This is a genomic window from Pontibacter rufus (genome assembly GCF_015694705.1).
In the GTDB taxonomy this organism is placed as follows: domain Bacteria; phylum Bacteroidota; class Bacteroidia; order Cytophagales; family Hymenobacteraceae; genus Pontibacter; species Pontibacter rufus.
The window spans coordinates 230,687-288,357 of record NZ_JADQDR010000006.1; the positions used below are offsets into that span (position 1 = coordinate 230,687).

Annotated in this window: 44 protein-coding genes and 1 pseudogene (2 of these 45 running past the window's edge); 5 read left to right on the plus strand and 40 right to left on the minus strand. The window is 48.9% G+C overall.

What is annotated here, in order from left to right:
* A protein-coding gene (locus I2I11_RS12065) for a chemotaxis protein CheB (RefSeq protein WP_196267954.1) crosses the window boundary here: on the minus strand, positions 1–808 show its 5' portion. It extends 182 nt beyond the left edge of the window; 808 of the gene's 990 nt are visible here — the first part of the coding sequence; its start codon is at positions 806–808; the stop codon falls past the left edge of the window.
* Positions 809–1,096: 288 nt separating this feature from the next.
* On the opposite strand from I2I11_RS12065, the gene I2I11_RS12070 reads away from it, so the two are divergent.
* Both I2I11_RS12070 and I2I11_RS12075 read left to right on the plus strand, forming a co-directional pair.
* A complete protein-coding gene (locus I2I11_RS12070; RefSeq protein WP_196267955.1) occupies positions 1,097–1,243 on the plus strand; it encodes a hypothetical protein in 147 nt (48 codons plus the stop codon).
* A 53-nt stretch (positions 1,244–1,296) separates the two neighbouring features.
* Complete coding sequence (locus tag I2I11_RS12075) at positions 1,297–2,907, plus strand: PAS domain S-box protein (protein WP_425474769.1); 1,611 nt, start codon at positions 1,297–1,299, stop codon at positions 2,905–2,907.
* A gap of 87 nt (positions 2,908–2,994) precedes the next feature.
* Here I2I11_RS12075 and I2I11_RS12080 read toward each other — a convergent pair whose 3' ends face one another.
* The 14 genes from I2I11_RS12080 to coxB all read right to left on the minus strand — a co-directional run bounded on the left by I2I11_RS12080 (position 2,995) and on the right by coxB (position 19,592).
* Positions 2,995–3,657 (minus strand): response regulator transcription factor, encoded by a 663-nt coding sequence (locus I2I11_RS12080; RefSeq protein ID WP_196267957.1) that lies wholly within the window; start codon positions 3,655–3,657, stop codon positions 2,995–2,997.
* Between the two features lie 535 nt (positions 3,658–4,192).
* Positions 4,193–4,621 (minus strand): nuclease A inhibitor family protein, encoded by a 429-nt coding sequence (locus I2I11_RS12085; protein ID WP_196267958.1) that lies wholly within the window; start codon positions 4,619–4,621, stop codon positions 4,193–4,195.
* Positions 4,622–4,641: 20 nt separating this feature from the next.
* Positions 4,642–5,493: a DNA/RNA non-specific endonuclease gene (locus tag I2I11_RS12090; RefSeq protein WP_196267959.1), complete on the minus strand. Its 852-nt coding sequence runs from the start codon at positions 5,491–5,493 to the stop codon at positions 4,642–4,644.
* A 156-nt stretch (positions 5,494–5,649) separates the two neighbouring features.
* A complete protein-coding gene (locus tag I2I11_RS12095) occupies positions 5,650–7,857 on the minus strand; it encodes a GH92 family glycosyl hydrolase (RefSeq protein ID WP_196267960.1) in 2,208 nt (735 codons plus the stop codon).
* A 267-nt stretch (positions 7,858–8,124) separates the two neighbouring features.
* Positions 8,125–9,696, minus strand: a complete 1,572-nt coding sequence (gene ligD / locus I2I11_RS12100; RefSeq protein ID WP_196267961.1) for a non-homologous end-joining DNA ligase — start codon at positions 9,694–9,696, stop codon at positions 8,125–8,127.
* 131 nt (positions 9,697–9,827) lie between these two features.
* Positions 9,828–11,423: an alpha-amylase family glycosyl hydrolase gene (locus tag I2I11_RS12105; protein WP_196267962.1), complete on the minus strand. Its 1,596-nt coding sequence runs from the start codon at positions 11,421–11,423 to the stop codon at positions 9,828–9,830.
* A 92-nt stretch (positions 11,424–11,515) separates the two neighbouring features.
* Positions 11,516–13,150 carry an alpha-amylase family protein gene (locus I2I11_RS12110; RefSeq protein WP_196267963.1) on the minus strand — a complete coding sequence of 545 codons (1,635 nt, stop codon included), beginning with the start codon at positions 13,148–13,150 and terminating at the stop codon, positions 11,516–11,518.
* Positions 13,151–13,401: 251 nt separating this feature from the next.
* Complete coding sequence (locus I2I11_RS12115; protein WP_196267964.1) at positions 13,402–14,793, minus strand: cytochrome b N-terminal domain-containing protein; 1,392 nt, start codon at positions 14,791–14,793, stop codon at positions 13,402–13,404.
* An 8-nt stretch (positions 14,794–14,801) separates the two neighbouring features.
* Positions 14,802–15,314, minus strand: coding sequence for a QcrA and Rieske domain-containing protein (locus tag I2I11_RS12120; protein WP_196267965.1), 513 nt, complete (start codon positions 15,312–15,314; stop codon positions 14,802–14,804).
* Positions 15,289–15,516: a cytochrome c oxidase subunit 4 gene (locus I2I11_RS12125; RefSeq protein ID WP_196267966.1), complete on the minus strand. Its 228-nt coding sequence runs from the start codon at positions 15,514–15,516 to the stop codon at positions 15,289–15,291. The genes I2I11_RS12120 and I2I11_RS12125 overlap by 26 nt, the downstream gene beginning before the upstream one ends.
* Complete coding sequence (locus I2I11_RS12130) at positions 15,513–16,412, minus strand: cytochrome c oxidase assembly protein (protein WP_196267967.1); 900 nt, start codon at positions 16,410–16,412, stop codon at positions 15,513–15,515. Before I2I11_RS12130 ends, I2I11_RS12125 begins: the two co-directional genes overlap by 4 nt.
* Complete coding sequence (locus tag I2I11_RS12135) at positions 16,409–16,963, minus strand: cytochrome c oxidase subunit 3 (RefSeq protein ID WP_196267968.1); 555 nt, start codon at positions 16,961–16,963, stop codon at positions 16,409–16,411. The genes I2I11_RS12130 and I2I11_RS12135 overlap by 4 nt, the downstream gene beginning before the upstream one ends.
* Positions 16,948–18,624 carry a cytochrome c oxidase subunit I gene (gene ctaD, locus I2I11_RS12140; protein WP_196267969.1) on the minus strand — a complete coding sequence of 559 codons (1,677 nt, stop codon included), beginning with the start codon at positions 18,622–18,624 and terminating at the stop codon, positions 16,948–16,950. Before ctaD ends, I2I11_RS12135 begins: the two co-directional genes overlap by 16 nt.
* A 2-nt stretch (positions 18,625–18,626) precedes the next feature.
* On the minus strand, positions 18,627–19,592 hold the full coding sequence (gene coxB, locus I2I11_RS12145) for a cytochrome c oxidase subunit II (RefSeq protein ID WP_196267970.1): 966 nt from the start codon (positions 19,590–19,592) through the stop codon (positions 18,627–18,629).
* A gap of 448 nt (positions 19,593–20,040) precedes the next feature.
* Here coxB and I2I11_RS12150 point away from each other — a divergent pair, with 448 nt between their 5' ends.
* Positions 20,041–21,702, plus strand: coding sequence for a carboxylesterase/lipase family protein (locus I2I11_RS12150; RefSeq protein WP_196267971.1), 1,662 nt, complete (start codon positions 20,041–20,043; stop codon positions 21,700–21,702).
* Between the two features lie 127 nt (positions 21,703–21,829).
* On the opposite strand, the gene I2I11_RS12155 is transcribed toward I2I11_RS12150, so the two are convergent.
* Entirely contained in the window at positions 21,830–24,268 is a 2,439-nt protein-coding gene (locus I2I11_RS12155) for a TonB-dependent receptor (protein ID WP_196267972.1), read from the minus strand.
* Between the two features lie 398 nt (positions 24,269–24,666).
* Between I2I11_RS12155 and I2I11_RS12160 the strand changes: the two genes are divergently transcribed.
* Positions 24,667–25,386, plus strand: coding sequence for a 3-keto-disaccharide hydrolase (locus I2I11_RS12160; RefSeq protein WP_196267973.1), 720 nt, complete (start codon positions 24,667–24,669; stop codon positions 25,384–25,386).
* Between the two features lie 267 nt (positions 25,387–25,653).
* Here the strand turns inward: I2I11_RS12160 and I2I11_RS12165 are convergent, their stop codons facing one another.
* The 23 genes and pseudogenes from I2I11_RS12165 to I2I11_RS12275 all read right to left on the minus strand — a co-directional run bounded on the left by I2I11_RS12165 (position 25,654) and on the right by I2I11_RS12275 (position 56,210).
* Entirely contained in the window at positions 25,654–26,790 is a 1,137-nt protein-coding gene (locus tag I2I11_RS12165) for a PAS domain-containing sensor histidine kinase (protein ID WP_196267974.1), read from the minus strand.
* 322 nt (positions 26,791–27,112) lie between these two features.
* Positions 27,113–28,234 carry an ABC transporter permease gene (locus tag I2I11_RS12170; protein ID WP_196267975.1) on the minus strand — a complete coding sequence of 374 codons (1,122 nt, stop codon included), beginning with the start codon at positions 28,232–28,234 and terminating at the stop codon, positions 27,113–27,115.
* Positions 28,231–29,337 (minus strand): annotated as a pseudogene (locus tag I2I11_RS12175) (ABC transporter permease). Before I2I11_RS12175 ends, I2I11_RS12170 begins: the two are co-directional and overlap by 4 nt.
* 18 nt (positions 29,338–29,355) lie before the next feature.
* Complete coding sequence (locus I2I11_RS12180; protein WP_196267976.1) at positions 29,356–30,099, minus strand: ABC transporter ATP-binding protein; 744 nt, start codon at positions 30,097–30,099, stop codon at positions 29,356–29,358.
* Between the two features lie 25 nt (positions 30,100–30,124).
* Positions 30,125–31,072, minus strand: coding sequence for an ABC transporter ATP-binding protein (locus I2I11_RS12185; protein WP_196267977.1), 948 nt, complete (start codon positions 31,070–31,072; stop codon positions 30,125–30,127).
* A gap of 6 nt (positions 31,073–31,078) precedes the next feature.
* Positions 31,079–31,978 (minus strand): HlyD family secretion protein, encoded by a 900-nt coding sequence (locus I2I11_RS12190; protein ID WP_196267978.1) that lies wholly within the window; start codon positions 31,976–31,978, stop codon positions 31,079–31,081.
* A 4-nt stretch (positions 31,979–31,982) separates the two neighbouring features.
* Positions 31,983–33,251 (minus strand): TolC family protein, encoded by a 1,269-nt coding sequence (locus I2I11_RS12195; protein WP_196267979.1) that lies wholly within the window; start codon positions 33,249–33,251, stop codon positions 31,983–31,985.
* 47 nt (positions 33,252–33,298) lie between these two features.
* Entirely contained in the window at positions 33,299–33,907 is a 609-nt protein-coding gene (locus tag I2I11_RS12200; protein ID WP_196267980.1) for a TetR/AcrR family transcriptional regulator, read from the minus strand.
* A 642-nt stretch (positions 33,908–34,549) separates the two neighbouring features.
* Positions 34,550–35,806 (minus strand): MFS transporter, encoded by a 1,257-nt coding sequence (locus I2I11_RS12205; protein ID WP_196267981.1) that lies wholly within the window; start codon positions 35,804–35,806, stop codon positions 34,550–34,552.
* 446 nt (positions 35,807–36,252) lie between these two features.
* Entirely contained in the window at positions 36,253–37,167 is a 915-nt protein-coding gene (locus I2I11_RS12210; RefSeq protein ID WP_196267982.1) for a pirin family protein, read from the minus strand.
* A gap of 722 nt (positions 37,168–37,889) precedes the next feature.
* Complete coding sequence (locus tag I2I11_RS12215; RefSeq protein WP_196267983.1) at positions 37,890–39,854, minus strand: glycoside hydrolase family 127 protein; 1,965 nt, start codon at positions 39,852–39,854, stop codon at positions 37,890–37,892.
* 406 nt (positions 39,855–40,260) lie between these two features.
* The gene (locus tag I2I11_RS12220) at positions 40,261–40,422 is read right to left on the minus strand and encodes a hypothetical protein (protein WP_196267217.1); all 162 of its coding nucleotides are present in this window, start codon (positions 40,420–40,422) and stop codon (positions 40,261–40,263) included.
* A 6-nt stretch (positions 40,423–40,428) separates the two neighbouring features.
* Positions 40,429–42,090, minus strand: a complete 1,662-nt coding sequence (locus I2I11_RS12225) for a sodium-dependent transporter (RefSeq protein WP_196267984.1) — start codon at positions 42,088–42,090, stop codon at positions 40,429–40,431.
* Positions 42,091–42,165: 75 nt separating this feature from the next.
* Positions 42,166–43,092 (minus strand): glycoside hydrolase, encoded by a 927-nt coding sequence (locus I2I11_RS12230; protein WP_196267985.1) that lies wholly within the window; start codon positions 43,090–43,092, stop codon positions 42,166–42,168.
* A 169-nt stretch (positions 43,093–43,261) separates the two neighbouring features.
* The gene (locus tag I2I11_RS12235; protein ID WP_230680183.1) at positions 43,262–44,926 is read right to left on the minus strand and encodes a M1 family metallopeptidase; all 1,665 of its coding nucleotides are present in this window, start codon (positions 44,924–44,926) and stop codon (positions 43,262–43,264) included.
* A gap of 454 nt (positions 44,927–45,380) precedes the next feature.
* On the minus strand, positions 45,381–46,772 hold the full coding sequence (locus I2I11_RS12240) for an aminopeptidase P family protein (protein WP_196267986.1): 1,392 nt from the start codon (positions 46,770–46,772) through the stop codon (positions 45,381–45,383).
* 101 nt (positions 46,773–46,873) lie between these two features.
* A complete protein-coding gene (locus tag I2I11_RS12245; RefSeq protein WP_196267987.1) occupies positions 46,874–47,230 on the minus strand; it encodes a cupin domain-containing protein in 357 nt (118 codons plus the stop codon).
* A 105-nt stretch (positions 47,231–47,335) separates the two neighbouring features.
* Positions 47,336–49,552 (minus strand): S9 family peptidase, encoded by a 2,217-nt coding sequence (locus I2I11_RS12250; RefSeq protein WP_196267988.1) that lies wholly within the window; start codon positions 49,550–49,552, stop codon positions 47,336–47,338.
* A gap of 40 nt (positions 49,553–49,592) precedes the next feature.
* Positions 49,593–51,338, minus strand: coding sequence for a DUF885 family protein (locus I2I11_RS12255; RefSeq protein ID WP_196267989.1), 1,746 nt, complete (start codon positions 51,336–51,338; stop codon positions 49,593–49,595).
* A 153-nt stretch (positions 51,339–51,491) separates the two neighbouring features.
* Positions 51,492–52,739: an NAD(P)/FAD-dependent oxidoreductase gene (locus I2I11_RS12260; protein ID WP_196267990.1), complete on the minus strand. Its 1,248-nt coding sequence runs from the start codon at positions 52,737–52,739 to the stop codon at positions 51,492–51,494.
* A gap of 1 nt (position 52,740) precedes the next feature.
* Positions 52,741–53,742, minus strand: a complete 1,002-nt coding sequence (locus I2I11_RS12265) for a 4-hydroxyproline epimerase (RefSeq protein WP_196267991.1) — start codon at positions 53,740–53,742, stop codon at positions 52,741–52,743.
* Between the two features lie 10 nt (positions 53,743–53,752).
* Positions 53,753–55,207, minus strand: a complete 1,455-nt coding sequence (locus I2I11_RS12270; RefSeq protein ID WP_196267992.1) for an aldehyde dehydrogenase (NADP(+)) — start codon at positions 55,205–55,207, stop codon at positions 53,753–53,755.
* Positions 55,208–55,280: 73 nt separating this feature from the next.
* Complete coding sequence (locus I2I11_RS12275; protein WP_370582974.1) at positions 55,281–56,210, minus strand: dihydrodipicolinate synthase family protein; 930 nt, start codon at positions 56,208–56,210, stop codon at positions 55,281–55,283.
* A 201-nt stretch (positions 56,211–56,411) separates the two neighbouring features.
* Between I2I11_RS12275 and I2I11_RS12280 the strand changes: the two genes are divergently transcribed.
* Positions 56,412–57,299: an AraC family transcriptional regulator gene (locus I2I11_RS12280; RefSeq protein ID WP_196267994.1), complete on the plus strand. Its 888-nt coding sequence runs from the start codon at positions 56,412–56,414 to the stop codon at positions 57,297–57,299.
* 70 nt (positions 57,300–57,369) lie between these two features.
* Here the strand turns inward: I2I11_RS12280 and I2I11_RS12285 are convergent, their stop codons facing one another.
* Positions 57,370–57,671, minus strand: the final stretch of a protein-coding gene (locus I2I11_RS12285) for a S9 family peptidase (RefSeq protein WP_196267995.1). It continues 2,026 nt past the right edge of the window; 302 of the gene's 2,328 nt are visible here — the last part of the coding sequence; its start codon lies off the right edge, out of view; its stop codon occupies positions 57,370–57,372.

Sequence of the window (57,671 nt, forward strand, 5' to 3'; positions counted from 1 at the left end):
GGGTACGCAATGCTACCCAAAGGGTTTCTTCCAGCGCACTCGACTTGCTGAACAGCAGCGAATCCTCTGTAAAGGCATGGCCGGTATGGCACCTGAAGCGCTTGTTAGTACCTTCCGGGGAAAGCTCCCACAAGCCGCCGCCGCAATCAGGGCAGCTGTAAGGCGATTTTTTTCCTGCCTTGTCTAAATCTTCTATGCTTGTCATAACGCTGCTTATCATGATTCGTTCTGCTATTTGCGCCTCCAGCCAGATGTCGGTTGGCACAGCCACAGAATCCTGTGGCGGCTGATGCGCCAGTTCCACGAGTAAATCCGCCATTTCATCTAAAGATACCACATAATCTGTGGCAACGCGCCGGATAACGTTTTGCGGCAAAGGAGGAAACTCAGCATCTGCCGGGTCCTGCACCACCGTAATGCCGCCACTGCGTTTTATAGCCTCCATGCCAATAACGTCGTCGGTCATAAAGCCGGTTAAAATCACGCCGATGACGTCTGCCCCGTAATAAGCCGCTGCCGACCGGAACAGGGGATCAATGGCCGGACGGAACTGGTTTTCGCGGGCGCCCCGAAGTACCAGCATTTCTTTTCCTTTTAAGATTAGATGCCTGTCGGCGGGAGCCATATACACGTTTCCGGCTTCAAATACCATCTGGTGCCCAGCTACGTGGCAGGTAAGTCCGGTATACTGGTTCAGGCGGTTTACCAGAAAGGGTGTAGACGAGTCGCTGCTTAAATGCTGTACAATAAAGATAGCGGCCGGCAGGTTAGCCGGAAGTTTAGACAGCAGCTTTGTTAAAGCCTGCATGCCCCGGCGGAGGTGCTGATAACGATAACTTTAGGGCTGCTTGCTGTCATAAAATGTTATTAAACTAAGCCCGGAACATGCGGGTATAGTAAATTATATTATAAAACGTGAATCCTTATTTATCAGCTCGACATGAAGTGTTGAAAAATATGCAAAAATACATGCGCTCCTATTCCCTGTATTTTTAGTTTATCTGCCATGGCTGCACAAACAATATTTCAAGTTATTATCTTGTAAATTAATAAGATAAAGAAGAGAACGGCAGATCCTTTCGTAAGAGGAACAAGTATGGCAAAATCAGCGAAGCACAAGGAGGACCAAAGCGAGGATACCAAAAGCCCGGCAAAGGCAGAACAGGAGATGTATGTGATAGGGATTGGCGCATCTGCCGGTGGTTTGTATGCCCTGGAGGCGCTGTTCAGCATGGTGGCCTGATAAACCTGACTGAGAGCGACATCGGCCGTTCGATTTACCACATATCCAACAACCTGCGCTACGATTCGCTGATAGAAGATGTACAATACGTTATTTCCAGCAACCAGACGGTTGAGGAAGAGGTGCAGGACAAGAACGGCATATGGTACCAGATGCGCATCCTGCCTTATATTACGCAGGAGCGGCAAATTGACGGGGCTACCATTATCTTCATCCAGATAAACGAGCTTAAAAGCCTGCACCTGCTGCATGCCGGCATACTGGACAGTTCACCCAACGCCATTATGGCGCTGAAGGCCATCCGGGACCAACAGGAAGCCATTACGGATTTTACGATAAGTATGGTTAACCGGAGCGGGATGGAACTGCTTGGCAGCACGGAAACCAGTTTATACGGAAACTCGCTTTGGAAAGAATACCCAAGTTTGCTGCGCGAGGGGCTGTTTGAGCAATTGGTACAGGTGGTGGAAACAGGCGTGATGCTGAACGTGAAGCAAGAAATAAAGTATGGCAAAGATCCGATCTGGCTGCATGTAGTAGCTTCTAAATTTGATGATGGCCTGGTATTAACCATGCAGAACATCACGGAACGCAAACAAAATGAGCAGCAACTGCTGTTGCAACAGGAAGAAATTACGGCCAGTGCGGCACGTTTCCGGACCATGCTCGAAGCCGTGCCACATATTACCTGGACCAACAAACAGAACGGAGAAAATAATTCTTTCAATGAATTCTGGTTCAAATATACAGGTTTAAGCCCGGAAGAATCAGCAGGCTGGGGCTGGGAGAAAGCATTTCACCCGGCAGATTTCAAAAAACTGAAGCCTGGTTACCTGGCGTCACTGCAATCAGGAGAGGTTTATAGCGCAGAGGCCCGCATCCTGCGCAAAGCGGATAACCAGTACCGCTGGCACCTGATAAAAAATGTACCCCTCCGCGACGAGACCGGCGAAATAGTGCTCTGGGTTGGCACTGCTACAGATATACAGGATCAGAAAGACTCCGAAAAAGCCAATATAAAGCTGGGGCTGTCGCAGCAGCGCGAAATCATGAAGGCCATACTGCAGGCGCAGGAAGAAGAGCGCAGCCGTATTTCGGAGGCGCTGCATAATGGCCTGGGACAGATTTTGTACGCAGCCAAACTGAACCTCGACAACCTGCCGCTCGACAAGTCCGGTCAAAAGCATATGAAAGAGCACATAGAACAGTTGCTGGCTCAGGGAATTAAGATAACGCGTAATATTTCTTATGAGCTGACGCCTTCGGTTTTAAAAGAATTTGGCCTTAAAACAGCGGTAGAAGAAATTATTTCTATGTTTAGCAGCCCTGAGCTGTCGATATCTTCAAACATCAGCGGTTTCACAAAACCGGTAGATTATACGACAGCCTTATCCTTGTACAGAATTATTCAGGAGCTGCTGAATAATATTGTAAAACATTCGGGGGCAACAGAGGCCTCTGTAACACTTGTGCGTAAAAAAGATACCATTTTGCTCCGCGTGCAGGACAACGGCATCGGTATAACAAAGGAAGAGTTTAATGCCAAGAAAGGCATTGGCCTGAGCAGCATACAAAACAGGGTAGAACTGCTGGAGGGGAAAATGGAAATAGGCTGCCCCGGCGGAGGTAAGGGGTGCGTGTTTGAAATTACGTGCAAAGTATAAGTATAAACTTTCCAGCCTATAACGCGAGCTTCCGGCCGCTTTGGTAAGTATAATTCATATACTATAACACGACAGTTGCCGCTACACTTATTCAGGCTGGTTTATATTGATGATCTTGTGCTCAAAGGCATACTTTATCAGGTTGGCTGTATTTTTTGCCTGTGTTTTCTCCAATATATTTTGGCGGTGGGTTTCTACGGTCCGCTTGCTGGTAAAGAGTTTATCCGCAATTTCTGCATTTGTAAAACCTTCAGCTATCAGCAACAGCACCTCCAGTTCCCGCTTCGATAATCCAATCTGTTCCACAAGCCCCGACCCGTGTTGCGCCTCCGGGTTGGCTGCCTTGTTCAGCATCTTTATAGAAAGCTCGCTGCTGATATAGCTGTTGCCGCCAGCCACCAGTTTAATAGCGGCAAATAGTTCCTCTCTTCCGGTGGTTTTCAGTAGAAATCCGGCTGCACCACACGAAATCATTTTCTGCACATACACCACGCTGTTGAGCATCGACAGGGCGATTACTTTGGTTTCAGGGTAATTGATGCGGATCTGCTCTGTTGCCTCATAACCATCCATTTCGGGCATGTTGATATCCATCAGCACCACATCGGCCGGAGCACTAGCCAGCATATGCAGCAGTTCCCGCCCATTGCCTGCCTCGCCCAGTACTATAAAATTTTCGCTCTGTTCGAGCAAAAGCCTGAGCCCCTGCCGCAGAACAATATGATCTTCTGTAATAATAATCTTTATCAATTTGCTTCCCCCCTGCTTAACAACATAATGATTTCCGCCGCAGCACAAACATCAGATATCCCGATGTGTTGTACATAAAAAGGTAACGGGCTGGTACTACGACACTTCAGCCACTTCCGGGCACGCATAAGTTTACACGCCACAAGGCACTTTAGTTGCACAGGAAACTGTAAAAGTCGCTCAGAAACGAAACAGGCAGTAAGCAGCGCTGATGTTATACTATAAATGCCACATTACAGAACTCATTGGCAGAACAGTTTAGGTTGTATAACGCAGCCGCCCGCCTCAGTTCCTTTTCACATAAACTATAAGCCACTTCATCCTACAAAATAACTTTCTGCAGCAGCATAGTTCCGTATGAGATAAGATGGAAATTTCAGTTGAAAGTACAAGGGTGTTGTGTTGCTTACTACTGCTTACAGTATCTCTAATTACCATAATACTTAAAGGAGTTTGATGCTATACCTGACGGCAGGTAGCTATGTAGGCTTCCGTGCTTCAGACCAGCCGGGCAGTACCGCTCACAAGTGGGCTGTTACGTTTCTACAAGCGTTGTTTTCAGCCCTGCCATGTCGCCTGCCTGCGTCCTGCCCAGAATAAAGGCTGTAATATTGCGATGTCCCACTCTGTATACTTTCACATCGTGCAGGTGCAGTTCCAGAAACTCCTGCAGCTGTTTAAAGCGCGGGGCATTCTGCATTACGCCCTCTTCTTCACCCAGGATTTCTCTGGTCATATTCCGGAAAAAGTGCGGCAGCGTATCGGTTTCCACTTTCTCCTGCGCCGGCTTTCCTGCCCAGGCAGCCAGTTCAGTGGCTGCGGGCGCACCGCTTTCCGAAACAGCAGGAAAATGCACGACTTCAAAAGGGGCATCTGTTTCGCTCTGGTACAGCAATCCCTGTGCATGCTGCCGGAGCCCTTCCAGCAGTGCTGCCGTAGCAGCAGAAGCGTTGTTGTTACTCATAGATGTAAATGCATTACTATTTATTGTACAGGCCCCGGATCCGTACGGCTCTCGATTACCTGCTGTACCTGTTTTGGCACGGCCGACAGCAAATCGTAACCGGTGGCACTTTCTATGGCATCTACGGTGGTGCGGTAGTTGCTCCAGTTGGCGTTAACCGTGTTGTTGTTTGGTGTATCAACTGCTATCACGCGGGTGCTGGTGTTGATGCGCTGCAGGTCGTTGTCTCCCTGTGGCAGCACCACCAGCACTTTCCAGATACGGGCGGGCACTGTTACGTTGCCGTTGTCGATGCTGGTAGCGCGGCCGTTGCTGCCCGTGCCGCCTTCGCCATAACTGCCCATCACCACGTATACTTCCATTCCCTGCTCTACCAGCTCACGCGTATACTCTTCCAGGTTGGCCCAGGTCTGCTGGTTGTTTTCAGGCGCCTGCGGAATCATGTTCGTCATCAGGAAGGTAGCCGCATTGTCCTCTTCTGAACTGGTCCTGTCGGCAGATGGCGTGTTGTGGCCGCGGTCGAAGCCACTGCCTTTGTAGCTGGAGCCTGTTACATGGTACCAGCTTTCGGGCAGCGCCGGATCAGGGCGGAAGTTGTCCTGCCTGTCGGCTGTGCCAAGCCAGTCCGGGCTCACATGCCAGCTCACCCAGTTGGGGGTGCCCCTGTCGCGGCTGTAGGAGAGCGCATACTGGGGCTTGAGCATCAGGTAATTGCCGGCATTGCTTTCGCTGGTGGTGGCTCCGCTGGGGTTGCCCAGCAGCAGGTGTTCATTTCCCTGGTAAAGTGCCTGCTGCTTTGCAACCTGCGCATTCTGGCAACCGGCAAGTATAAGCAGAAGAAACAGGAAGTATGTATAGCCGCGTTGAAGCATAAACTTTAAGTATAAAGGGTAATCAGAGAAGATAATATTCAGCTGATGCTATGGCTGGCACCTTTTGCTATAAGAACGACAGATAAAGGTGAACGATACAACCTGCGGGATATTAAAAGCAAAGTTTTCAGAATAAAGCGGTATAGTGCTACAACTTTACTCCTTCGTCATAATTTTTACTTCTCCGCCATTACGGAACAGGTCATGGGATACAAAGTAGCCTTCGAGTTCCTTGCCGTCTACAAGTATGGCGCGCATCGCCCTGCCCTGCTCAGGTTTACGGATCACCAGTTCCCGTCCATCATCCACTTTCCAGCGCACCTCGTCGAAGAGCGGCACCGTTACGATGTAGTTCGCATCAGCCGGCGAATACGGGTACAGACCAAGAGCGCTGAACACGTACCAGGACGACATCTCCCCCGCATCGTCCATACCGCACAGGGCCAGGCCATCCTCTCCGATGCCGTAGAGGTCGTTGAGTATCCTGTCTATTATTTTCTGAGATTTTTCAGGCTTGCCGATGAAGTGGTAGGCGAAGGGCGCCTCATGATCCGGCTGGTTGCCGTGGCAATACTGACCGATAAAGCTCGACACATTACGGGCAATGTAATTGGGATTCCAGGGCAGCGTAAACAACGAATCGAGCTTCGACTCAAAGCCCTTATCGCCGCCGTAAAGGGCTACCAGGCCCTGCATGTCATGCGGAGCAAAGAAGGATAGCTGCCAGGCGTTGGCCTCACGGTACATGTACTCGTAGTAAGGGTACTGCGGGTTGAAGTCCTTTATCCATTCGCCATTTGCCAGCCGGCCCCGCATAAATCTTGTTTTGGGGTCGAACATATTTTTGTAGTTCTGCGACCGCTGCATCAGCACCCTGTAGTTGGCTGTGTCGCCCAGCGCCTTGGCCAGCTGCGCCACCGAATAGTCGTCGTATGCATATTCGAGCGTTTTTGAAACGCCTGCCTTTGCTTTTGTCTCCACATGCGGATGCGCAACATCAGGGTCTGAAATGTAGCCTTTCTCGATATACTCCCTGATAAAAGGACGTGTGCCGCCTTCCACGTTGGCATTTTTGAGCAGCAGCTTATACGTGCCCTCCACATCGAAGCCATCGATGCCCCGCAGATAGGAACCGGCTATAAAAGAGGCGGCATGATCGCCATGGAAAAAAGTAGGTATAAAGCCGCTTTTGTCGCCCATGTCCTTCAGCGATTTGATGACGTCTGTAGTTACCTGCGGAGAAATAATGCCCAGCAGCACAAGTTTGTTGCGGTAAGTATCCCAGAGCGAAGGCACAGTGTAGTAATTAAAGTCTGCCTGCACTGTTTTCCCGTCCACGTCTGTATATTCCCCGTTCACATCGCTGCGTAGCGCAGGCCACAGAAAGGCCCTGTACAGCGAAGTATAAAACAGCTCCTTCTGCTTCTCGGTGCCGCCCTTCACGTCTATCTTCGATAGCAGATTCTCCCAGATCTGGTCGGCCTCATGCCGTACGGTACTGAAGGACTTATCTCCAATCTCGCGCTCCAGGTTCTGTTTGGCATTTGCTGCGCTCACAAAAGAAAGCCCTATCTTCATCTCCACTGGGCTGCTGCCGCCATCTTTGATATGGACAATAGCCAAGCCGTCTTTGGTGTTTTCTGCCCTTTTTTCCAGGTTGCTGATGTCTTTGTTTAGCGTGGCATAGAAGTAGATTTTATCGCCGCCCATATCCTGGTAACCCTGCACGGCTGCGTTGCCCACCTGCTCTATCTGCCAGCCGCGTACCCTGTTGTTTGCTTTGGCAAGGTCGAATACGATGCTGCGTTCTGCGTTGCCGGCATAGTTGTACTGGTGGAAACCGCACCTGAGCGTTGAGGTGAGATTTGCCTGTATCTGATAGTCCTGTAACATCACCCCGTAAAATCCGGGTGCAACGCTTTCTTTATCGTGCGAGAAACGGGAACTGAAATCCTGCTGCCCCGCCGTATTACCAGATACCGGAAGCACGGGTATGTTGCACAGGTTCCAGTGTCCCTTGTTGGTATGCGTAAAGGCGTGAATCACGGTATCTTCATACTCGTAGCCTGCCCCTGAACCAAACTCCGTTATGGGGCTAAGCTGCACCATGGCATTCGGAAGCGAGCTGCCCGGGTATACCAGCCCCGCCCATACCCGCCAGTTTTCAGGAGGCGTGTAGCCGATTATTTTGGGATCGAGGAGCGGCGCTGTGCCAATGAGCGTGTTTACATACTGCGTGTGGCTGCCCAGGCTTTCAGTACTTACGGCAGCATCGCTGCCTGTGTGCTGGATCGTTTTAGCACAGGAAAAAACAAGCAGGGCTGTGGATAACAACAAAAGACTTTTTAGCTTGGCTGTGTTCATATACTCACATGTGTTAAAAACTGCTGCTTTGCTTAAGAAGCTGTTCTGATTTATAAGATTGGTGTACAGTTATTGCTAAAGGTATAAAATATTCAGTAAAACCGCTGTGCAAGCCCTCTTTTCATAGAAAAGCCATTTCATTTTCATCGTAATACCTTTAAAGTATAAAAGTCCTGCTGTACCTTTCTGTCTGTTGTGATAAAACGCAAAGCTGATTTCAAGTTTATTCCCTTACAGCAAAGGATATCAATCAAATCAGGAAAGAAACTATTGCAAATTCTTCAGGCACTGCACCAAATCTACTCCTTTGCCTAATACGCCGTGAAAAACATCGCCTATCTGGCGGAGGCGTGCAGGTATATTTTTGATGGTGAAATCTGACGGCGAGAGTCCTGGCTTTACCTCCTCCCACACCAATGGGGTTGAAACGGTTGCGCCGGGCATGGGGCGTACCGTGTAAGCAGAGGCAATAGTCTGCCCGATGGAATTTTGCAGAAAATCAAGGTATACTTTGTCGCGCCGCTCTTTAGGGCTTCGCTCCAGGCTGGTGAGTTTCGGAAGTTTTTTGTGCACCTCCTGCGCTACCACATGCGCGAACTGCCTTGCCTGATCGAAGCCGTACAAGGCACCCAGTGGCACAAAAATATGCATGCCCGTGGCTCCGGAAGTCTTCGCGAAAGCCCGCGCACCAGCTTTATCGAGAATTTCCTTTGTAACAAGCGCTACTTCCACTACTTCGTCATAGGTGTTTTGTCCCGGGTCCAGGTCAATTACCAGGTAATCCGGCTTCTCGAGGCTGGCGGTGCGCGAGTTCCAGGGGTTCAGCTGTATGCAGCCTAGGTTGTTCATATAAGCCAGGGTAGCTGCGTTGTCACATACCAGGTACTCTACTTCCACGCCTGTCGATTCGGCTTTAAGTTTTATCGTTCTTACCCATTCCGGTGTATGTGGCACATCTTTCTGGATGAAGCCGGGTTTGGTGATACCGTTCGGAAACCGGAAAAGCGACTGCGGCCTGTCCTGCAGGTACGGCATCAGCACATCAGCTATACTTTGGTAGTAGTCAATCAGGTCGCCTTTGGTAATGCCCTCATCAGGCCAGTAAAATTTGTCCAGGCTGCTGAGCAGCACTACCTGCCCTTCAATTTTCCTTTCCGTTTTATTTGTGTCGCTGCTCATTTTATGCGGCATTTCTGCTGCCCCGGCAGACGGCTGGCTTTTGCCGGCAGGCTTCCTGCTCTTTGCTTTTGATCCGACGATTTCTGTTTTATTAGCCGGCTTTGTTGGCGCCAACAGGGTTATGCCCTCCAGGTGGTCTTCGCTGTTGTAGCCCTCCACAGCTGCCTCATCTATTTTCTTGAACAGCAGCCAGGCGCCATCCTGCCGGCCTTTCATCTTAATCAGCGTAAATTCTCCCTGCAATTTTCTTCCTTCCAGCACAAACTTAAGATGGCCTTCCTCCAGTTCCTGCAGAAGCAGTGCCTCACCTTCCTCCTGATTATCGGTTCCTGCAGCGTAGTAGGTTCCTTCATCCCAGATGTCTACGTGGCCAGCGCCATAGTTGCCTTCGGGTATATCGCCGGCAAAGGTGCGGTAGGCAAGCGGGTGATCCTCTACCCTCATGGCCAGCCGTTTATCAGCCGGGTCCAATGAGGGGCCTTTAGGCACTGCCCAGCTTTTCAGCACACCATCCATCTCCAGCCGGAAATCATAATGAAGTTTAGAAGACAAATGCCGTTGCACCACAAAATGCAGCTTTCCGCTGTGCGCTTTTTCCTGCCCTTCCGGCTCAGGTGTCTGATTAAAATTGCGCTTTTCGTTATATACCTTTAAACCCATAGATCTTTCTCTTTGACTGCAGGATGCTGCTGAAAACTTTCAAGTTAAACTGAAGTATGGCTTCTGAATTATACGCAGTCTGCTTCCCGCTTATCTACAAAGCTGTTCTTTATAGCAACTGCCTGCAGCTGTTAATCCAGTCTCACCACCACGGCATCTTCTCCCTCTATACTTATACTATCAGCTACCAGCCGGCCCTCCGGCTTTCCGGAAACAGAGATTAGTATTTCTCCCTGCAGCTTCGTTTCTGACTGATAGACAGCCTTTTCTTTCCCGAAGTTAATGGCTACCAGCACCCCGGCCCCGTTGTGGATGCGCTTGAATACCATCAGTTGCCCCTGTAAGCCCAAGGGTATAAAGTCACCTACCTGCAGGGCAGGCTCCTGCTTGCGCACCTCAATTAACCTCTTGTAAAGAGAGAGCATGGAGCCGGCAGCTTCTTTCTCTGTCTCCACATTCCGGGCTTGGTAATCATCGGCAAGCGGAAGCCAGGGCTCCGTTTCGGAGAAGCCGGCATAAGCGGCATTGCTCCACTGCATGGGCGTTCGCTGCGGGTCACGGCTATAGCCCGGCATGGTCAGCTCCTTGGGGTCCTGTATGCGCTCAGGCGGAATATGGACATCGTGCATGCCTATCTCATCGCCGTAATACATGGTAGGGGTTCCGCGAAGGGTAAGCAGGAGAACGGCTGCCAACCTGGCCTGTTGCTCGCCAATGCGGCTCAGCACACGGTCCTTGTCGTGGTTGCCCAATACCCAGTTGGGCCAGTTGCCGGGCAGCAGGCTTCCTTCATATTCATTGACGAGCGCATAGATACTCTCCGCATCCCAGGCTACCTGGATGAGCTGGAAGTTGAAAGGCAGGTGCACGCCGGCTCCTTCTTTTCCATAGTAAGTCACAAGCCTCCCAATGGGCAGGTATATTTCGCCGATCAGCAGGCGCTCCCCGTAGGGATCCATTACCTTGCGCATACCGGCAATAATATCGTGTACCCCCGGCTGATCCTCGGAATAAGCGTTCAGGTATCGTTTGATATCCGGCTCGCCTTCGATGTAATCAGGGTTAGGCGGGTTGTCGCGGAACAGGTGGTCTTTCATCAGGTGCCAGATAACGTCTACCCGGAAACCATCCACCCCTTTCTCCAGCCAGAAGCGCATCACGTCAAACATGGCTTTCTTCACGTCCGGATTGCGCCAGTTCAAGTCGGGCTGTTCTTTTAAAAAGGCATGGTAATAATATTGGCCGGTTTCCTCATCCCACTCCCAGCCGGAGCCGCCAAATACGCTTTGCCAGTTGTTAGGCGGCCCCCCGTCCGGCGCGGGATCTCTCCAGATATACCAGTCCCGCCTGGGATTATCGCGGGAGGAGCGGGACTCTTTAAACCAGGGGTGCAGGTAAGAAGTATGATTGGGCACCAGATCCAGTATCAGTTTCATGCCCTTCTGGTGTATCAGGTGCAGCAGCTCGTCAAAATCCTGCATGCTGCCAAACAGGGGCTCAATGCCGGTATAATCTGTAATATCATAGCCAAAATCATCCATGGGCGAAGGGTAGATAGGTGAAACCCAAACGGCATCCACCCCCAGCCACGCCAGGTAATCCAGCTTTTGCATAATCCCCTGCAGGTCGCCGGTGCCATCTCCGCTGGCATCTTTAAAAGAGCGGGGATATACCTGATAAATAATTCCCTTTTGCCACCATCGGTACTCTTCAAGTTCTTTCTGCATATCTTTACTTTTATTCAGTAGTGCTCCGCTACAACAGGGCACCTTCTACATGCTGTTTTCATTATGGCCATCGCTTTAGGCAGCCGATTGTCTTAAAACTTTTCATTTTCTACCCGGGCCCTGAACCAGCGATAGCCGTAAGCGTTTATTTTAATGATGCTTTCGTCATCCCCCGGCTCATAGATAGCATCCCCAAATACTTCCGCCAGCCGGTGTACTTTGTCTTCCCCCATATCCAGGTGCACCGCTGCTTCCTTGTCTCCCAGGTTATGAACGGCCACTGTCACCTCATCCTTCAGCTTACAATAATGAGCAAACACGGCAGGATGTCCCGTATCAAGGATGTTGAATTGCCCTCTGCCCAACTCCATGCACCTTGTCCTTACCCTGAAAAGCTTTATTACCCAGTTGAGCAGGCTGTCAGCGTCTCTGTACTGGGCCTCTACGTTCACTTTCTTATAGCTATACTTCCCTTTTGACAGAACGGGTTTAGCCAGCTCTTTTTTGCTTGCAGAGGAGAAACCGCCATTCTGATGACTCGACCACTGCATAACGGTACGCACACTATTCCTGCCTTCCAGAGAAAGATCTTCTCCCATTCCTATTTCGTCGCCGTAGCGCATAACGGGCGAGCCTGGCAGAGAAAAGAGCAGGCTGTAAGCCAGTTCAAGTCTTCTTCTGTCGTTGTTAAACATAGGCGCAAGTCTTCTGCGGGCGCCTCGGCCAAATATCTGCATGTTCTCCTTTGGGGCGAATTCTTTAAAAACGAGGTTTCTTTCCGATTTACTGAGCCTTTCCAGGTCCAGTTCATCATGGTTGCGCAGAAAGGTGGCGTACTGCTGGAAAGATCCTGTATCGGGCAACATTCCCAGCGCATAGTCCAGGGGCGCTCTTTCCTGTTTTGCAAAGGCGAGAAACATGTATTCTGCCAGGTAAAAGTTCAGCAGCATCTGGAACCCGTTTCCGTGCTCTCCGAAGAAGTTCTTGTATTCGTCAGGCGCCACATCGGTTTCGCCGAGCAGCACACCGTCGTTTCGCACTTCTTCTACAAATTGCGCCAGTTCCCGGACAATCTTAAACGGATCTTTAAACTGAACAGGCCCTTTTTCGCGGACGATGTGCGACAAGGCATCTACACGGAAACCGGAAACTCCTAAACGGAGCCAATAATGCATAATTTGTCTTATCTCCTGAGTTACCCTGGGGTTAGAGTAGTTCAAATCCGGCTGAAAGTCATAGAAAGTATGGTAATAATAAGCCTCCGCCTCTTCATCGTAACTCCAGTTGCTTTTCTGCTGGCCTGCAAACATAATATGCTCTTCAGCATCCTCAGGCTTTTCTTTTGCCCAGATGTAGAAGTTGCGGTACGGGGAGTCCGGGTTCTTCCGGGCCTCCTGAAACCAGGGGTGCTGGTCGGAAGTATGGTTGATGGGCAGGTCGATGATAACCCGCAGCCCATGCTCATCGGCTATGTCCAGGAAATCAACGAAGTTACCCATATCTCCCAGCCGCCTATCGATGAGGTAGTAATCTGCCACATCGTAGCCATTGTCCCGGAAAGGGGTTTTGAAGATCGGCAGCAGCCACAACGTATGCACGCCAATGGCCGAGAGGTACTCTAAGCGGTTACGCAGGCCTTTAAAGTCTCCTTCTCCGTCGGCGTTTCCATCCTGAAAGGAATCAACATTTAATGAGTAAATAATTGTGTTCTTGAACCAGTATTTCATAAGTACAGACTTAAACTTATTCTTTGTAAGAGATCATGGACATCCTTGTTTCAGGAAATCGCTTTTTTATACTTTGTCACTTCCCAAGCTGCATTACATCATGTGGCGCCGAAGTATAAGAAGAATAAATAAACGCTGATTCCATTAAGAAGGCCCCCCTGCTCTCTTGCAAAACTCTTCTCTCCGGCGGGATAGATCTTTTGCGCTAAACGATTACAGTTGCTGCCACATGATAGCATTGTTACAACCGTTTATTGCCTGGCATCCAGAAAAACGACCAGCGCGTGCAGTTCATCGTTCGTCAGCATCCCGCCATAGGCAGGCATTCCTTCGCTGCCGTTCACAATCTGTATCCTGAGCTGCTCTGCCGTCCAGTTTCGGCCGATGGTGCTCAGGTCCGGGCCTTTTATGCCGCCTACGCCGTGCATCCGGTGACAGTACAGGCAACCCTTATCCGAGAACAGTACCATCCCTTTTTTTAACACCGGCTGTTCCGGCACCTGCATGGCGGCAGCCAGCGGCCTGGGCTTAAACTCAGGCGACCACGGTGCCTGAAAGCCGGCTATCAGCAGACTGATCATAAACACGACCACACAAATCACCACCACCACTGACCACGGCCGCCGCCTGGGGCTGCGCTCGCCTTTGTTAGACAACAGCGGCAAGGCAATCAGCGCCCCGATAGCCAGCACCGGCCCGATAAAAATCACATACGACTCAATGGATGGGGGCATCAGCGCAAACAGCGCAAAGATGGACAGCAGATACCAGTCGGGCGTAGGCGTGGTATAGATGATAGAAGGATCCGGGGGCTTGGTAAGCTCAGGCGGCCCGAAAATAACGGCCAGGGCCACAATAACAAGTATAACCAATGAACCGAAGAGCGCGTCGCGCCAGGCGGCATCGGGCCAGAACGGGCGGCCCACTTTCTCCAGCATGTTGCTATACCACTGCCTGTAGGTTTTGGGATCTACCAGGCGGCCGGGTTTGGGCGGCTCTGAGATACCATTGCGGATAACCTGTTGCAGGTGAAACCCGACAAACAAGAAGATAAGACCCGGAAAAATAAATACATGATAGGCAAAGAAGCGGCTCAGCGACTGTGCTCCCAGCGTGTCGCCGCCAATCAGGAGCCGGGCCAGCGTGGTGCCTATAAACGGCACGCGCCCCAACTGCTCCGCCGCCACGATAGACGACCACACCCCGTTGGAGTCCCAGCGAAGCAGCTGACCGGTAAAGCCCATGGTGATGGTAAACAGCAGCAGGAATACCCCGCTGATCCAGCTCATCTCGCGCGGGTACTTATAGGAGGCTGTCAGGTATACCCGCACCATGTGTACACCCGCCATCAGAATCATACCCGATGCACCAAAATAATGAATGCCACGGAGCACATTGCCCATAACCGCCTTGTGCGTAATAAATTGCAGCGACTGGTAGGCTGTTTCGGAGGAAGGCTGGTACAGCAATGCCAGGCCGATGCCGGTAAGCACCTGCAACAGAAAGCAGAACAAGGTGGCACTGCCAAACACATAACTCCATTTGGCATCCGGCGGTACCGGGTGTTTCAGCAACGGCAGAATGGTATCCGAGAAGCCGGTACGATCATCGAGCCAGTGGCCTATTTTTTTAAGTTTGCTCATTGGCTGCGTCAGGCGGTAATATTGGTGATAGGAATTGGGGCGGTACGGATCTGCACCTGCCCGCTTTTTACCCGCACCGCATACTGCGGCAGGCTGTTCGGCGGCGGCCCGGCTGCCACCGTGCCATCGCGGTAGTACACGCCGCCATGGCAGGGGCACATAAATAAATCGGCTTTCTGCTCCCAACGCACGGGGCATCCCAGGTGGGTGCAGTTTACGGAGAAAGCCAGGAACTCTTTCTCAGAGTCGCGGCGCAGCCAGGCGGCGGAGTGCGCTGTGACACCGGCCCAGGCCTGCGGGTTGGGGTTTTCATACTTTATCAGGCTGGTAGTGCCTATTTCAAAATCGCGTAGCGTACCCACAGTGCGCCAGGTTTGTCCTGTTTTCTCGAGCAGCGGCGCCAGCAGCGCGCCCAATACCGGAATGCCCGCCGCTGCCGCTGCCAGGCCTCCAAGGCCCAGGCTCAGTTTCATTAAAAAACGCCGGCGGTCTTCTTCAGTGCCTGTCTCTCTTTGCTTCATGTCTCAGTATGTTTATCCAGCCCCTTAAGGCAAGTACGATGATGATAAGCCCGGCCAGCGCCACCACCCAGCCAAGCAAAATGCCCCAGCCCAGGAATGCCAGTCCCAGCGCCAGGAAAAAAGGGTAATAAGTTGGCTTCGGCAGTACCCCGGGCTTCGCCTTTACCCATTTATCCGTTTCGTTTCTTTGCTGGCTGCTCATATCCTGTCTCCTTCCAGGTTTAGGCCGCTCTCTTTCCATAGCGGTTGCCCGTCTTTGGCTGTCAGCCAGTTGTGGAGCAGGTAAAGGGAGCCGCTCAGGTAAACAAAGCAGCAGGGCACCCACATGATTAAGCCTGCCATCTGCTGATCGACGGCGGCGGTTATGCCCCAGCCCTTACGGATGAGTCCGTCAAAGCCATAGGCGTCAGCGCTCAGGTAGTGGTGGTAAATGCCTAGGGGAGCGAAGGTGATAAGCAGGCCCAGCAGCGAACAACCAACGCAGGCCGTGAACAGGTATAATACCCCCAACAGCGGATTAATACGGTACGCTGGCAGCGGACCCAGTATGGGCCAGGCAAACAGCGCCCCTGCCAGCAGCAGGCTAAAAGTAAGCAACAGCGGCAGCAGGTTAACGCCCGTAGCCAGCGCCGCCGGGAAAGCTGCATCAAACACTGCGGTAACATGCCAGAACCACATCACGCCAATGCCGCACAGCCAGCCAAGCCACGGCCGCTGCGACAGCACCTTTGAGACGGCTGCAAGTATATTTTGAGTATCTGGCCCCACCTGCTCCGGCAGGCCGAGCACCAGCAGCGGCGCGCAGCCCAACAGTATGATGATGTGCCCCACCATATGGGCGCTGAACAGGTAATGCATGGCCAGGAAATGCAGCGGTGAACTCTGCACGAGCAAGAGCAGCACTAAACCGCCAAAGTATAAACCGGCACCTTTTTGCAGCTTTCCGCCCGACAACAGCAAGTATAAACCGCTTAGCCCCGCAATAAGCAGGAGCACGCCCGGCATCAGCAGCCAGTTGCCCCAGATGCTGTCTGCAGCGCCCTCTGTCCCGCAGAGCGGAATACCGGCAAACGCATCATATAAAAATAGTTCTTTCATAATAATACTCCTGGTAAAACATACACCACCGTGAACACCACCAGCCACACCACATCCACAAAATGCCAGTATATGCCTACCGTGTTGATAACGGATGAGTCAGGTTCGTCAAAATCACCAGCAGCAGCCAGTTTCAGCACGATGGCAAGTATAACCAACCCGATGAACACGTGCAGCCCATGAAAACCGGTGAGTGTATAAAAGCTGGTGCCAAAATTATTCTTGCTGATGGTCAGATCTTCGTGCAACAGGCTCCAGTACTCCCTGCCCTGGCCAAACAGGAACACAGTGCCTAAGCCAATTGTAGCAAACAGCCAGCGCTTCAGGCGCTTTACCTCCCCTTTTTTGTAGCTTTTCTCGGCCCGCCAGAAGGTAAAGCTGCTGGCAAACAGCAACACCGAGAAAATACCGGTCGATTTGATGTTCAGCAGTTGCCAGGTATGGTTGTCGTAACCCGGCTCAAAGGCAAAGTATACGAAGGCAAAAATGAGCGACAGGAAGAAGATGGCCTCTGTCCCGATCACCAGAAACATCATCAGTCTATTTTCCATGGGTCGTCTTGTAGTTGCCAGTTAGGATTATCTTGTTTTAAGTCGCGCAGCGGCCGGAAACTTTTAACAGGCGGCACCTCCTTAAAATTCTGCAGCTGCGGCGGCGAGGTGGTCAGCCACTCCAGCGTGTAGGCATTCCAGGGATCATCTGGGGCCTTTTTCCCGCTTTTTATACTTTTATAGATGATAAAGCCGAGGTAAAGCACGGAGAAGCCCATGATAAAAGCGCCAGCCGTGGAGAGCATGTTCATCCAGGTATAATTGGGTAAATCGGGATAGGTATACACGCGGCGTGGCATCCCTAATACGCCCAGCGCATGCTGGATCAGGAAGGTCATGTTAAAACCAATCACGAACAGCCAGAAAAACCATTTGCCCTGCTTTTCAGGAATAATCTTCCCGCTCATCTTCGGAAACCAGTAAAAGAGGCCGGCCAGCAGCCCGAATAAACTGCCGCCCACAAACACGTAATGCAGGTGCGCCACCACGTAATAGGTATCCGTTAGTTGCCAGTCGATGGGTACGATGGCAAAAGAAACGCCGCTCAACCCTCCGATAGTAAACTCTACCAGAAAGGCAGTGGCAAACAGCATGGCCGTGGTAAAGCGCAGCGAGCCGCCCCACATGGTGCCCAGCCAGCTGAAGATTTTCACGCCTGTCGGGATGCCGATGAGCAGGCTGCTGGCCGAAAAAAAGCCGTTCACCGTAATCCCCAGGCCGGTAGCAAACATGTGGTGAATCCATACGCCAAAGGCCAGCAGCGCGATGGCCATGCCCGAGCCCACAATAAAGGCGTAGCCGAAGATCGGCTTCCTGGAGAACACCTGAAACACCTCCGATAAAATACCGAAAGCCGGCAGGATGAGAATGTATACTTCGGGATGGCCAAAGAGCCAGAAGAGGTGCTGCCACAGCAGCGAAGAGCCTCCCCCGGCAATGTCGAAAAAGTGGGCCTGAAGCTGCCGATCCAGCAGCAGCATGGCCAGCGCCGCGTTCAACGACGGAAAGGCCGCCAGTATCAGGAAGGAATTGATGAGCACCATCCATACGAACACGGGCAGCTCACGCAGGCTCATACTTGGTACGCGCAGCTTTAGGACGGTTACAATCAGATTAACGGCAGTTGCTACCGTGCCCGAGCCTGCCAGCAGCAGCCCGATGCAGTAATAATCGATGCCGGGGCTGGGGGAATAAGGCCGCTGGTTGAGCGGCGCGTAGTTAAACCAGCCTGCATCGGGGGCGCCGCCTGCCAGAAAGCTGAAGTAGAGCAGAAAGCCGCCACACAGAGCTATCCAGAAGCTGAAGGCGTTCAGGCGCGGGAAGGCCATGTCGTTGGCGCCGATCATCAGCGGCGACAGGTATACCGAGAAACCCAGTATGGCCGGTGTGGCCACCAGAAAAATCATGGTGGTGCCGTGCATCGTGAAAACCTGGTTATATATCTCCGGGCTCAGCAAATCGTTGCGGGGCACCGCCAACTGTACGCGCATCAGCAGCGCCCCAAGACCGCCCAGCAGCATAAAGAACAGGGCCATCCACAGGTACATAATACCAATCTGCTTATGGTCTACAGACGAGATCCATTGCAGCAGTCCCTGGTTGTCTTCCAGTTCTACGCCGGGCAGCGCCTCTTCCGGTTCGGGTATATGCAGTTTTCCCATACTTACTTTAGTCCAGAGATATAGGCCACAAGGGCGTTGATAGAATCCTGTTCAAAAATGAAGCGCGGCATATGCGCTCCCGGCTTTACCTGCTGCGGGTCCGTGAGCCAGTCCCGCAGGTTGTCCTCGGTGGTAGGCATCATACCGGCCAGCATTTCGGTGCGGCTGGCGAAGTGTGTCAGGTCCGGGCCCGACTGCCCCTGCGCCGCCGTGCCACGGATGGTATGGCAGTTGCCGCAGGTGGCCAGGTTAAAGATGGCCTCGCCCTTCAGCGCCAATGGATGTTGCGGCTCCTGCGCCGGCTGGCTTTTCTGCTGCAGCCACCGCTCGTACTCATCCTGGCGCTGGGCCACCACCCGGATGCGCATCCAGGCATGCTGCTCTCCGCAAAATTCGCTGCAGGCCCCCTCATATACGCCGGGCTCGTTTATGGTGAGCCACAGGTGTGTTTTCCGGCCCGGCATCATATCCATTTTCGGGCCCAGTTCGGGCACCCACCAGTCGTGAATCACATCGGAAGAGGAGAATTGCAGCAGCACCTTTTTATGCACCGGCAGATGAATCTCGTTCGCCGTAACAGCGCCTGTGCCCGGATAAGAGGCCTCCCACCACCACTGGTGGCCGGTCACGATTACATCCGGCACCTGATTTCCGGCGGGTGGATGCACTTCCTGCATTACGTTGATAGTATAGATGAAAAAGCCCGCCACCATTAAAAAGGGAACCCCAATCATCACGGCCTCCACCTTTTTGTTGCGTCTTACCTGCCTGGGCTCCGCATCACCCGGCTTTGCTTTAAACCTGAGGATAACGTAGATCAGCAGCCCCGTAACCACCAGCAGAATAAAAGCAGCGGCCACAATGAAATAGTTGGTGAGGGTAGCGATATGATCGGCCTGTGAGGAGGCAGGCTGAAAGATGGATAGGGACAGGAAGATCGTGTTGATGTGAGTCAGAACTAATATCATGCGAGTTATCATGCAAGAACTACTGCTTATTTATCCTTTCATGCTGCATACAAAATGTCAGGAATTACAGACTTCCGCACGCAGAATGCTGTCCCTGCTACAGCCTCTCCTTATTTTACCATACTAATTGATAAAGGTTGTAGGAAATAGGATTTAACTATATTAAGCCAGGAGAGCGTAAATTATGCAGGTATATGACAACAGTGCACCTGTTTACTGATAACAAGGACAACCTTGCACCGGAATGCCATTAAGCAGCTTTATACCTTGGCCAAAGCTGCTAACCTGTATTTTGCAGGGTTTACAACATCTCTATTCCTTCTGAACAGCTCACAGGATTTTAAGAAAATTCGCTGTATTATTTTGACGTCAACAGAACATTATCTATCATTAAGTTAAAATGATACAACAAAGATTTACTGCTCATTTAAAATCAAACATAAAGGATATGCGCTATTTCGGTATACTTGTTATCGCCCTTCTGCTGGGAACACAATTGCCCCGGCAGGCACAGGCTCAGTCGGTAAGCAAAGCTACCGGCAAATTAGCTTCTAACCAGGCGAAAACTGCCAATGGCATTGTGGAGGGAGTAACAGAAAAAAGTGGGGTCAAAGCCTTCAAAGGCCTCCCCTTTGCCGCACCGCCGGTAGGCGATCTGCGCTGGCAGGAGCCACAACCGGTAAAAGACTGGCAAGGTGTGCGGCCGGCAAAGCAGTTTGGCCCGCGGGCCATGCAACAGGCTCTGTTCGGTGATATGAATTTCCGCTCCGACGGCATGAGTGAGGACTGCCTGTATCTGAATGTATGGACACCAGCCAAATCAGAAAAAGAGCAGTTGCCCGTGCTGGTATACTTTTACGGTGGCGGCTTTGTAGCCGGCGATGGTTCTGAACCTCGCTACGACGGGGAAAGCATGGCGCAAAAAGGCATTGTGGCCGTAACGGTTAACTACCGCCTGGGTGTATTCGGCTTCCTGGCTCACCCCGAGCTTACGCAGCAATCAGCCCACCATACTTCGGGCAACTATGGCTACCTGGACCAGAGTGCTGCTTTGCGCTGGGTGAAGCAGAACATTGCTGCCTTTGGCGGCGACCCGTCTAAAGTAACTATTGCAGGCGAATCAGCCGGCTCCATATCTGTGAGCGCGCAAATGGCATCGCCTCTGTCCCGTGATTTAATTGCCGGGGCTATCGGCGAAAGCGGCGCACTTGTTAATTCAGGCCTTGATCCGGTTCCACTTCCTGAAGCAGAGCAGAATGGTGTGAAGTTCGCCTCCGCCATTGGGGCAAACTCTTTGACGGCGCTTCGTGCCATGCCGGCGCAGCAACTGCTGGAAGCAGCAGGCAAGCCGGGCGTAGGGCGCTTTTTGCCAACAATCGATAATTACTTCTTTCCGAAAGCGCCTGTAGCTATTTTTGCAGCAGGTGAGCAGGCGCACGTGCCGCTGCTGGCAGGTTGGAACTCGGAGGAAATGAACTATAAGGCTGTGCTGGGCCAGGAAGCTCCCACCGTAGAAAATTACAGAAGTGCCCTACAGCGGCTGTATGGCGATAATGCCGATGAACTACTGAAGCTTTATCCGGCCACGAACAAAGAGGAAGTGATACAGGCCGCTACGGATCTGGCCGGCGACCGCTTTATAGCTTACAGCACCTGGAAATGGATTGACCTGCACAGCAAAACGGGCGACTCGCCGGTTTACCGCTATTTGTTTTCGCGCCCGCGCCCGGAGATGACCGCAGAGATGGGCAACGCTTCTGCAGGACTTGCCGGCGGTGTGGTGCAGGAAAAAGCTGATGCGCCTAAAGCGCCCCGAGCCCGCGGCGCGGTACACTCTGCCGAAATAGAGTATGCGATGGGTAACCTTGCTTCTAATAAAGTTTATGCCTGGGAGCCGGAAGACTACAAAGTATCCGAAATCATGCAGAACTACTTTGCCAATTTCATCAAAACCGGTAACCCGAACGGGAAAGGCTTACCCCGCTGGCCGCCGGCAAACAAAGGCGATAAAGTACAGGTCCTGCACATTGACGTGCATACGGTTGCCAAGCCTGATGTGCTCCGCGCCCGCTACGAACTTCTGGACAAGCTACAGGCAAAGCAGGAATAAGGCACACAGATGCCTGCGCCGGATTATACTTATTGCAGCAAAACTCCTGTATACTTCCCCAGAGTTTATACTTCAAAAGGCCTGCTTCACGATAGTGTTGCAGGCCTTTGCTGTGGTTCCGGTGGTTTTAGTTTGCTCCTGTGCGGTTTAGTTCATCCAGGTTTACATTACGCTTTTTCGACTCGAACTTACTGCCTTTGCTGAAGCGGTAACGTATGTCGAAGCGCACGCCACGGGCGCCATGGTACTGCTCTATGCTGTTGATATTGCCGTTCAGGCTGGTGTCCACATTCAGCACACGGCTCTTAAAAATATCCGTCACGTTCAGAGTCATCGTCAGTTTATCGTCCAGAAAGCTGCGTTTCAGGCCGGCATCTACCCACCACTGTTCTCCCACATTGTAAAGGCCGTATACAGCCGGGCTCTGGTAGCTGCCGCCTACTTCCAGGCGCAGGCTATGGGGCAGCATAATGTTATGCGTAGTTTGCGCAATGGCTGTTACCTGGTCGTTCACTACCAGCTTGTCGTCAGACATATTCGTATACTCCTGATACATCAGAATAACGTTGTTGCTGATCTCCCAATTGTTAGAAATATGCACCGGCGCTACCAATGTGGCTGTAGCGCTATTTAGATCTTTCACATTCTGCTGCTGGAAAACAGTCGTGTTGTCTTCCGGGTTCTGCTTCGGCACCTCCGCTATAAAATCCTTGGTAGTGGCATAACCGAGCACCAGGTTGTATGTTTGTTTTAGTGTCTGGATCAGTTCAAAGGAATTGGTATACTGTGGTTTCAGGTTCGGATTGCCCTGTGCCCAGGTATAAGGATCCAGGTAAAAGATAAACGGATTCAGATTCTCGTAGTCGGGCCTGTTGATGCGGCGGCTATACTTGTAGCTGATCTGGTAATTGTCGGTTACCTTCTGCTGCACAAACACACTCGGAAACAAATCCAGGTAGCTGCGGTCTGTCTTCTGGTTTTTGGTAAGCGAGTGCCCCTGCGATTCTGTCTGCTCGGCTCTCAGACCGCCCTGTACCGACCACTTTTTACCCAGGTCTACAGAAAGGCTGGCATAAGCCGCATAAATATTTTCTTTGTAGATAAAGTGGTTGCTGCGCCGGGGATCCGGAATTTTTGTATTGTCGGAGGTTTCGTAAAAGCGCAGTTCGTTATCCGATACCACATGAGAGGCTTTGGCGCCCAACTCCAGTTTGGCGGCTTTTGCCAGGGGCTTGGTATAATCCACTTTTGCCGAGTAGATGTTGTAGCCGGTCGGATTTTCGCTCAGCAGCAGTTCCTGTTGTGTCGGTTCACTGCCACCAAGAGGCACGTAGCGGTTCTTAAATTCAAAATCGTCGTTGCTTGTGATATGTGCATAGTCCAGGTCGGCAGAGAGGGTAGTACCCAGCGTGTCGGGTTTGCCTAAATAATGCAGGTTAAAGGTGCTGTTGCCGTAGGTGCCTTCGGCTGTGTTGAGGGCATCGATATACAAATCATTAGCCACATTGCCATCGCGCAGGTATGAATCTGTTTGAAAAAGGTTGTCGCTGCGGTTCAGGATAATATTGGCCATTACGCCAAGGCTGTGTTTTTCGTCGAAATCATAATCGGTACCCAGGCGCAGCGATGGTTCTGCACGCTCCACCTCTTCATAGCCGGTCTGGTCGAAACTGCTTTTGCTGCCATCTTCATTCAAAAAAATGCGCTTCATCTCCATATTACGGTAACGCATGCGGCGGGCAGCATCCACGCCTGCAAAGGAGTTCCATTTGCCACTCTTGTAGCTCACTTCGCCGCCGGCAGTATACGTGCTCAGGTTGTTGTACTGATAACCAGCATATACGCTGCCATTTATACCTGTCTGCAGGTTTTTTTTCAGGTTGATGTTGATTACGCCGGAGGCTCCCTCGGCATCATACCTGGCAGATGGATTGGTAATAATTTCCAGATCTTTGATGTTCTCGGCAGACATGCCCTGCAACAGGTTTTGCAAATCTTTACCAGACAGGTAAGAGCGCTTGCCATTAATCATGACCTGCACTCCGGCTTTGCCGTTCAGCTGAATGTTGCCATCCTGATCTACCCATACGCCAGGCGACTTAGTCAGCACTTCGTAAGCGGTGCTGCCGCCGGCCAGCGCGGTTCCCTCAACGCTTACTACCATCTTATCCGCCTCCGTTATAACTGTAGGGCGCATCGTCTGCACCTGCACCTCCTTCAGGGCTTTTACATCCTGCTGTAGTTGCAGCTTGCCGAAATCTTTGGAGAAGCCGGCGCCTGTTACCTCAAAAGGAGCTGTCCGCATCTCCACGTAACCCAGCGCGCTTAACCTGAGCAGGTATTTACCCTGAGCGGGCACCGTGATTGCGAAATTCCCGTTCATATCGGCAATAGCGCCGGTTATAACCTTGTCTGTAGCGGCTTCCAGCACGGCTACGTTCACGAAACCTACAGGCTGTTCTTTTTCATCTGTTATAGTGCCCGTCAGCATTCCGGCGGATTGGGCAAAAGTATAACTGTTACAAAGCAGCAGTATGAATAGTAATACAATGGAAATTCTTTTCATGTTTTATTTTGTGTAATGGTGTTGATGTAGTGGAACGATGATGCAAATTTAGACTTTAGTACTTTGTATAACAAGGTACTGTTAGTATTTCCATGCACCTTTTAGACAAACTGCCATATTCTTTCTTTTAACACCTGCTATACATAGATCAGCGCCGTGCTCAGCAGAAGTATGGCAAGAGACTTTGCGTATCAGATGAAGTTATGGCAGGAATGGTTGCCTGATGGAAGCTTTGGGGTGATAAAATTCGTCCTATATATGTCTGGCTCAGGCAGGCTTTTGCTAAGCTCAAAACGCATCGTAAGCAAAAGGAAAAACCGCTATCTTGCTTTTTACCCAAAAGAGGCCGCTGTTATTTGAAGTTTTTACTATCTTAGCACACGTATATTATTAGAATTATGAAGAAAATACTGATCGTTTTTACAGCCCTTGCGCTGTTATGCAGTGCTGCTATGGCACAAAAGCCCAATACGCTGACAAAAAAAGAAAAGGAAGAGGGCTGGAAATTATTGTTTGACGGCAAAACCACCGATGGCTGGCATACCTATCTTAAAGATTCGGTGGGCTCCAAGTGGCAGGTAAAGGACGGAACACTAACCTTTGATCCAAGCCAGCCAAAAGAAGGCGGCGGAGATATTGTAACTGATGAGGAGTACGAAAATTTTGAGCTTGCGCTGGAATGGAAAATCTCAAAAGGCGGAAACAGCGGCATCATTTTCGACATCCAGGAAGACCCTAAATTCGGAGCTACTTACCTGACCGGGCCCGAAATGCAGGTTTTGGACAACATCAACGCAGAGGATAATAAAAAAGAAAATCACCTGGCTGGCTGTTTGTATGACATGGCAGGCGATGCTTCCGTTTCCAAACCCAAACCTGTTGGTGAATGGAACCAGGTCAGGATTATACAGGATGAGGGAAAACTTACTTTCTGGCTCAATGGCATCAAAACATTTGAAGGGCAGATAGGAAGCGAAGAATGGAACAACATGGTTGCCAACAGCAAGTTCAGCAACAAGGCCTTTTCTAATTTTGCTAAAGTTGCCAAAGGTAAAATTGCTTTACAGGAACATCCCGGCTCCAGCCAATGGAGAAATATCAAGATCCGTGTCTTATAGTTTCTCTGCAAAACCGGCTTAAATACCTGAGCTAAAGTTTACTTTTCAGCTGGTCTGTGCAAAGCGGAGCGGTGCAGATCTTTGGTAAATTGATTTAAGATTTTTCCGCTAAATAAAAGAGCCCTCAGCTGCAGCTGAGAGGCTCTTTTATTCTTTCTAAACGTCATCAAACCGCAAGCTATAAACATACTTTAAGGCACCTGTTCTTTCTTGTTTTCACAGGAAAGATATACCTGTCTGAAACTGCTGGCAGCATCCCTTAAAATATCAATACGGAGTATCTCCCTGGTTGAAATATATAGTAAATACAGATCCCTTACCTACCTGACTTTCAACAGCAATTCTATCGCCGGAGTTATCCAGTATTTTCCTGACTAAGTATAGGCCAATACCTGAGCCTTCCACATGGTCATGAAACCGTTTAAACATCGTATACATTTTACTTATCTGGTTACTTTCTACCCCCAAGCCATTATCAGCAACTGATAGCACATGTTCGCCTGCAGCTGAAAGCGACGTTTTTATACTGATTTTGGGCGTCCTTGATGGGTCGGCATACTTGATGGCATTAGAAACAAGGTTGTATACAATGCTACGCAAATTCTTGCGCGCGTATTTGAGGCTTTCGAAGCCCGAAAAGTCAGCTTCTATATCGGCTTTACTGGCCTGGATCATCCCATGTAAATTTTCCCTAATCTCAACCAACAACTCCGGAATATTTACAATCTCCGGCATTTCTTCCTGCTGTTGCAGTTTAATGACTTCCGCTAAATCGGCAACAACTTTTTTAAGATTCGTAATCGAATCTCCCATCCTGGACATAATTTCTTTATGCTTCTCCTCGTCAGGCCCTAAATCCTCCTTCAAGGCAATCAACAACCCTTCGAGGTTGGTGATAGGTGATTTCAAATCATGCGAAGCGGTATAAACAAAGCTATCCAGATCATTATTAATCCTGACCAGTTCCTTATTTTTCTGCATCAGTTCTTCGTTGCGGCGGCGTTCGGTCAGGTCGCGGGTGATTTTGGCAAAGCCCAGCAACACATTATCTGCGTTGTAAATAGGCGTGATCACCACATTTGCCCAGAAAATTGTTTTATCTTTCCGCAGGCGCCAGCCTTCATCTTCAAAACGGCCAACTGTTCTTGCCTGCTTTAACTCGTACGCAGGATAGCCTTGCTGCCTGGCTTCTGCAGTATAGAACTCACCAAAGTATTTTCCTATGATTTCGTGCGCCCCGTAGCCTTTCATCTTTCTGGCACCCTCGTTCCAGGTAGCCACATTGCCGGCGGGGTCAAGCATAAAAATGGCGTAGTCAGTAATGCTGTCAACCAATAGCCGGTAATGATCTTCAGTTGATAAATCGCGGTGCACACTTGAAATTTTATCCTGTTCTGAATTCATGCTGATTGCTAATGTTTGTAATATTACTTTTGTCTAATTCCGGCAAGATAAATAATTAAGCCTTGTAAAAAAACGTGTCCCTGCATCGGGCAAGTATATGGGCTACTCCGTAAAGGAAGCTCCTTATACGAAACGCCGGTTATTTGCGAGCATCGGGCGATAAGTATAAATAAAAACTAATGCCGCCGCTTTGATCCTTACGGGATAATTTAATGAGCTGGTTTTTGATGGGCACCGCTTCGGCAGCTATACACCCAGGGCAACTGGTTAGCAACCCGGCATTCTGATTGTGTTGCCTGCAGCTCTATTTTATATGCTGCTCTTAGCTCGTCTTCCTGTAATTCAGAACAGCCCAGCCATTCAGTACCACTGCAAAAAGGCAGATAACCAGGAAGTGAAATTTTATATCGGCAAAACCGCTTCCCTTTAGTACTACCATCCGCATAACCTCTATAAAGTATGTGGCAGGGCTCAGGTATGCGATGGCTTTAGCCCAGTCAGGCATGCTGTCGATGGGCGTAAACAGTCCGCTCATCATCATCATAATCATGATAAAGAAAAAAGCAAGCGACATGGCCTGCTGCTGTGTGTCGCAGAAAGTTGAAATAAGCAGCCCAAAGCCTAGCACCGCCAGCAGGTACACCGCCAGCACGCCATAAAGCAGAAGTATACTTCCCTGCGGCGTTATCCCGTAGACTTGCCAGGCAATCACACCAAGCCCCATCGTAAATATAAACATGCCTATCACCCAGAACGGAATGAGCTTCCCTAGTATAAAGTGATATTTCCTGACGGGTGAAACGTTGATCTGCTCAATAGTTCCGATTTCTTTTTCCTTCACAATATTCAGCGCTGTCATGTAGCCGCCTATCATCGTAACGAGCACCGCCAGGATGGCCGGCACCATAAAAAAGTTATAGTTCATGAATGGGTTATACCAGTTAGAGCTGACCACCTCTATTGCAGGCGCCGGTTCAAACCGCGGTGATTGTATCCACTCCATCCGCACGCCGGCATTAAAATCTCTGATAATGCTGCCTAAATAAGCTGCGCCCAGCCCTGCCTTGGCGCCATTTATTGCATTTACTGCCACAAAAAGCTGCTGCTGACCTTCGCGTACCAGGTTGCGCTCAAAAGCTGCGGGTATCTCCAGTACCAGGTCTGCCCTGTCCTTTTCTACCAATGCAAAAGCTTCGGAGTATGAGTTGTAATAGCCGGCCAGCCTGAAATAACCTGAAGCAGTTATTTTGGAAACGAGCCGCTGCGAATAAGAGGAATGGTCATGGTCAACAACGGCTATGTTGATGTTCTTTACCTCATAGTTTGCTGCCAGCGGAAGTATAAGCAACTGCAACAGCGGCGCCACAAATATCATGGGCAGCAGGGATTTATTGCGGAATATCTGGCGGAACTCTTTCCGCAGCAGAAACAGGAGCGTTCTCATCCTAAACGAATTTTGAATTTTTTAAGGCTCAATGCCAGCAAAAACAAGGTCATGCCCAGCAGGATAAGCGTTTCCTTCCAGATAGCCGAAAAGCCCAGGCCTTTGATCATAATAGATTTGACAACCACGTAATACCACCTGGAAGGGACTATATTAGAAAAAACCTGCAGCGGCAGCGGCATATTCTCGATAGGAAACATGAAACCGGAAAAGAGCATAGTAGGCAGCAGCATTCCCATCAACGACAGCAGCATGGCTGTTTGCTGCGAAGCCGTAACAGTCGAAATCAATAATCCTATTGACAAAGCGGTGATAATAAACAAGGTACTCTCTGCAAAAAGCAGCAGTATGCTCCCGTTTACAGGCAGGCCCAGGACAAACACGCTCAGCAACAATATCACGATAAGATTAACCAGGGAAAGCAACAGGTAAGGGACAGCTTTTGACAGGATAACAAGTATGGGCCGGAAGGGAGATACCAGCAGTACTTCCATGGTGCCCAGTTCTTTTTCCCTGACAATGGAAATGGACGTCATCATCACACATACCAGCATAAGCACCAGCGCCATTACGCCCGGCACAAAGTTAGGGGCTCCCTTCAGTTCCGGGTTGTAGAGCATGCGTATTTCCGGCACAATGCGGTAAGAAACTGATTGTGTCTGGTTAAGTTGCTGCTGGTAATCGCCTATAATGGAAGCAAGATAGTTCGTTAAGGTAGTGGCCGTATTGGGGTCAGAGGCGTCGGCGATGATCTAGACCTGTGCCTTGTTGAGATGCAGCAGATCATGGTTGAAATTGGCCGGAAAGATAATGGCTGTTTTTGCCCTGCCCTGCCGGAAAGCTTCTTCAATTTTACTGTTACTTAAAGGTGCCTCCTCTATTTCGAAGAAAGTGCTGGCCGCAATCCTGGTGATAATCTGTTGTGAGGCATTGTCTCTGGCATGGTCTACCACCACTATTTTAGAATTTCTAATCTCGTTGCTCAGGGCGAATCCAAAAAGTATAATAAGCACAATGGGTAGCCCGAACAGCATCAGCAGCGTTTTCCTGTCCCGGAAAACATGCAGGAACTCTTTTCTGGCAAAAGTGACAAACTGGTTCATTTCGCTGTTTCTTTAGGGCTAATCGGCTTTGCGTTGCGCTCCCCTTGCAAGCTGATAAAATACTTCATCCATTGTACCCGCCGAGAATTGCTGCTTTAAGTTAGCGGGCGTATCCAGCGCTTCTATCCTGCCGTCTACCATAATGGAAACCCGGTTACAGTATTCCGCCTCATCCATGTAGTGTGTGGTCACAAATATGGTTACTCCCCTTTCTGCTGCATCATAGATCAAATCCCAGAACTGCCTGCGCGTAACAGGATCAACGCCTCCGGTGGGTTCATCCAGAAAAACAATCCTGGGCTGGTGCAGCACCGCCACCGAAAATGCCAGCTTTTGTTTCCAGCCCAAGGGCAGGCTCCCCACCAAAGTTCCGGCAACATTTTGCAAGCCAAGCTGCCGGATAAGGTCTTCGCTTTTCTCCTTTAACTGCTTATTGCTCAGGCCATAGATGCCGCCGAAGAAACGGATATTCTCAAGCACAGTCAGGTCTTCGTAGAGCGAGAATTTCTGGCTCATATAGCCAATGTTCTTTTTGATTTCCTCTGCCTGTTTAAAAACGTTAAACCCTGCTACGCGGGCCTGCCCGGATGTAGGCACAGATAAACCGCAAAGCATGCGCATAGCGGTTGTTTTACCTGCTCCGTTTGCGCCCAGAAATCCGAATATCTCGCCTGCCTTCACCTCAAAGGTAATGTGGTCTACTGCTTTAAAATCTCCAAACTGCTTGGTCAGGCCGTTGCAGCTTATGGTGGCTTCGTTCATGGTGCTTCTCCGTAATAACTGAAACTTAAACAGCAGGCTGCCGGCCGGCCTGCGACATCAGCTTTATAAAACAATCTTCTATGGTTGGTGCTACCGGCTCCACGACTAAATCGCCCTTGTAGCCTTTTCCGGTCAGGTAATCTTTCAGTTCTGAGAGCTGATTTTGATAGGATGTGTTGTCCTTAAGCGTCAGATGATGATACTCCCCGAAAGTATAGCAACTGGCGGTGTCCGGGTATTCCCGCAGATCCTGCAGCAACTGTATCATCTGGTTGCTTTTTACTGCCAGCAAAAGCTCCCCGAACTGCTTTATGATCCCTTCAGGCGTATCAACCGACATAATCCTGCCCCCCTGAATCAAAGCAATCTTATCGCACAGCGTGGCCTCGTCCATGTATGGCGTAGATACCAGAATTGTAATACCCTGATCTCTGAGCCGGTTGAGCATATGCCAGAATTCCTGCCTCGAAACCGGGTCTACACCAGTGGTGGGTTCGTCTAAGAACAACACAGTGGGCTTATGGATGAGGGCGCAGCACAGTGCCAGCTTTTGCTTCATACCGCCCGACAGCTTGCCCGCCCTGCGATCCTTAAAGGGTTCTATCTGTACATAGATGTCTTTTATAAGGTCATAGTTCTCCTGGATGGTTGTGCCAAATAGCGTGGCGAAGAAGTTCAGGTTTTCTGCTACGGTCAGATCCTGGTAGAGCGAAAACCTGCCCGGCATATAGCCCACCTTGCGGCGTATGGACTGATAATCTTTCACCACATCTTCCCCGTTTACTATAGCTGTTCCGCCATCCGGCACCAGCAGCGTGGTAAGTATACGGAACAGACTTGTTTTGCCGGCCCCGTCAGGGCCAATCAACCCGAAAAGCGCTCCTTTGTCTACCGCAAAAGAAACAGCATCCAGCGCCAATACTTTGCCCTTGTTATAGGTCTTGGTGATATTTTCCAGTATTACATCTGCCATAGGCTTTTATAACTTTACCTCTGCATACATACCGCGCTTCAACTGTCCGTCGTTCTGCACGCGAATTTTAACAGCATACACCAGGTTGGCCCGTTCGTCTTTCGTCTGGATGGTCTTGGGTGTGAATTCTGCTTTGTCGCTAATCCAGGTGATTGTGCCCTGATATGTTTTATATGCTTCTTCGCCGGCGCCCACCAATATGTCCACTTTCTGGCCCAGTTCTACCTGCGGGAGCTGGCTTCCGGTAATGTATGCCCGAAGCGTCATCGTTGATAAATCTGCTATCCGGTACAGCGGTTTACCCGGCGCAGCCATTTCATTTGCTTCTGCATACTTGGTCAGCACTGTTCCGTTAACGGGATTCACCAGGCGGCTTTTCGCCAGCTGATCGTTTACCTGTTCTACCTGCACCTGCAGCGCAGCGGTTTCCTGCGTAATGCCCTGCGTCGAGTTGCCAAGTGAGGACTTTTGGGCTGCTATTTGGCTTTTGAGCACCTTCACCTGCGCGCTTATTTCATCCAGCTGGCGGGGTGTGGCGGCATCAGCGGCTACCATGCTGCTGATACGTTTCTGCTCTGTTCGGGCTGCGCTGAGCTGCTCCTGCAACGCAGCAAGCTGTGCAGCAACATCGGGCTTTTTGCTAAGCACCGCCGCTATCTGCGCCTCCAGCTGTTTCTTTTTCAGGTGCAATTGCAGGCTGTCAATATAGCCGATGTACTGACCGGCCTTAAGTTGTTGCCCTTCCTGCACCTCAAATTCTTCGATAGTGCCAGCAGTTTCTGATGAGATGATGGTTTCTTCCGCTTCGAAAGTGCCTGATGCATCAAACCCATCTTCCTGCTTATTGCAGGAAGCAGTTACAAGCATCAGAAAAAACAGGAAGGCTGGAAAAAGTCTTATGTCCATTTTCTTAGAGTTCGTTAATACCTGAAATGGTGTTATAGTTATGTTCTGCCATCAGCAATTGCATCTGATGCAACAGCAGGCTTTGCCTGGCCTGGTCTTCTGCGTTTACCTCCCGCAAATAATCCCTGGCGGTAATAGCGCCATTCTCCAGTTGCACCTTTGCGGTGTTCATGATGGCAGTGCGCAAGGCAATAATCTCTTCGTCTGTTCCGATAAACTGCCGCAGTTTGTTGATATCGGCCAGTTGCTGCCGCAGCAGCTGATTCGTGTTAAAAAGAAAGACCTCCTGTTGTACATCCAGCAGACTACGGTTTACATCTAGCAGTTCCCGTTCATTTTTAGTAGTATACAATCCGCTTAAAGACCAGTTGAGGCGCACTCCGCCGATGTAGTAAAAATCAAATGCATTGCTGAGCATGTTCAGACCCGGCCTTCCGTAGCCACCCTGCAGAAAGAGTCCCGCCTTAGGTAAGTTTTTGGCTGAGATAAGTTCGTTCTGTACGTCAGCTATATTTTTCTGATAAGCGTAGAGCTGCAGTTCCGGTCGGTTTATACTTGCGGAGAGGGCCATATGATGTGGTCTGGCTAAAGCAGCATTCTCATCAAGCGGTATATTTATAAACTGCCCCAGCATGTCCAGGTAAGCTTTTCTTGTTACCTGCAGCCCAATCGTTTTCTGGTTAGCCTGCAGCAGGTCGGCCTGTAGCACCTGTGCGCTGCTTTTTAAAGCCGCGCCATTGGCAATAGCAGCATTCACTTTGCCCAGCCCCAGCCTAATGTTATTCTTCAGCAACTCCGATTGTTTCAGTTGCGCTTCTATGAGCAGAATGCCGAAATAAAGCTGGTTTATACGCTCCTTCAGCTTGTAAAGCTCCACTGCTACCTGCTGTTCCTGTACTGCCGCATTTGCCTCTATCAAGCGTTGCTGCTGCCTGATTACACCACCCTCAAACAGGTTCTGGCTAATTTCTCCTGCCACTTTATACTGGTCTTTAGCCGGCGAAACGATAGGCATGTTCGGAAGCTCAATAGGCACCCTGGTAACTTCCGACTGGTAAGTAGCCTGGCCCATGATATTAACCTGCGGCAGGTACCCTTTTGCCGCATTTTCTACAGAATAATTCCTGCTCTGCTCTATTAATGCTTTCTGCCTGCTGAGCGGGTAATGCTGCCGGGCCAGCGCATAGCATTCTTGCAATGAGAGGCTGTCTGCCTGCCCGTGTGCCAGCCATGGCAACAGCAGGAAGGATAATAACAGGTGTATACTTTTCATCTTAGCTCAACGGTTTAACTAATTGGTTAATACAGACGCAAAAATTTTTAAAGTCTCAGAGCATTAATAACAAAAGCGCTTACTTCTGTTTTTCTTTGCGCTAAAAGCGTGCTGAATTGCTTATCGTCTATTGAGAGGACCATTTGAAACATGGGCTTGCCTATGTAAGGAAATATACAGAGCGACATGATGTTCATGAGCAGGGTAGCCGGGTGTATCGGCCTGATATTGCCCTTCTCCGCTTCTTCCTGTATCTGCGCTACGAGTTTCCCAACCTTAGGTCCTCCATCTGTAGCCGAAAAAACTTTCTGGATGAATTTTTCAGGATGCCGTGTCAGTTCGTGAAGCACAAAGAGCGGCACCATCGGGTCAGCATTAATGGCGACAATGTATTCGCCGACAAACTTCTCAATTTTCTCAAAGAGCGGAGCGTCAGACTGGGCAATCAGGTTTATTTTCGGAATAATTTTCTGGAAGCTTTCCATAAAAATGATATCGAAAAGCTTGTCCTTGCTGCGGTAGTAATAGTGTAACAGCGCCTTGTTTATTCCAGCCTTGTCGGCAATATCCTGCATCCGGGCACCGGAAAATCCCTTCTCCAGAAATACTTTCTGCGCGGCAGCTTTAATTTTAGCCTCTGTAGTAGTTACTTCCATTATACTTTTGGTTTAACCATATGGTTAAACCAAAAGTATAAAACAGGCTCTTTAAATCCTACTTTTATCAGTCATTTTTTACTGCATGTATGGCTCCCTACTGCAGTGAGCAGGTATAAGTAATCTCATTTATCTGCCCCGGATGCTGCCACTTATAAGTATACTGCAAAGCTTAGTCTTAACCGAATATAATCAGCAGGTTAAACTTAACCATCCTCTTAATGTTTGCGATCTCAAGTATGATGGCATACATGATTAATGTAAAGTATAGCCTTTAAAACACAGCAAATATTAACCACAGTAACACACTTGTTTTACAACAGGATAAGTAATACTATGACAAAGAATAATTTACGCAATGAAAAGCTCCTGCCTTAAGCAGCATCTGCTGAATCTCCCTTTAACCAGGATCTTTTCAGTATAAGTATGAGCTTAGGCTGAGCTTATTTCTTACACTTGCTTAATTTAACTAAATAGCCTGCACCACTTATGGTGCACAGGCTATTTAGTTACTTATAAATCAAAACTTTGATTACAGGGCTTGTGGGCTCCGAAGAGAAAAGCATAGATTGTACCCCATAATGTGGCCACAATGCACCCTGTCGAAACAGGTCGCATCGCGGGAACCGGCGGTTCTACATATTAATAATCCCCGGCCAATTCTCTTGTTCCCTCTAAGTCTAATTCCGGCGCTCTTTTTGAATTCTTTTGCCAAAAGTAGAAAATAGTAAATAACACAATTAAGGTAGCAGGAATAACCAAAATTTTTCCCAGGGTATCCTGACCAGTCGCCAATTCCAAAGCATCTCCAGTTAATCCGGTTGCGGAATATTCTGTTCTGGCACTATCGATTAAGCTACCAATAAACGGCATGGCAATACCGCTGGAAAACATGCCTATGCCACCAATAATCGACATTCCCAGGGCACCGCTCAGGGGAGCCCGCTGGGCTGTTGCGCCAATCATTACCGGCCAGAAATAACATATACCTAAGGCAAATATAATGGCTGCCACATAGGCGAGAGGGCCTGTAACCTGGCTGAACATGTAAACACCAATAGTTGCTAAAATAGCGCCTGCTAAGAGCACACCTGTTTGGCCCAGCGCATGCACAACCGGTCCGGCATTAAACCTGCCAACTGCCATTAACCCACTGGTAAGGGCTAAAATCAGCATGGGACTAGCGCCACTGCTGGCCAAGATAATGCCTACCCATTGATTAACACCAAACTCTGTAACAGCCGTTAACATCATGGCAACAAACAAGAATATAAAGACAGGTGTAATCATAGCCTTAAAGTTATTGCTGAGCGAGGTGACGCCTTCCACTTTGGGTTTAGGAAAGGTTTTTCCGAAAAACAGAATGGCATAAATAACTGTAGGAATCAGGGTAACCCACATCTGCGCTTCCCAACCCAAGTTCATTTTGGTCATGAATAGGGAGATGAGAGAACCAACAAGTATCCCGCCGGGAAACCACATGTGGAACCTGTTTAGCATTTTGTCCATTTTTACCCCGGAATACATATCAGCAATCATGGGGTTACAGGCAGCCTCGGTACAGCCATTACCAAAACCGATAAATAGGGTAGAAATAAGCAACCCGGTATATCCTCCGGCATAAATAGTGGTTAATATACCAATGGTATGGGTTACAAATGCTACTAGCATGATGTTTTTAGCTCCAAAAGTATGATAAACCAATCCCCCGATAATCATGGAAATAGGAAACCCTAAAAAGAACATAGAGTTAATAAATCCTAATTGTTCGGCAGTAAGGCCAAAATCCCTACCTAGCTCAGGCAGAATCCCTGCCCTGATAGAAAAGGTAAAGGCAGTAGTGGTAACTGCAAAGCAACTTCCTAAAAATAAAGCGCTTTTGTTAACGTTCTCGTTCATTTAATTTAGTGTTTAGGTTTTAAATGTAGAAGTATAAGGCGAATCAAAGTTAAAGCTGCATATTACTTTTTACAGCCTCTCCGGTAATTGAGGCCTGGACGCTGATAAAGGAAAGCAATGCGTATTTAATTTATATCTGCAGGCAAAGCTTTTATAGGGTGTAGCTACAGCTCACAAAAGGACTTTTGCATCAAAGCTTTTATCTACTTCTATTCTGTCAATGCTTTTACCCTGTATTAAGCGCATACCTTAACGCTGCAGAAGTTCTGAAAGCTTTTCCTGTTTGAAATATAGTAAATAAGGCCTGAAAAACATCAGCTTTTAGCTTTATTATATCAATCCTTTATTCTGCTCAATCAACCATAAGCTAATTCGGCAGTTAAGCAGGTAAACACCACCCTGCATAAAACCAACCCTGCTGTTGCAGTTTATGAAGTATAAAAGCCTCAGGAAAGCGCCTGGGGCGAAGGGTTACCGGCAGGCCGCGAGCGATCCTCAGGGAGCGGGACAAATTCCAGGTTGTCTGTTGGTGGTAACAGAATCCTGCCTTGCTGCCAGTCTGCCTTGGCTTGTTCGATGCGTTCCTTTCTGGAAGAGACAAAATTCCACCAAATAAACCTTTCTCCCAGCGGCTCGCCTCCTAATAGCATCAGCGTTGCAGTCTCTTTTGCAAGTATCACGGGATCAGCACCCTTCGTAAAGACAAGCATCTGCCCTGCTGCATAAGTATGCCCGGAAACTTCTATACTTCCTTTGGCTACATACATACCCCGCTCTGTATGCTCACTGGGAAGTCCGAAACGCGTTCCGGCATCAAGTATCACATGCAGGTAAAACATGGGAGAATGGGTTTTTACTTTATTTTTCAAGCCGAAAGCTTCTCCCGCTATCAGCCTCATCCATACTCCGGAGTCTGTAAATACGGGTAGTTGTTCCGGCTTATAGTTGTCAAAAGAAGGCTGTGCTTCTTCATCTTTTTCCGGAAGGGCCACCCAGGTCTGTATCATTTCCAGCTTTCCGCCAGCCAGGGCTGCCGGGTCTTCAAACCGCTCAGAATGCGCAATCCCGCTGCCGGCCGTCATCCAGTTTACTTCTCCCGGACGGATTACCTGTTCCACGCCCAGGCTGTCGCGGTGCGTAACCTGCCCGCCAAACAGGTAGCTTACCGTTGATAAGCCAATATGCGGGTGCGGCAGCACATCCATGGAATGTAGTAATTGCGGCTGCACATCTACCGGACCCGCATGATCCATAAAGATAAAGGGGCCGACCATCCTGCGCAGGCGGAAAGGTAGAATCCGGCGCACATCCATGCCGGGAGCCAGGGAGGCTTTGCGCGCTTCTATAACGATTTCCAGCATAACCAGCTTTCTTTTATTTTCAATATTTAAACGAGTTTTAATAAGCCGCAGCCAAGTATGAAAATGATTACAACAGATTATTTGGTTGGCGGAGGTGTGCCGGTTATAGGTGCAGGCCTTAAATATGCCGGAGCGCCTTTGGTAGAAGGAGTAAGCCAAATGTTTAACCGGTTTTAGCAGGAACTGGAGGGCACCGGAAATACAGGTGAGCTTCTTCTCAATCCGCGGATGCAGTATGACCAGGCATAAGTTTTTCGAATCCAAAGGATTTTCGAGTGTGAGCAAACAGTACCGGAGGGTCAGCCGGAGAACCGACAGGAAAATCCCTGCATCACCTGTGGTTTCAGAACCAGCCGAAATGTATACCTCATAGGAAGCGGTTTATTGACCTGAGTTTCGATACCGGTGGCAACGCTCCTGCAAGAATAAACAGAGATCGTTATCAATGCCGGCTCGCTGCAATCGTCTTCTGAAGTATAAAGCTGCTCTTCTCAGAATACTGGCAACCTTCTCAGGAGCCATTATCAAACCAATATACTTTTGACTCGGAAACAGCATGCTCTTCATCAAAATTATACTGCACAAATTCGGTTGTACTCTTTTCGAGCTACCAGTGGAAGTATGGAAAATTTGCATCGCCTGAGCTCAGCGGATCATACTGGTCCTTGAGGATAGCCACCATTCTGGCATAGGGAATTGAGATTATTTGCCTGTTCTCAAGGTTAATAGTTTAGCTTTACATCCGTAATCTTTGTGGGTAACCAAACCTGCATCGGCGTTTTGCCGCGATTCGCCCACGAGTAGTAAGGAATGGCCGTTATAACACTTTTTGATGTACTGACTGCTAGTTTGTTATCCGATACATTTACCACTGGTACTTCCGCCTTCAGGGTTACCACGCCATTTAACAAATCTTTGTTATAGGCTGCTTCAAAAGTCGTGTTTTCGGGCAAAACAATATTCCAGGCCTCGTCATTGTTATCAACACCCTCCACACAATATACCAGTGGCCCTCTTTGCAAAGCTATCCTGTTGTTGTTGTACTCAAGGCTGTCTTTGGCGACAATCTTCTTTACCTCCATCGGAAGGTTAAGCTCTACCCGATCACCTTTTTTCCATTTCCTGTCTATAACGGCATACCCTTTGTCCATTTTATAGGGAACCTCCTTGCCGTTTAGCAGGACAGTGAATTTTGTTGGTTCGGGGTTGATGAAACGGTACAAATCACCAGGAACAGGTTGCCCCTGCGCCCAACCGGGAATCCGCAGGTGTAGCGCAAATTTGGTTGCCGATTTTGGATTGAGGCTTAAATCCACTTTTCCTTCCCAGGGATAATTTGTCTTCATCACAACAGGCACTTCTTTATCACCGATATCGAAAGTTGTTTCGCTTCCTACATACAGGTTCACCCACATACCTTTGTCTGACTGCGCATAAATATAATTTCCGAGTGAGGCGATGAGGCGGGATATGTTAGCCGGGCAGCAGGCTGTACCAAACCATTCGCTTCGCTGATTATTGCCAACAGAAGCAAGCGGGTTACCATAAAAGAACCTATCGCCGCTCAGCGACAGGCCATCTAGCGCACCGTTATATAAGCTTCTTTCCAGGATATCGGCATACTTGCTGTCTCCGGTCAGGGTATTCATCCGCTGGTTCCAGAAAACCATACCTACCGAGGCACAGGTTTCACAATAGGCCTGTTGGTTTGGCAAATCATAATCCTTTGAAAAGCCCTCATTTCTACCTGATGAGCCAATACCGCCTGTAATATACATGTTGCGGTAAACTACATCTTCCCATACATCTTTCATGGCATGGATATAGTCTTTATCGCCGGTAAGGGCTGCCACATCAGCAGCGCCGGTGTACATGTACATGGCCCGAACGGCATGGCCCGTAATCTGCTTCTGCTGTTTTACTGGCAATACATCCTGCGCATAAGCGGTATCCTTCCAGTCTGTCCAGGTATAGCCTTTTGCCAGTTGATGTCCGCGTTCTTCCAGCAGCCAGTCTGCCATCTTCAGATACTTCTTGTCTTTGGTTGTTTTATAGAGCTTCACCAAGGCAAGTTCCAGTTCCTGGTGACCTGTTACCCAATGCCTTTTACCGGGCCCGAACAAAGAAGCGAAATGATCTGCAAACTTAGTGGCAACGTCCAGCAGTTGCTTTTTACCCGTAGCATCGTAATAAGCAACGGCAGCCTCTATTAAATGTCCGCCATTGTAATCTTCGTGCATACTCATGTCCGTCCAGCGCTTCTCAGGGAACTGCAGGGTATAATAAGTATTAAGGTAGCCGTCCGGCTGCTGGGCCTTGGCAATGATAGAAATCCATTCGTCTGCTTTCTGCTCCATTTCCGGATCAGGCTTATTTTTCAGCGAATAAGCCATCGCCTCCAGTGCCTTGTATACATCCGAATCATCGTAGAAAATGCCTTCAAACTTGCCTTCCTTCAAGCCTGCCGTGATCTCGAAGTTCCGGATGCGGGGCGTTTTTACCTCTGTCTGCTCAATACAGACAGGCAATGTTACGGTTGCCACCTGATTGATCCGAGGCTTCCAAAAGGAATCCGTAATCGTAACTTTCGAAAACTTAACGGGCTGTATTTCACTGATGTTTGATTGTGCCATGGCACCCGATAGCATCAGCGACAAAGCTATGGCGAAGGTGTATTGCTTGTTCATATTTGGAATGTCGGTAAATTAATTGGTGTAATGCCTGTTTCTAAGAATAACAGAAGAAACTATCCGAAAGACAGCAGGGCAGCAAATAGAATCAACGATGTTGTGCAGGCCGGAACCCCAAATTTATGTTCCGGCAGGTTCATCAAGCCGTTGCGCGTTTAAAAGCTATTTAATACTGTCAATTCTATAATTGATCAAATAGAAACGTTCAACACGCAACACAAACCTATCCTATAATAAGTTGCTAGTATTACATTATTTCACCCATTGCTGACACTATACTACCAACTCTCTGCTTTTCGCCGCATGTCTCAACACCATTCTATTCATAACCCTGTAAATTGCCGGGCAGCGGGAGTTGCCGCCACAAATCTCTCCTATGACCTGATTTTCCTCATTTGTTTCTTTAAGATTTAGGAAGCTGCCGTTCCGGTTCATCATCGTTGTCGATGTAGGAGTCCGGCTCCGGCCTTGGCGGGGTGCTCAGCACCTTGTAGAAGAAGTATATTGTCAGCCCGGTCACCATGATGATGGTGGTGAGCATGATGATGAGTGCGGATGTATTCATAGTTTCTTAGATTTTCCCTTCTCTCACTCTTTTCTTATAAGCCACATACACCAGCAGCGCAATGCTCAGGAACACGGTAATGAGCAGCACACGCGAGGCATTCACATAAAAGAGCGTGTTCTGCAGCCTTTCTACTTCTGCCGGGTTCACTGCCGCAATGGCATCAGCCAGCTCTTTCTTCAAACTGCTGTTCATCATCTTCTTGATAATAGAGCTGTCGTCCAGTACCCAGTTGCCGGCAAGTGCTGCTCCCCAGTCGCCTCCCTTCGGCGTTACCAGCGAACCGACAAATACCCACAGCAGCAGCAAGGGCGTAATGAACTTGATGATGAACTTGTAAATACCAGGCACTTTGATGTCAGAGCCCGAGGTTATCTCGCGCCAGCCTTTCTTCATGCCAAACACCCACGCAAAGAGGATAGACTCAAACAGGGCAAAGACTACCAGCGAGACGGTACCCGCCCAGTAGTCATACTCATCAAACACGCCATACTTGAAGAAGAGCACTGTCGGCATGCCCAGCACAAACACGATGATACCGAAAGACCAGGCGGAAGCTTTGCGGCCCCAGTTGAACTCGTCCTGCAGGAAGCCCATCCAGGGGGTGCCCATGGCCAGCGAAGAAGTGATGCCGGCAAAGAAGAGCAGGCCAAACCACATCACCCCTGAAATGGCACCCAGCACATCTCCCCACTGGAAGAACAGGTACGGCAGCGTTTTAAAGGCAAGTCCCAGGCCACCCAGCTGCACCAGTTCCGTTACCCGTTCAATACCCAGGTAGCCGATGGAGATGGGGATGAGGATGGCCGCGCCGAGCACCACTTCCACAAACTCGTTCATCCAGCCGGCAGACATGGCATTCAGGGCAATGTCGTCTTTGGAGCGCACGTAAGAAGCGTAGCAATGTATTGTTCCCATCCCCACAGCAAGCGTGAAAAATATTTGTCCGGCAGCAGCCAGCCACACGCTCGGTGACCAGAGCTGCTCGTAATTAGGTGTCCACAGATAGTTCAGGCCAACAGAGCTGTCGTTGATGGCTCCGTCCACACCAGCTGTGATGGTCACCCCTTTGTAGGCCAGGAACATGCCGAAGAGGATGAGCAGGGGCATGCCTACTTTTGCCACGCGCTCTACGCCACCCGAAAGCCCTTGTGAGAGAATGAAGGTGTTGAGCAGCAGGCAGAGCACATAGAACACGATTGGCTCCAGCGGAATGCCTAAAGTAGACTTGCCGATGCTGATGTAGGAGTTGAAGAAAGCAGCTACTGCATCCTGGTCCATGCCTTCGAAAGTGCCCACAACAGAGTGCAGCATGTAAGAGAGTGTCCAGGACTCAATGTAGCAGTAGTATGCAGCTATGGCAATGTTGGTCCAGATGCCAAACACACCAATGTACTTCCAGAGGCGGTTCTTGTGCATGGTATCCATGATGAAAGGCGTGGAGTGATGCCCGAACTTACCGCCAAAGCGCCCCATCGACCATTCAACCCACAGGAGTGGTATCCCAATCAGGAGCAGGCAAACCAGGTATGGTATAATAAACGCACCGCCGCCGTTCTGCACAGCCTGCACCGGAAATCGCAAAAAGTTTCCGAGCCCCACCGCGTTACCGGCCATGGCTAATACAAGACCCACACGCGAGCCCCAGGATTCTTTGTTAGCGCTCATAAAGGAAGTAGTGGTTTAAATTCAGGTTGTAAGGGATAAATGCGAATAGTATGTTGTCGTATTTTAAGTTACTTACTAATGAGTTGATGGACGGAGGTTAAGCCCGTAATAAACATCTGCCGGAATGTGGTGCCCCTGATAAACACGTGCTAAAATGCTGTAGAGCGCTGGGTCGTATGCCTTCAAATCATCAGGTGACTGCACGCGGGTTTGTCCGTCATAATATTCGATATTTGACCAGAACCACCATTGGGTACCTTCAGCCCAATACTCGGCGACAGTGTTGATGGCATACTGGCCTTTATAGAGCCCTTTGGACTTAGCCGCTTCATAAGCAGCGCCGATCTCTTTGTAGAGTGCAGGGTCTGCTGTACGTAGCGCACCCATAATGTTGTGGCTGAACTCATGCACAAGGATGTTCTCGCCGTAATAGCGGGTGCCCGGATAACCCAGCAAGTTCTCTTCAGCGCAGGAAGTTACAAGGCCTCCCATACCTCGTGCCCGCTTGTTCCAGTACTCCTGGTCAGACATGCTGGCAATGCCTCCGGGTTTATCATAGTTTTCGCGCTCTCCCGGTGTAAGTCTCCGATCATCCTTCTCAGGCTTTTTCCAGTCGCGCCGCTCGGGCAGATCAGTTTCCATTTCTGTCTGCGCCATAACAAGCACACGGGCTCCACGTTTAATCAAATCCTCCCGGACATCCATACGCTTCACCAGCATGTAGTTCACGATATCGCGGGCTACCAACAGCGCTGTGCCGGGTACTTTATCAGATGACACCACCGGAATGCCAAAGGCGTCAGCATATTTTTTATAAAAAGGATCGAGACCAAGCGAGGGGGGCGGTACGGTAACCATTGCCTGCTCATAATCCGACAGAAGGGCCTTACCTGGTTGAGATGGTTCCGCCTTATGGGCCATGTCAGGCTGAGGCTTAGTGGCAGAGCATGAAATCAACAATATCGCCATAAAATAAATGGTGAGCATTTGTGCTAATTTCATGGCTATCTCTGTTAGATGTATTGTTTCTTACTCAAAAATTTACTGTTCGTGAAGCAATCATACATTGGCCGTTTCGCTTAAGAACAAAGCGGCAATATTGTTGCCGCTCATACCTGTATCTTCAGCTACAAATGGGGCAACCTTAATTTACTGGCTGTTAATGCAGCAACTACTGACCAGCTGCGTTAGAGGCATTTACATAAAAATTAGGGTCCACTTTCAGAGTAGTATTTGTTTTAACCCCATTGAGCTCCTGCCAGTCCGTAGTAGGTGTCAGCCATTTTTCTTTACCGTCCAGGTATACTTTTACAGGTATGCTGAATCCATCTACACTATTACCCCATTTATACTTTAGCTTGTTACCTGATATCTGGTACACTAATTCCGGAATTCTTACATCGCGCAAATACTGATCAAAAAACGCGGAAAGATCACGGCCTACATGCTTGCTAAGGTAATTCTCGATTTGTGCTGTGGTAACAGTCTGATGATAAAAGTCACGGTTGAGTCCCCTGAGAATGTCGCGCCATTTCTGGTCATCGTTTACAACCTGCCGTAATGTGTGCAGCATGTTGCCGCCTTTCGGATACATATCGCCGGAACCCTTGTCATTTACATTATACTTACCGATAATCGGTTTGTCGTTATGAATTCCTTTGCGGGTTCCGATTACGTAGGCGTTACCAGCTTCCTTGCCATAGTAGTATTCTACAAAAAGGCTTTCTGCGTAGTTTGTAAAGCTTTCATGTATCCACATGTCCGCCATGTCTTTGTAAGTGATGTTGTTAGCAAACCACTCATGGCCTGATTCATGGATAATAATGAAATCAAATTTCATCCCCCAGCCGGTGCCGCTCGCGTCTTTTCCTCTATAGCCATTTTTATACCCATTGCCATACGTAACGGCGCTTTGATGCTCCATACCTGTGTAGGGCACTTCTATAAGCTTGTAACCATCCTCATAAAAAGGATAAGGGCCGAACCAGTGCTCAAAAGCACGGAGCATGCGGGGAGCATCCTTGAATTGTTCTTTTGCTTTTTCCAGGTTTTCCTTCAGTACGTAGTAATTACAATCTAAAGTACCCTTCTCGCCTTTATACTTTTCTGAAAAATGTGCGTAATCGCCAATGCTGATGTTTACGCCATAGTTATTGATGGGATTGGACACAAACCAGTGGAACGTCTTTGTGCCGTCGCTGTTCTGGTCTACTTTGCGGAGGCGCCCGTTAGAAACATCCATCAGTTTTTCGGGTACGGTTACGCTAATCAGCATACTATCCACCTCGTCATACATGTGGTCTTTGCAGGGCCACCACAGGCTGGCGCCATCTCCCTGATTTGAGTTAGCGATGAACGGATTTCCGTTGCTGTCTTTCTTCCAGGTTAATCCTCCGGCCCAGGGCGGGTTTTTGCTTACGACAGGCTTGCCACCGTAATGCACATCAACTTCATGTATGTCACCTGTTTTCTGGCTTTCTTTCAGTTGTATAAAATAAGCGTTTCCGTCTCTTCTGAAGGCTAACTCACTGCCTTTCTGTACTACCTTATCAATATGCATGGGGGGCTGCAGGTCTATCTGCATCAGCTGGCCGGGTTTCAGCACTTTATACTGTATGGTATTTACGCCCTGAATGGTACTATCAGCCGGATCTACCCGAACGTTTAAATGATAATAGGTAAGATCCCACCAGGCCCGCTCATCAGTTATAGAACCCCGCAAAGTATCCTGATGCGTGAATACAGGACTTTGCGCATAGAGGGTAATACTGCAGGCTAACAGCACGGGAATGAAACACAACCTGCGCATAAATTTTACAGGAAATCTGTACTGCATTTGTTTATAGTTTATCTGGATTCCTCATCTGAATTCTTAAAGCGGAATAAAACTGTTCACTTCATCATGTTTTATACCTTCTTTTTCCGGGTAGCAGCTTCGGGGCGGATACAGTTTTGCCGTAAGTATCTTCTATAAGCTGTAATAATAATCGTCAATTTAACAGCTATACTTTGGATAATGCAAGCTAAATGCAAGAAACAATTTGTTGTTATCCAGAATTAGCTAAATGTAATACGATATGATCTATCCTGAGATCCGGTAAGTTCAATCAGCCCGGCGTATCAATACATTCCGGTGGGGCAAAATAGAAGAGATAAATGATTGGATTGCAGAGGTATAGATACCGTTCTATACGGTTACCTATATAGCCAGGTATAAACTTATGCACCCTGCACATAATACCGGGAGTATATGTTGGAGAAGCTGCGTATGCAATACCTGCAGCGGCGCTTTAGCGTTGTTCTCTGAAAGCTTCTATGCCTTCTATCATCTTTGGTAAATCCTTTCCTAACAATTGGCTGCCTTGCGCCGTAATCAGGAAATCTTCTTCAATCCGGATGCCTCCAAAAGATTTGTATGCGCTGAGTTTATCATAGTTAATAAACTGTTCGAACTTCTTGTTTGCTGCCCATAAGTCAATCAGTTCAGGTATAAAGTACAGCCCCGGCTCTACCGTAAGTACAAAACCCGGTTCCAGTGCCCGCGCCAGCCGTAACGACTTTAAACCAAATTGCGTGCTTTTCTTTATATCATCAGTATAGCCGACGTATTCTTCCCCAAGGTCTTCCATGTCATGCGTATCGAGGCCCAGCATATGCCCTAAGCCACAGGGAAAGAATAACGCATGCGCGCCCTGCGCCACTGCTTCTTTGATATCCCCTTTCATCAGCCCGACCTGTTTAAGCCCTTCCGCTAATTTTTCGCAGGCCCACAAATGAATATCCCTGTACAGCTTTCCGGGTTCAAGTTTATTTGCAGCCGCCCGATGCGCTCCTAAAACAATTTCGTAGATTTCCCTTTGCTGGTCAGTAAACCTGGTATCTACCGGAAAAGTACGCGTAAGATCGCCGGCATAATGCATGGCAGATTCTGCCCCGCAATCGCACAGTACCATTTGCCCTTCGCCAAGTATAGCACTGCCAAAATGATTATGAAGTATCTGCCCGTTTACGGTTAAGATGATAGGAAACGCAAGATTGCCGCCAGAACTTACAGCTACTGCCTGCAGCATTCCGGCTACATTTGCTTCTGTCATTCCCTGCCTGGCTGCCCGAATAGCAGTCAGCTGCATATCGGCCGTTACATTGATTGCTTTCTCAATTTCAGCAACCTCTTCAGCAGATTTTATAGATCGGAGAGCGACTATCGCTTTAATCAGGGTTACAGAGGCCATACTACTTACAGTAGCCGGTGCAATACTCAACCAGGCACTTAATTTTAATATGTTTTCCGGCCGGTATGGCGGTAAAAAATGAATCTGACGGCCTTGTTCATGTGCACTTTTAAGTATAAGCTCTATTGCTTTCTGTGCCCTGATAGTATTGATGCCCGACTTTTCTGCCTGCTCCTGCAGCGGAACCTGCGTACCAACCCACACAATCTCTTCTACTGAAACATCATCGCCACAGATGACCTCTGTACCACTGTCAACATCAATTATGCCAGCCAATCCAGGGCGATCAAGACCAAAGAAGTATAGGAAGGAACTATCCTGCCGGAAACTGTACCAGTTATCTTTATAGCTCATGCTGCTCTCCTCATTCCCGAGCAGCAAAATTATTCCACTTCCTACACGCTCCTTTAACTGATGCCTTCTGCGGATATAAACTTCTCTTGGGAACATTCTGGTCTTTTTAAGCAGTATAAAATTAAATAATACAGGTGTTTTGCGCTAGTTCTGGCATTGATAAGTTAAGCCCTGATTCATACATCTTACAGCTTTTCTTATTCATTTATCCATATAGTTTTGGGTTCCGCATCAGGGAAAAAGCCTAACATCCGCATTACGCCGTCGCCGGCATTCTGCACTTCATGAACAGTCATGGCCGGTATGATGGCTGTACTTCCCGCAGGGAAATCAAATTGTTCATCCTTTATGATAATCCGGCCATTACCTTCCAGACACACCAATAATTCTTCTGTATCATGGTAATGTGGCGGCACATACCCTCCCTTGTCGAAGTAGTTTTCGAGCAGAGCCGTTTGCGTAGTGCCCATTTGCTTGTTAGCCAGCCATTCCCGTGTTCTTCCGGTATTTAGCTTCTCTAACTTCGATGCAGCGCCGGATAATATAAAAGCCATGATCTGTTGTTTGATATAATGTTTGAATACAGGGTAAGGGAACAGAAGGGACTTGCTGTCGTTTCAGGCATCGTCTAAAGTATAAATTTAATGCTCCGGATTATTTTACCGGCCTCCCGGTGGGCAGTATTGTTTCAGGTAATTGGTGTATAAAGTTGAAAGGTGTTCGCTGGTGCCCTCGCCTTCTGAAATACTATGCGTACGGTTGGGATAAGGCATTATCTGGAACTGCTTGTTATACTTTATCAATTCATTAACAAGCTGCGCTGCATTGTTATAATGTACGTTGTCGTCGCCGGTGCCGTGAATGTACAGCAAGTTTCCTTTCAGGTTCCTGGCGTGGGTTATAGGTGAGCCTTTTACAAAATCTTCAAGGTTTTCCTGTGGCAGCCCCATGTAGCGCTCCTGGTAAATATTGTCGTATGTCAGTTGGTTGGCTACCGCAGCTATGGCTATACCTGTTTTGTAAATTCCGGGGTACTGGAAAAGCAGGTTCAGGGTAGCAGAACCGCCGCCGCTCCATCCCCATACAGCCACCCGGCTTGTATCCACATAAGGTAATTTCAGAATTTCCTGCGCTGCCTGCGCCTGATCGCTTATGTTCAGCATCCCTACTTTGCGGTAAATGCTTTTACGCCAGGCGCGGCCTTTCGGGGCGGGTGTCCCCCTGTTATCAACCGACACGTAGAGGTAACCATCATCGGCCATACTGCCTTTGTACAAGCGGTTGCTGCCTGCGCCATAACTGTCTATTACCGTCTGCCCTGCCGGCTCGGTGTATACCTGGAAAACAACAGGATACTTTTTTGTAGAATCAAAAGCGGTTGGTTTCACCATCCAGGCATCCATCTCTACGCCTTCGCTGGTCTTGATTTTAAAGAAAGTAACAGGAACGTCTGATTTGTTTGATTGGGCCAAAGCGCTTTCAACTGCACTGTTACCATCCAGCGCTTTGTGGTTGGGCAGCGATATCCAGTCCGAAGCAGGCTTGGTATAGTAATTTGAAAAACGATGGAAGGCGAACTCACCATTAGGAGACAGCATGTAGGCGTGTGTGCCCGCCTGTGCTGCCGGCGACAGACGCTCTGGCTTTCCTTTGCCATTAATGCGCGTCCGGTAAAGGTATTGCTGTGTTGCATTGTCTGGCGAGGCCATAAAGTATACGTAGCCATCCGCTTCATCTACAACCACAATCTCCATCACATCATAGTTACCTTTGGTGATAAGGCTTTCTTTTTTGCCATCGCGGCTGCGCCTGTATAAATGGCGCCAGCCGTCTTTTTCGCTAGCCCACAAAAACTCCTTGCCGTTGTTTAACCAATCCCAGCCGCCAAAGCTATACTTGCTGTCCCAGGTAGGCAGGATATCAATCCAGGCTTCATCTTTCTCAGTATAAATCTGCTTTGCCTGGCCACTGGCAATGTTGCAGAGGTACAGCTTGCTTTCATTCTGCTTACGGTTTAGTTGCTGCAGGATCAGTTCATCCGGGTTGGCGGCCCATTCCATACGGGGAACGTAGTGCTGCCGCGGGTCGCCGGGCACATCCATCCATGTTGTTTTTACCGTGGCTACATCTGCCACTCCAATTTTGTAAGGAGACAGTGCTTCGCCAGCGACAGGGTATTCTACGGGCAACACGCCAGGGTATATGGAATCTGTAAGGTTAACCAGCAGGTAATCTTTCACATCTGTGGCATCAATCTGCCAGAAGGCGATCTTCTTGCTGTCGGGGCTCCACCGGAAACCATCGCGGCAGTAAAACTCTTCTTCATAAGCCCAGTCGAAGGTGCCGTTTATCCGCTTTCTGGTTCCGTCTTTTGTCAGCTGCGTTACTTTTTTAGTTGAAAGGTCCTCGGTATAGATATTGTTTTCACTCACATAAGCCACCTGCTTGCCGTCGGGCGAGAATTTGGCAAACATCAGCGACGAGGCAGGACGCTCCGTGCCTAACTGCTCCAGTGTCTGGTTTTGTAAGTCATATACCCAGTAATCACCTCTGGTATCGAGCCGCCATACTTTAACGGTATTGGTATAAAGTAACAGCTTCTGCTCGTCCGCTGAAAATGCAAAACTTCGCACTTTCAGCGGTTCTGTTTTGCCTGCAGGTACGAGTTTTTCTTTCGCAAGTATAATCTGCTTGCTTCTGGCCGGCAAAGTATACTTTACAATATCACCGCCCTCCTGCTGTGCATAAGCGTTGCCTGATTTTAACCAATAAACCGCCCCTCTGCTTTGTGCAATGCCTGCAAAGGAACAAAGCACCAGATACAGTGAAAGCAACAGAAACCATAGTGGCTTTAAGGTCTTCAGAGGTTTGTTCATAAGTTGGCAGTATGCTTTTGTTCGGGCTTAAAGTTCAGTATTATTTAGCGTAAAATCTCCAGCTTGTTTTATAATCTTCCGGCAGGTCCTGGTCTGTAAGTATAGCCCGCACCATTTCTACAGGCAGGTTGTTCTGGTGCATTACAGCATCATGGTATTGCTTGTATGTCATTTTGCCGCTATCTACCAGCTCTTTCTTAAGCGCATCAAACTGCAGGCCGCCCATCATGTAAGCTACCTGGTACAGCGGGCTGTAACGCCCTTCAAAAGAGCGACGTACTTCACCCGCGGCATTGGCACGCTCATGCCCTACCCGGTCTACCAGAAAATCGATGCATTGCTGCGGCGTCCATTTACCAAGGTGATAATTGAGTGAAAAGATAATGCGGGCACAGCGGTGCATTCGCCAGAAGAGCATGCCGACTTTATCTTCAGGCGATTGGGGAAATCCCTGATCCCAAAGCAGCATCTCCCAGTACAAAGACCAGCCTTCGGTCCAGAAAGGAGTATCGAAGTTGCGGTATACTTTGTAGCGGTTGTTCATGAAGCCCTGCAAATGGTGGCCTGCTATTAGTTCATGGTGCACGGTAGCGCGCGAAAAATGAGGATTGTTGCCCCGCATGCTCATCAGCTTATCTTCCTGAGACATGGAGCTGGTGGGATATGAAATGCTAAAAACCTCGCCTCCTGTAAAGAACGGGTTAACCAGCTGGCGTTCGGGCGTCATCATTTCCATCCGCCAGGTTTCCTCCGCCAGTGGCGGTATGGTAATCAAATCTTTCTTTTTTATAAAATCTACTGACTCGTTATACAACTTCAGCATGGCTTCGGGCTGCTCTCCGGCCGGTACATAAGTGTTTTTTACCTTTTCCAAAGCCTTGTGCCAATCGTTACCAAAGCCCATCTCCTGCGACGCCTTCAGCATTTCCTTATCGCACCAGGCAAATTCCTTGTTGGCAATGTCAATCAGCTCTTCCGGCGTATAAGGAATCATTTCATACTGTAACTGCCTGATAAGCTCTTCCTTACCTATAGGGCTACCTACAATGCCACTTGCATCGGGTTTCTGGTTCTTGCCCAGTACATTTCCCTTTTTCTCTGCCAGCGTAGCATAGGCGGTCAGCAGGCTGTCTACCCGTTTATAGGGCGACGGCACCCACCAGGTAAATCCGGGGTCATAGTCGTAGTAGAAAGTATAAACACTTTTAAGGCCTTCCTGTAGATCTTTGATGGTGTTTTGTAAACGATACGCCAGGTTTCTGTCTAACGACGCTTCTTTTTGCAGTGCAGTTGTAGCAGCCTGCAGGCTTTTCCCGATAGCATTCAGCTCAGTGGCCACCTGCTGCCCGTTAACTGTATGACCACGCCTGCGGGGTATCTCCAGCGCATAAATCTTATCCGCAAACGGTAGCCATTTCTTTATTTGGTTTGATTCCTGCGATGCGATGCCGAGCAGGCGCAGTTTATTTTCTAAATCCCGCTTCGTTAACAGGTAGTCTACCCGGCTACCTGTATTCATACTTTCAAAGTTCAGTTTATCCAGTTCCTGCAGGTAATTGTTATAGAGTAGCTGAAAGCGTGCGATATACTCCGGTGAGTTTCTCATGAAGTAGAAGCGGTTCAGGCTTCCCTCATCCGCACGCAGCTTCACCATCAGGTTATTGACATCACTTGTTTGCAGGTATAAAGAGCTGCTATCCTGTGCCAGAACGGCTTTGGGAACGACAGGTGAAAGGAGCAACAAGAGTAAAGAAAACTTCAGAATACAAAAGTCCGGTCGTTTCATGCAAATTAGGTTTTATACTATGAACAAGTACAAGCGCCTGGCGTCCTGCACCTTTATATCAATCAGCTTAAGCCCTTACCCTCATCTTACCAGGTCTGAATCTTCAGCATGTTCTGCATTACTCATGCATAGACATTCCTCCTGCTTATTCCACTAGCTATATCTGTCCGGAGAGAAGGCTTCTATTAAGACCGGCGCTTTCCTGTTCATCAGTTGCTCTGCCAGAATCTTTCCGGTGGCCGGCGCTAAACTGATGCCCATCATACTATGCCCCGTTCCAAACAGTACATTGTCCCAGCGCTGCGTAAATCCGATGTAGGGCAAGCCATCCGGCGAGCAGGGCCGCAGGCCGCTCCATATATTCTTGGCATCAGGCATGGGACATTGAAAATCACTATAGTACCTGGAAATGGCGTTATGAATGCCCTTTACGCGGTTGATATTTTTTTTCTGATTGTCGTCCGTAATCTCCATGGTGCCACCAAAGCGCACTTCTTTGCCGAAAGGTGTTACGGCTACTTTTCCTTCTACAAGTATGGCCGGGCGCTGAATAGCCGGGGAATTTTCTGCCAGGAAGCTATAACCTTTTCCACCCAGCATTGGCATGTTTATTTGCAGTTTTCTGGCTATCTGTCCAGACGCGGAGCCGGCAGCGATAATAACATAATCGCCGGCATAGTCTCCTTTATCAGTTATAACAGCGTTAACCGTGCGGCCAGTGCAGGCAAAATCAAGCACTTCGGCATTCCGTATAATTTTAACGCCCTTGCTTTCCAGTTGCTTCACCAGGAAATGATTTAACTTGGCAGGGTTCAAATGGGCATCACCCGGGAAAAATACGCCACCCAACACGTCCATACCTGCGTATGGCTCCAGTTTCTGCACATCCTCCTGCGACAACACCTCTGTTACAAGGCCATGCTGGCTGGCAAGATGGGCAAACTCAATTTCTTCCTGGGCGGCCTCCTCGGTTTTATAAAGCATCAGAAGGCCTTTCTCCTCCAGGCCCAGATCAGCGGCAACATGTTGTTCTGCCAGGCTCAGATAAAGGCTTTTGCTGAACAGGCTAAGGCCTTTAAGGTAAGGAATACTATAAGCTACATGCTTTTTGGTAGCAGACTGATAGAAGAGCAGGCACCATTGCAAAAGCCTCCTGTCTAATTTAGGATGTATATAAAAGGGGCTGGTGGATGAAAACATCCACTTGAGTCCTTTTCCTATTATGCCGGGCGACGCGAGTGGCACAATATGGCTGGGAACGATCATGCCTGCGTTTCCGATGGAGCAGTTGGCCGACAAGTCTCCTTTATCCAGTATGGTTACTTCAAAGCCCTCTTCCGATAAATAGTATGCAGTAAATAAACCAATAATACCGCCTCCGGCTATTACAACTTTGCTCATATTATATCACCTGAAATCCGTGTACATAAGGGTCTGCTTCATCCAGAAATATCGAATTTAGGCCGGTTACAATGGCCCAGCCTTCAATACCTGGTAATATAGCCGGTTTACCTGCTACCGTTGTTTCTCCCTCAATAGTGCCTTTAAAAATGGAGCCGATGTAGCTTTCGTGTATAAACTCCTGCCCTGGTTTTAGCAGGCCTTTGGTATACCACTGGGCCATCCGGGCTGAAGTGCCTGTGCCGCACGGAGAACGATCAATGGCTTTATCGCCATAAAAAACAGCATTACGCGCCGTAGAAGTTGGCTGTAGCGTATCGCCTGCCCAGAGGATGTGTGAAAGCCCGCTTATAGTAGGATTCTCCGGGTGCACGAAGGTGTACTTCCTGTTCATCCTTTCCCGTATCACCCGGCTCCAGGCAATCAACTTATCAGCAGTAAATTCCTGTAGGCCCGGGAAATTCTCCTGGGGATCGATAATGCCGTAAAAATTGCCACCGTAAGCCACGTCCAGTTTTAGCTCTCCCAATTCCGGACATTCAACCGTTAAATTTTCGGCTTCCAGGTAGGAAGCCACATTGGTAAGTTTTACTGTTTTTACCTTGTTCCCCTCCTGGGTGTAGCTTACTTTCACCAACCCTGCAGGTGTTTCCAGGCGCAGCTGACCGGGTACTTTAGGCGTGATTAATCCCTCCTCTAATGCAATGGTAACGGTTCCGATCGTACCATGCCCGCACATGGGCAGGCATCCGCTGGTTTCAATGTAAAGCACCGCTATGTCGTTTTCAGGATCGTGCGGCGGGTAGAGTATACTTCCCGACATCATATCGTGGCCACGCGGCTCAAACATCAGCCCTTTCCTTATCCAATCATACTCCCGCAAAAAGTGCTGCCGCTTTTCACTCATGTTTGCTCCCTGCAATATCGGGCCGCCGCCTGCTACCAGCCGGACGGGGTTGCCACAAGTATGGGCATCGATGCAGAAAAATGTTTTCCTTGCCATAGTAGGGGTGCTATATGTTGTCTTTGGTGAGCTTTCCGTCAATGGTACGCCAGATCGATAAAGGGTTATCATCCTGTAGTTCCTGCGGCAGCAGTTCCGCTGGCGCAGACTGGAATGTAACAGGCCTTGCAAAACGCTTGATAGCATATGCCCCGACGGAGGTACTGCGGCTATCAGTGGTAGCCGGGAACGGACCGCCGTGCGTCATGGCATAGCTTACTTCCACGCCCGTTGGTACTCCCCCGAAAAGTAAGCGCCCGCATTTCTCCCTTAATGTGTCTGCCAGGCTGCCTGCCTGTATCAGTTCTGATGTGGTACCCCATACCGTACAGGTAAGCTGCCCCTGCAACTTTTCTGCCGCCCTTTCCAGGTCCTCCAGCCCATGATAAGTTACTACCAGCGTAAAAGGGCCGAATACTTCTTCCTGCAGCGCCTCGTTTTGCAGCCACTGCTCTAACGAAACTTTAGCCAGGGCTGCATTGCCAACCAACACATCTTCATCCGGTGCCAGCAGCTTTTCAACACCGCCTGCAGCCAGCAACTGATTGACGCCTTTGTAGTAATTGCTGCAGATACCTTCGTGCAGCATTTTATTCGTTGGAGCGCTCTCAAGCTTTTCGGAAAGCTCCTGCAGAAAGCTTTCTGTTGTATCATTCTCCGGGTAAAAAATAAGGCCCGGATTGGTACAAAATTGTCCTACTCCTAACAGTACTGATTGTGCAGCCTGTCCGGCTAACTGCTTACTTTCTGCTTCGGCTTTTTCAGGAAGTATAAAAATCGGGTTCACGCTGCCCATTTCAGCATAAACGGGGATAGGTTGTGGCCGCTGGCATGCCTGATCAAAAATGGCTTTACCTCCTTTGTAAGATCCGGTAAAAGCGACCGCCTTCGCTTCAGGATGCTTTACCAGTTCCTGGCCTATGTCTGCGCCACCGCTCACGTGCTGAAAAACAGCTTCGGGCAAGCCACAAGCCTGCAGTGCATTCTGAATAGCCTTATACACCAGCTGTGATGTTTTAGGATGTCCTGGATGCTCTTTGTAGATAACGGGGCACCCGGCAGCCAGTGCCGAAGCTGTATCGCCGCCAGCTGTAGAAAAAGCGAAAGGGAAATTACTGGCCCCGAAAATTACTACCGGCCCTAACGGCACCAGCATTCTGCGCAGGTCGGGGCGGGGAGCTGGCTGCCGGTCAGGCAGGGCCGTGTCTATCGTTGCTTCCGTCCAGGTGCCCTCGTCTGCCAGGCTGGCGAAAAGCTGCAGTTGGCTTACAGTCCTGCCCCGCTCTCCTGTCAGGCGGGCAAGCGGCAGGTTAGATTCCTGATGCGCTGTTTGCAGCAATTCGTCGCCAAGTTGCTCTATTTCAGCGGCAATGGTTCTTAGTAAATTTGCCTTTTCGCTGGCTGCAACTTTCTTATATACTTTAAATGCTTCTGCTGCTTTATCGAATACCTGGTTAAGTGACATACTCTGCTATGTTAAGGTAAGCATCATTATTCTCCAACCCCGCTGCCATACATTATACTTCTACACTCATCTTCTAAAAAGTTGGAACTGCCCGGAGCTCCTTTTGCAACTCAGGCAAAACAGGCCGGTTCTCCAGCGCTTTATTAATAACCGACAAAACGTGCTCCCGCTCATCTCCTTCAAGCGGCATGCGTGGCAGGCGCACGTTTTCTGTACCAAGCCCGGCTTGCACCTCCGCCAGTTTAATGTTCTGTACCAGCTTTGGATGAACATCAAGCTCAAGCAGCGGAAAGAACCACCTGTTTATCTTAACTGCCTCTTCACAACGTCCGGCTTTGATCAATTTGTAAATAGCAACTGTTTCAGCCGGGAAGGCGCATACCAGGCCGGCTACCCATCCGTGTGCACCCAAAACCAGGCTCTCCAAAGCTATGGTATCAACCCCGGAAAGAATCTTAAACCTGTCACCAAAACGGTTGATCATTTTGGTAATGTTGGACACCTCCCGTGTAGATTCCTTTACCGCCTGTATATTACTTATATTTGCTAACTCCTCAAACATATCTAGGGTAACAAGTATGCGGTAATCGATCGGATTGTTATAAATCATAATCGGCAGGTCCGTTGACTGAGCTACCGCCTTAAAATAAGCAACCGTCTCTTTATCATCTGCCTTGTACCTCATTGGCGGCAGGAGCATCAGGCCACTCACGCCATTTTTGCGGGCAGTATCAGCAACTTCTATTGCTTTAGCTGTTGTTTGTTCGGCAATATTAAGGATTACGGGCACTTTGTTATCAACAAAGGCAACCGTTTCCTGTACCAGCTTAATTTTTTCTTCATCACTTAATGTACTGGCTTCTCCCAAAGTCCCGCCCAGAATGATTCCATTTACGCCGGCCGCAAGCTGGGCCTCAATATTTTTTAGGAAAGCCGGAATATCAAGCTCATCTTTATCGGTAAACTTTGTGGTTACGGCCGGAAATACTCCCTCCCATTTTATAGTCATAGCATTTGCAAATTTAGGTGACTGAATTTTATACGATTTGAAATATATGGAACAAAGCTAAGGTGTAGGCACAAAATTTGGGAACAGTATTTTATCCATTTCTAATACTATACTATCTAAATTGAACCTGATTCTTTAAATTACGGTTAAAATTCGTTAATATACCTGCTGTAAAGCATAAATCAGATTAGTTCTATGAAACCCGTCCATTTTAAAATCCCACGAACCTCCGGCGAATCTATCCGCGTGCAGTATGAGGAGCAGGAGCACTTCTATGATAATCTTCACTTCCATCCGGAGGTACAGATTATGTTTATCCATGAAAGTTCCGGCACCCGCCTGGTGGGTGACAGCATTGGCAGTTTTAAACCCGGTGATATTTTGTTATTGGGCCCGGACCTGCCGCATGTTTTCCGTAACGATAAAAAGTTTTACGAACCGGATTCCGGTTTAAAGGCGAAGAATACTTCTGTCTTTTTCGATACAGATTCTTTCGGTGAAAAATTCTTCTCGCTTCCGGAAGTCTATCCTGTCACAAAGCTTTTGCTTAACAGCAAAAGAGGTATAAATGTAAGGGGCGAAACGAAACATACATTAAACGGGATGGTACAGGATCTGCCTTTGTATCATGGCTTTAGCAAGCTACTGCAGGTTTTTGCTATTCTCGACCTGCTTGCCCGCTCCAAAGAGCTCGAACTGCTATCGTCTGTCGGATTTGATGGTCCTCCCAAAGACTCCGACAGCAAAAAAATCAATGATGTATTCACTTACATCATGGACAACTTCTCTGAAGAAATCAAGCTGCAGGAAGCTGCTGCTGTTGCTAATATGAGCGTAAATGCCTTTTGCAGATATTTTAAGCATCACACCCGCAAAACCTTTTCAACGTTCTTAAATGAGATTCGCATAGGGCATGCCTGCCGCCTGCTGATAGAAGACAAATGGAATATACGGGAAACTGCCTTTGCGTGCGGTTATGATAACATTTCATACTTTAACAGGCAGTTTAAAGATATCACCAACTATACGCCTTCGGAGTACGTGAAAATGCACCGCGAGAAATTTACGCCTCATCTGGTTTAAAGTGTTTTTGCCGGTACAGGTTGAACCCAGGGCTATTTAGATTAAGCCCCGGCTCTGCCTGTACTGTTTGTCAGGGCGCCTTCACAATACCGGATTGTCCTTCCCACTCCGGCGGGTCTACCCCGATAAGATGCTTTACAAAAAAGTCCCGTCGTTTGTGTTCTCCATAGTCTCCTCCCATAGAGTGGCCCATGCCCGGCACCATCAAAAAGTCGAAGTTTTTATTCGCTTTGATAAGGGCATTCATGAACTGCATGGTAGACGCCGGATCCACATTATCATCCATTTCGCCCAATATCAGTAATAATTTACCCTGTAGCTTATCTGCATGTGTTACGTTGGAAGATGCGCTATACTGCGGCCCGATAGGGA

Excerpts from the sequence above, each read along its gene's own strand:
- I2I11_RS12070 (WP_196267955.1), top strand. The coding sequence starts at position 1,097 with ATGGCAAAATCAGCGAAGCACAAGGAGGACCAAAGCGAGGATACCAAA.
- I2I11_RS12085 (WP_196267958.1), bottom strand. The coding sequence starts at position 4,621 with ATGAGTAACAACAACGCTTCTGCTGCTACGGCAGCACTGCTGGAAGGG.
- I2I11_RS12090 (WP_196267959.1), bottom strand. The coding sequence starts at position 5,493 with ATGCTTCAACGCGGCTATACATACTTCCTGTTTCTTCTGCTTATACTT.
- I2I11_RS12095 (WP_196267960.1), bottom strand. The coding sequence starts at position 7,857 with ATGAACACAGCCAAGCTAAAAAGTCTTTTGTTGTTATCCACAGCCCTG.
- ligD (WP_196267961.1), bottom strand. The coding sequence starts at position 9,696 with ATGGGTTTAAAGGTATATAACGAAAAGCGCAATTTTAATCAGACACCT.
- I2I11_RS12105 (WP_196267962.1), bottom strand. The coding sequence starts at position 11,423 with ATGCAGAAAGAACTTGAAGAGTACCGATGGTGGCAAAAGGGAATTATT.
- I2I11_RS12110 (WP_196267963.1), bottom strand. The coding sequence starts at position 13,150 with ATGAAATACTGGTTCAAGAACACAATTATTTACTCATTAAATGTTGAT.
- I2I11_RS12115 (WP_196267964.1), bottom strand. The coding sequence starts at position 14,793 with ATGAGCAAACTTAAAAAAATAGGCCACTGGCTCGATGATCGTACCGGC.
- I2I11_RS12120 (WP_196267965.1), bottom strand. The coding sequence starts at position 15,314 with ATGAAGCAAAGAGAGACAGGCACTGAAGAAGACCGCCGGCGTTTTTTA.
- I2I11_RS12125 (WP_196267966.1), bottom strand. The coding sequence starts at position 15,516 with ATGAGCAGCCAGCAAAGAAACGAAACGGATAAATGGGTAAAGGCGAAG.
- I2I11_RS12130 (WP_196267967.1), bottom strand. The coding sequence starts at position 16,412 with ATGAAAGAACTATTTTTATATGATGCGTTTGCCGGTATTCCGCTCTGC.
- I2I11_RS12135 (WP_196267968.1), bottom strand. The coding sequence starts at position 16,963 with ATGGAAAATAGACTGATGATGTTTCTGGTGATCGGGACAGAGGCCATC.
- ctaD (WP_196267969.1), bottom strand. The coding sequence starts at position 18,624 with ATGGGAAAACTGCATATACCCGAACCGGAAGAGGCGCTGCCCGGCGTA.
- coxB (WP_196267970.1), bottom strand. The coding sequence starts at position 19,592 with ATGATATTAGTTCTGACTCACATCAACACGATCTTCCTGTCCCTATCC.
- I2I11_RS12150 (WP_196267971.1), top strand. The coding sequence starts at position 20,041 with ATGCGCTATTTCGGTATACTTGTTATCGCCCTTCTGCTGGGAACACAA.
- I2I11_RS12155 (WP_196267972.1), bottom strand. The coding sequence starts at position 24,268 with ATGAAAAGAATTTCCATTGTATTACTATTCATACTGCTGCTTTGTAAC.
- I2I11_RS12160 (WP_196267973.1), top strand. The coding sequence starts at position 24,667 with ATGAAGAAAATACTGATCGTTTTTACAGCCCTTGCGCTGTTATGCAGT.
- I2I11_RS12165 (WP_196267974.1), bottom strand. The coding sequence starts at position 26,790 with ATGAATTCAGAACAGGATAAAATTTCAAGTGTGCACCGCGATTTATCA.
- I2I11_RS12170 (WP_196267975.1), bottom strand. The coding sequence starts at position 28,234 with ATGAGAACGCTCCTGTTTCTGCTGCGGAAAGAGTTCCGCCAGATATTC.
- I2I11_RS12180 (WP_196267976.1), bottom strand. The coding sequence starts at position 30,099 with ATGAACGAAGCCACCATAAGCTGCAACGGCCTGACCAAGCAGTTTGGA.
- I2I11_RS12185 (WP_196267977.1), bottom strand. The coding sequence starts at position 31,072 with ATGGCAGATGTAATACTGGAAAATATCACCAAGACCTATAACAAGGGC.
- I2I11_RS12190 (WP_196267978.1), bottom strand. The coding sequence starts at position 31,978 with ATGGACATAAGACTTTTTCCAGCCTTCCTGTTTTTTCTGATGCTTGTA.
- I2I11_RS12195 (WP_196267979.1), bottom strand. The coding sequence starts at position 33,251 with ATGAAAAGTATACACCTGTTATTATCCTTCCTGCTGTTGCCATGGCTG.
- I2I11_RS12200 (WP_196267980.1), bottom strand. The coding sequence starts at position 33,907 with ATGGAAGTAACTACTACAGAGGCTAAAATTAAAGCTGCCGCGCAGAAA.
- I2I11_RS12205 (WP_196267981.1), bottom strand. The coding sequence starts at position 35,806 with ATGAACGAGAACGTTAACAAAAGCGCTTTATTTTTAGGAAGTTGCTTT.
- I2I11_RS12210 (WP_196267982.1), bottom strand. The coding sequence starts at position 37,167 with ATGCTGGAAATCGTTATAGAAGCGCGCAAAGCCTCCCTGGCTCCCGGC.
- I2I11_RS12215 (WP_196267983.1), bottom strand. The coding sequence starts at position 39,854 with ATGAACAAGCAATACACCTTCGCCATAGCTTTGTCGCTGATGCTATCG.
- I2I11_RS12220 (WP_196267217.1), bottom strand. The coding sequence starts at position 40,422 with ATGAATACATCCGCACTCATCATCATGCTCACCACCATCATCATGGTG.
- I2I11_RS12225 (WP_196267984.1), bottom strand. The coding sequence starts at position 42,090 with ATGAGCGCTAACAAAGAATCCTGGGGCTCGCGTGTGGGTCTTGTATTA.
- I2I11_RS12230 (WP_196267985.1), bottom strand. The coding sequence starts at position 43,092 with ATGAAATTAGCACAAATGCTCACCATTTATTTTATGGCGATATTGTTG.
- I2I11_RS12235 (WP_230680183.1), bottom strand. The coding sequence starts at position 44,926 with ATGCAGTACAGATTTCCTGTAAAATTTATGCGCAGGTTGTGTTTCATT.
- I2I11_RS12240 (WP_196267986.1), bottom strand. The coding sequence starts at position 46,772 with ATGTTCCCAAGAGAAGTTTATATCCGCAGAAGGCATCAGTTAAAGGAG.
- I2I11_RS12245 (WP_196267987.1), bottom strand. The coding sequence starts at position 47,230 with ATGGCTTTTATATTATCCGGCGCTGCATCGAAGTTAGAGAAGCTAAAT.
- I2I11_RS12250 (WP_196267988.1), bottom strand. The coding sequence starts at position 49,552 with ATGAACAAACCTCTGAAGACCTTAAAGCCACTATGGTTTCTGTTGCTT.
- I2I11_RS12255 (WP_196267989.1), bottom strand. The coding sequence starts at position 51,338 with ATGAAACGACCGGACTTTTGTATTCTGAAGTTTTCTTTACTCTTGTTG.
- I2I11_RS12260 (WP_196267990.1), bottom strand. The coding sequence starts at position 52,739 with ATGAGCAAAGTTGTAATAGCCGGAGGCGGTATTATTGGTTTATTTACT.
- I2I11_RS12265 (WP_196267991.1), bottom strand. The coding sequence starts at position 53,742 with ATGGCAAGGAAAACATTTTTCTGCATCGATGCCCATACTTGTGGCAAC.
- I2I11_RS12270 (WP_196267992.1), bottom strand. The coding sequence starts at position 55,207 with ATGTCACTTAACCAGGTATTCGATAAAGCAGCAGAAGCATTTAAAGTA.
- I2I11_RS12280 (WP_196267994.1), top strand. The coding sequence starts at position 56,412 with ATGAAACCCGTCCATTTTAAAATCCCACGAACCTCCGGCGAATCTATC.